We start from the raw sequence: 57671 nt of genomic DNA on the forward strand, positions 1-57671 counted from the left end.
CGCGACCGCATCCGCCGTACCGTCCGCCCCCGCCGGCTCCTCGTCCGCCACCGGCCCTGTGACCGGTGCCGTCACCGGCGTGACGTCACCGCCGCTGTCCGCCGCGGCACCCTCCGTGCTCGTCTCCATGACCACAGACCTTACGGCCCACCACTGACAGTGACCCAGCCCGGCTGTTACGGGCGGTACGTCAGGGGAAACTCAGGGGGTGCCGGGGCGGAAGGCTTCAGGACGGCCGCATACCATCGACCCGAGACCCTTCCGCCCGGCAGGCGCGGAAGACGCTTGGGCGGAAGACGCTGAGAACGAGGGGACATCGTGGACGAGAGCGGCGGGAGCGGGCAGCCGCGGTCCGGCACCGACGAGTCGACCGAGCGCCGACCAGACCGTACGGCCCCGGCCACCGACCCCACACGCCCCGACCCGACCCCGTCCGACACCGCGCACGCGGACCCCGAGCCCGAGAACGGCACGCAGGGCTCAGCGGGCACGGACGGCGCGGGCGACACCGGGAGCAGGTCCGCCGACCGCCCGGAGGTGCGGGACACCACCGCCCCCGAGGCCCCGCGATCGAGCTCCACTCCTTCCGAGCCCGGCACGGGAGAGGGCGCCGCCTCCGGCGCCCACGAGCCCCGGCGCCCGCACCCCGACGCCCCCACCCCGCACGACCACCAGGCCACCCCTCACCTCGACCGCACGCTCGCCCACTCCGGCACCACCAAGGGGCGTCCGCCGCAGCGGCCGAAGGACCCCCGGGGCGGGCTGCTGATGGGGCGGCCGTTCGGCGTGCCCGTGTACGTCGCGCCCAGCTGGTTCCTCGTCGCCGCCCTGATCACCTGGGTGTTCGGCGGGCAGCTCGACCGCGTACTGCCCGAGCTCGGCGCCGCCCGCTATCTCGTCTCGCTCTTCTTCGCGGTCGCCTTCTACGCGTCCGTCCTCGTCCACGAACTCGCCCACACGGTCGCCGCCCTGCGCTTCAAGCTCCCGGTCCGGCGCATCCAGCTCCAGTTCTTCGGCGGCGTCTCCGAGATCGAGAAGGAAGCCGAGACCCCCGGCCGGGAGTTCGTGCTCGCCTTCGTCGGCCCCCTGCTCTCCCTGGTCCTCAGCGGCGTCTTCTACGGCGCCATGCAGTTCGTCGAACCCGGCACCGTCCCCGGCGTCCTGCTCGCCGGCCTGATGATCTCCAACCTCATCGTCGCCGCCTTCAACCTGCTGCCCGGCCTGCCCCTCGACGGCGGCCGCATGCTCCGCGCGGTCGTCTGGAAGATCACCGGCAGGCCGATGAGCGGCACCGTCGCCGCCGCCTGGATCGGCCGGGCCCTCGCCGTCTCCGTCCTGGTCGGCCTCCCGTGGCTCACCCAGTCCGGCGCCCTCGGCTCCGACGCCGTCGACAACGTCGGCATGGACACCGTCATGGACGCCCTGCTCGCCGCCATCCTCGCGGCGATCATCTGGACCGGCGCCGGCAACAGCCTGCGCATGGCCAGGCTGCGCGAGCACCTCCCCGAGCTGCGCGCCCGCAACCTGACCCGCCGCGCCGTCCCCGTCGAGACCGACACCCCCCTGTCGGAGGCCCTGCGCCGTGCCAACGCTGCCGGCGCCCGCGCCCTGGTCGTCGTCGACGCCGACGGCAACCCCCTCTCCCTCGTCCGCGAGGCCGCCATCGTCGGCGTACCGGAACACCGCCGCCCCTGGGTCCCCGTCAGCGGCGTCGCCCACGACCTGACCGACGGCATGCGCGTCTCCGCCGAACTCTCCGGCGAGGAACTCCTCGACGCCCTGCGGGCCGCCCCCGCCACCGAGTACCTGGTCGTCGAGGAGACCGGCGAGATCTACGGCGTGCTGTCGGCGGCCGACGTCGAGCGCGCCTTCGTGAAGGCGATGGCCCGCCCGAACTGACGCAGCCCGCTCCCGGGGCCGCTCACCCGTGGTCGGCGGCCCCCGGAAACGCCGGTAGGCTGTTCACATGTCCGAACCGACCGGTGCCGCCCGCCGTCGCGGGCCCTTCAAGGTCGGGGACCAGGTTCAGCTGACCGACCCCAAGGGCCGCCACTACACGTTCACGCTCGAAGCCGGGAAGAACTTCCACACCCACAAGGGTTCCTTCCCGCACGACGAACTGATCGGTGCTCCCGAGGGCAGCGTTGTCCGCACCACCGGGAACGTCGCCTACCTCGCGCTGCGCCCCCTGCTCCCCGACTACGTCCTGTCCATGCCCCGCGGGGCAGCCGTCGTCTATCCCAAGGACGCGGGACAGATCCTCGCCTTCGCCGACATCTTCCCCGGCGCCCGCGTCGTTGAGGCCGGCGTCGGCTCCGGCTCGCTCAGCAGCTTCCTGCTGCGCGCCATCGGCGACCAGGGCATGCTGCACTCCTACGAGCGCCGCGAGGACTTCGCCGACATCGCCCGGCAGAACGTCGAGCGCTACTTCGGCGGCCCCCACCCCGCCTGGCAGCTCACCGTCGGCGACCTCCAGGACAACCTGTCCGACACCGAGGTCGACCGCGTCATCCTCGACATGCTCGCCCCCTGGGAGTGCCTGGAGGCCGTCTCCAAGGCGCTCGTCCCCGGCGGCATCGTCTGCTGCTACGTCGCGACCACCACCCAGCTCGCCCGGACCGTCGAGTCCATCCGCGAGATCGGCTGCTTCAACGAGCCGACCGCCTGGGAGTCGATGATCCGCAACTGGCACATCGAGGGCCTGGCCGTCCGCCCCGACCACCGGATGATCGGACACACCGGCTTCCTCCTCACCGCCCGCCGACTCGCCGACGGTGTGGAGCCGCCCATGCGCCGCCGACGCCCCGCCAAGGGCGCCTACGGCGAGGACTACGAAGGCCCCAACGCCGACGGTGGCACCGGCCGCTGAGCCGGCCCCGTACCGCATCCAACGCACCGGCGCTGCGGTCGAGTTCCCAGGTCACCCCGGGAACTCGACCACAGCGCCTTTCTGTTGACGTGCCCCCGGAAACCGACCGCCTGCCGAGCGCCGCGCGCCCCGCCCGCACCTCCGGCCACCCGACATCCGGCACCGGAACTCCACACCCCCGCCGTTCCGTGACACTGTGACGTGTGGCACGATGCGTGCCACCCACCCCCACCGGCACAGCCCTCACAGGAGACGCTCCTAGTGCAGCAATCCGCCGTCCCGGAACTGGCACACACCCACACCCGGCCCATCCACTGGCTCGCCACCGCCACAGCGGTCGCCGGTGTCGTGGCGTTCTCCTCGGTCCTCCAGCCCGGTGCGGCGACAGCGGCCCAGGCAGCCGGTCCGGAGACGAAGCACGCCGCCGCGGCGGTCACACCGCCCGACCCCGCGCGCATCGACTTCCCGCTCGAATGCGGCCCCGTCAAGGCGGTCGTGGTGAAGAAGGCCAGCGGAGACCTCGACGGCGACGGCAGCCCCGAGACCGTGGCCGTGGTGCACTGCGACTCCCCGATGGGCACCCCGCCCGACGGCGTCTACGTCCTCACGAACGCCAAGGAGACAGCCGCTCCCCGCGTCGTCGCGACCCTCGTCGACACGAAGGACAGCATCACCGTCAGTGACATCGCCGTCCGTGACGGAGCGGTCGAGGCCGAGCTGCTCGGCTACTCCTCGACCGACGTACCGCGTTGCTGCCCGGACGTGAAGAAGAGCGCGAAATGGCAGTGGCAGAACGGCTCGTTCGTGCGCTCGACACCCGCTGGTGCCCACAGCGTCTGACCCTCGCCACAGAGAGTTGTGAGAAATCAGACAGTCGTAACACCCCGTGCGCGAAAGGTCACTCGGCGTCCGGGCCGAACACCTCGACCTTGTCCGAAACGCGACGCACATGGATGCAGTCGCCCGGGCACTCCTTCGCCGAGTCCACGACATCCGTGAGAAGCGGCAGGGGTACGGGCGTTGTGGCCCCCTTGGCCTGCAAGAGCTCGTCCTCGGAGCTCTTCACATAGGCCAGACCGTCGATGTCCAGCTCGAACACCTCGGGCGCATACTGGGCACAGATGCCGTCGCCGGTACAGAGATCCTGATCGATCCAGACCTCCAGCGCCTCACCCTCGACCCCGGCCGTCCGCTCCACGCTCATCTCTCCTACCGCTTGCTGCGCCGAGCCGAACGGGAATCCGGCCAGCTCTGACGGGTGTTGAACGCTTCGACCCTACCTTCGACTGGGTTCCAATCATGTCCGGTGGGTATTCCCCTGGCGTGAGGGAGAGCGCAAGGGTGAAGATCGGACACACCCCGACCGTCTTTGTGATCTAGGGGTTTCAATCGACACCCACCCAGGTAGGGTCTGGAAGCGTCCAGCTCCCCTTGGAGGAGGTGAGGACCGTGGCAGCCCACGACGACGACATGAACCGCGGCATCCGCCCGGGACGAGGGTCCGACGACCCGGCCGGGCAGATTGCCTACCTTGAGCAGGAGATCGCCGTCCTGCGACGCAAGCTCGCCGACTCTCCGCGACACACGAGGATTCTCGAAGAGCGGATCGTCGAGTTGCAGACGAACCTGGCCGGCGTGTCCGCCCAGAACGAGCGACTGGCGAACACGCTCCGTGAGGCCCGAGACCAGATCGTGGCCCTCAAGGAAGAGGTCGACCGGCTCGCACAGCCGCCGGCCGGCTTCGGTGTCTTCCTGCAAGCCAATGAGGACGGCACCGCGGACATCTTCACCGGAGGACGCAAACTCCGCGTGAATGTCAGCCCGAGCGTCGAACTCGACGACCTCCGGCGCGGCCAGGAACTGATGCTCAACGAAGCCCTCAACGTGGTCGAGGCCATGGAATTCGAGAGCGTCGGGGACATCGTCACCCTCAAGGAGATCCTCGAGGACGGCGAACGCGCCCTGGTGCTCGGGCACACCGACGAGGAACGGGTGGTACGGCTCGCCGAGCCGCTGCGCGGCGTGAACATCCGCCCCGGCGACGCCCTGCTGCTCGAACCCCGCTCCGGCTATGTATACGAGATCGTTCCGAAGAGCGAGGTCGAGGAACTCGTCCTCGAAGAGGTTCCCGACATCGGCTACGAGCAGATCGGTGGCCTGGGCGGCCAGATCGAGGCCATCCGCGACGCCGTCGAGTTGCCGTACCTCTACCCGGACCTGTTCAAGGAGCACGAACTGCGCCCGCCCAAGGGCGTCCTGCTCTACGGGCCGCCCGGATGCGGAAAGACGCTCATCGCCAAGGCCGTCGCCAACTCGCTGGCGAAGAAGGTCGCCGAAGTCACCGGCGTGGCCGCGGGCAAGAGCTTCTTCCTCAACATCAAGGGCCCGGAGCTTCTCAACAAGTACGTCGGCGAGACCGAGCGGCAGATCCGCCTCGTCTTCCAGCGTGCGCGTGAGAAGGCCTCCGAGGGCACGCCCGTCATCGTCTTCTTCGACGAGATGGAGTCCCTGTTCCGCACCCGTGGCTCCGGTGTCAGCTCGGACGTGGAGAACACCATCGTCCCGCAGCTGCTCGCCGAGATCGACGGTGTGGAGGGCCTGCAGAACGTGGTCGTGATCGGTGCCTCCAACCGCGAGGACATGATCGACCCGGCCATCCTGCGCCCCGGCCGCCTGGACGTGAAGATCAAGATCGAGCGTCCCGACGCCGAGGCCGCCAAGGACATCTTCGGCAAGTACCTCACTCAGCGTCTCCCGCTCCACCCCGAGGACGTCGGCGAGCACAGCGGCGACAAGGCCATGACGGTCCAGAGCATGATCCAGACCGCCGTCGAGCAGATGTACGCCGAATCCGAGGAGAACCGCTTCCTGGAAGTCACCTACGCCAATGGCGACAAGGAAGTCCTCTACTTCAAGGACTTCAATTCCGGTGCCATGATCGAGAACATCGTGGGCCGCGCCAAGAAGATGGCGATCAAGGACTTCCTCGAGCACAAGCAGAAGGGCCTCCGCGTCTCCCACCTGCTCCAGGCTTGCGTGGACGAGTTCAAGGAGAACGAGGACCTGCCCAACACCACCAACCCGGACGACTGGGCCCGGATCTCCGGAAAGAAGGGCGAGCGGATCGTCTACATCCGCACCCTGATCACCGGAAAGCAGGGCGCCGACACCGGACGCTCCATCGACACGGTGGCCAACACCGGACAGTACCTGTAAAGACCAGGGCGGCTGCGGGTGCCCTCATCGGGTACCCGCAGCCCACTGTTTTTCCGGCCACAACCGGAACACAAGGCGTGCAAGGCAATGACGCAAATGATCTCCCCACCAGGGCAAAGGCGCTCTAGGCTCTTCCGTACCGCCGAGTCGCGCAGTGCGGGGACGGGCACCGCACACGCAACCGAGCGCCAGCGGTACTTGTGCGGCGCCCACGACCGAGGGTGCCGCCGGGCAAGGAGGGCCGCATGACCGTACGGCGAGTAATGGGCATCGAGACGGAGTACGGGATCTCCGTCCCCGGCCACCCCAACGCCAATGCCATGCTCACCTCATCCCAGATCGTCAATGCCTACGCGGCGGCGATGCACCGGGCCCGCCGGGCCCGCTGGGACTTCGAGGAGGAGAACCCGCTGCGGGACGCGCGGGGCTTCGACCTCGCCCGTGAGGCCGCCGACTCCAGCCAGCTCACCGACGAGGACATCGGCCTCGCGAACGTGATCCTCACCAACGGAGCGCGGCTCTACGTCGACCATGCGCACCCCGAGTACAGCTCGCCCGAGGTCACCAATCCGCGCGACGCCGTCCTGTGGGACAAGGCCGGCGAGCGCATCATGGCCGAGGCCGCCGAGCGGGCCGCCCAGCTCCCCGGCGCCCAGCCCATCCATCTCTACAAGAACAACACCGACAACAAGGGCGCCTCCTACGGCACGCACGAGAACTACCTGATGAAGCGGGAGACCGCCTTCTCGGACATCGTGCGCCACCTCACGCCCTTCTTCGTCTCCCGTCAGGTCTTCGCCGGAGCGGGCCGCGTGGGCATCGGTCAGGACGGCCACGAACACGGCTTCCAGCTCAGTCAGCGCGCGGACTACTTCGAGGTCGAGGTGGGGCTCGAGACCACCCTGAAGCGCCCGATCATCAACACCCGCGACGAGCCCCACGCCGACGCCGAGAAGTACCGCCGGCTCCACGTGATCATCGGCGACGCCAACCTCTCCGAGATCTCGACCTACCTCAAGCTGGGCACGACGGCCCTGGTCCTGTCCATGATCGAGGACGGCTTCATCGCGGTGGACCTGGCGGTCGACCAGCCCGTACGCACGCTGCACCAGGTCTCGCACGACCCGTCCCTCAAGCGCCTGGTCACCCTCCGCAGCGGCCGCACACTCACCGCGGTTCAGCTCCAGATGGAGTACTACGAGCTGTCCCGCAAATACGTCGAGGAGCGCTTCGGCGCGGACGCCGACGAGCAGACCAAGGACGTCCTGGCCCGATGGGAGGACACCCTGAACCGGCTCGAACGCGACCCGATGAGCCTCTCCGGCGAGCTGGACTGGGTCGCCAAGCGGGAGCTCATGGAGGGCTACCGCCGCCGCGACGACCTCGACTGGGACGCGGCCAGGCTGCATCTGGTCGACCTCCAGTACGCCGACGTACGCCCCGAGAAGGGCCTCTACAACCGTCTGGTGGCCCGCGGACGCATCAAGCGCCTCCTGGACGAGCAGACCGTGGAGCGGGCGCAGGTGAAGCCTCCGGAGGACACCCGGGCCTACTTCCGGGGCCGCTGCCTGGAGCAATACGCCGACGACGTCGCCGCGGCCTCCTGGGACTCGGTCATCTTCGATCTCCCGGGCCGCGACTCCCTCCAGCGGGTTCCAACCCTCGAACCGCTTCGCGGAACGCGAAATCACGTCAAGGAGCTCCTGGACCGCTGCCGGACGGCAGAAGACCTGGTCAGGGTCCTGTCAGGCAGCTGATCGGCCTCCGGGTCCGCCCGGCCGGGGTCGGCCGGGCAGGGTGGAAAACCCGGCGTCCGGGAATCATCGAGATGGCCCCCGTACGTTGGAGAAACTGCGGGGCCGATGTCAGACCCGGCTTGTAGGGTCTGATCATCACCGATCGGCAGGAAAGCCGACCTGCCGAACATGTCGGGCGACACGAGCGGGGTGAGGGATATGGCAACCAAGGACACCGGCGGCGGACAGCAGAAGGCCACGCGCTCCACCGAGGAGGTCGAGGAGCAGGCTGCGGAGACGCAGGCCTCCGAGGACCTCAAGGAGCGCCAGGAGAAGCTCAGCGACGACGTGGACTCCGTCCTGGACGAGATCGACGACGTGCTCGAGGAGAACGCAGAGGACTTCGTCCGGTCCTTTGTCCAAAAGGGCGGGGAGTAGCCGCTTTTCCCCTTCGAATCGAAGGTGAACGGGGTGGCGTGGTGGTCGGCGAGCCGGAGATGAGGCGCTGCGTGCGGCGCGGCGGATTCACGCCGTGCGCAGCCTTCGCGCCCGGGCGCCCACCCCTCGCCGGCTCGCGGCACCACGGTCGTGCGCGCCCTGCCGCGTCCGGCCGGAACCGGGATGCCCACCGGCTCCCGGCGGCTCCGCGTCATCTGTCCGAAGGCCGCGGCCGTTCATGTGGATCACAGCCACAAGACGGGTAGGGTCCGTGGCGTACTGTGCTTCAACTGCAATTCGGCCATCGGCCAGTTGGGGGGAGAACCCCGACGCCGTCTGCCGGGCCGCCGCTTATCCGGAAGGAATCGCGTGGAAGCCAACACTCGTAGCACCGGGCGTCTACCAGCTGCCTTCCTGACGCCTGGGTCGTCCTCCTTCATGGACTTTCTCTCCGACCACCAGCCGGAGCTGCTGCCCGGCAAGCGTCAACTCCCGCCCACGCAGGGCGTGATCGAGGCGCCGCACGGCACGACCATCGTCGCCGTCACGTTCCCCGGAGGCGTCGTCCTCGCCGGTGACCGCCGCGCCACCATGGGCAACGTCATCGCGCAGCGCGACATCGAGAAGGTGTTCCCCGCCGACGAGTACTCGGCCGTGGGCATCGCCGGTACGGCCGGTCTGGCCGTCGAGATGGTCAAGCTCTTCCAGCTGGAGCTGGAGCACTTCGAGAAGGTCGAGGGCGCCCAGCTGTCGCTGGAGGGCAAGGCGAACCGGCTGTCGACCATGATCCGCTCCAACCTCGGCATGGCCATGCAGGGGCTGGCCGTGGTGCCGCTCTTCGCCGGGTACGACGTGGACCGGGAGAGGGGACGGATCTTCTCCTACGACGTCACCGGTGGCCGTTCCGAGGAGCACGGTTTCGCCGCCACCGGCTCCGGTTCGATCTTCGCGCGTGGCGCCATGAAGAAGCTCTTCCGTGATGATCTGAGCGAGGCCGACGCCACGACGCTCGTGGTGCAGGCCCTGTACGACGCGGCCGACGACGACTCGGCGACCGGTGGTCCCGATGTCGCCCGCCGGATCTACCCGATCGTCACCGTGATCACCGAGGACGGCTTCCGCCGGCTGGGCGACGACGAGTCCTCCGAGATCGCCCGCTCGATCCTGGAGCGGCGTCTGGAGCAGCCCGACGGCCCGCGGGCCGCGCTGCTGTAGGCGCGGGTTCCGTCTTATCAAGGTGATCCTGTGACTTCGACAGAAAGGGACGGATAACCGGTGTCGACGCCGTTCTATGTCTCACCCCAGCAGGCCATGGCCGACCGGGCGGAGTACGCCCGCAAGGGCATCGCGCGTGGTCGCAGCCTGGTCGTGCTCCAGTACGCCGACGGCATCGTGTTCGTCGGCGAGAACCCGTCCCGTGCGCTGCACAAGTTCAGCGAGATCTACGACCGCATCGGCTTCGCGGCGGCCGGCAAGTACAACGAGTACGAGAACCTGCGGATCGGCGGCGTGCGGTATGCCGACCTCCGTGGTTACACATATGACCGTGACGACGTGACCGCCCGCGGTCTGGCCAACGTCTACGCCCAGACGCTGGGCACGATCTTCTCCTCCGCGGCCGAGAAGCCGTACGAGGTGGAGCTGGTCGTCGCCGAGGTCGGCGCGACGCCGGAGGGCGACCAGATCTACCGGCTGCCGCACGACGGATCGATCGTGGACGAGCACGGCTCGGTCGCGGTCGGCGGCAACGCGGAACTGATCAGCAACTATCTGGACCAGCGCCATCAGGACGGCATGACCCTCGCCGAGGCGCTGAAGCTGGCCGTGCAGGCGCTGTCGCGCGAGTCGAACGGCACTCAGCGGGAGATCCCCGCGGAGCGCCTGGAGGTCGCGGTGCTGGACCGTACGCGTCCGCAGTCGCGCAAGTTCAAGCGCATCGTCGGCCGTCAGCTCGACCGGCTCCTCGAGGCCGGCGGAGCGGCCACCGAGGCCGAGAGCGCCGAGGACGACGAGTCCTCCGAGGAGTCCGGCGCTGCCGAGGAGTAGTCCCACCGGCTTCACCCCGCCCGTACTGTGCCCCGGCCGACCCTCGGCCGGGGCACAGGGCGTGTCCGGGGGCCGTCAGGGGGCGCTGGGCGGGGCTGTGGAGCCTCGTACGACGAGCTGGACCGGAATGTCGCCCTCTTCCGGCTCGCGGCCTTCCAGGACCGCCAGAAGGGCCTGCATGCCGCGCTCGCCGAACAGTTCCGCGTCCAGCCGGACGGTGGTGAGTTCGGGGTCGATGGCGGTGGCGAGGGCGAGGTCGTCGAGGCCGGTGACGGAGATGTCGTCGGGGATGCGCAGGCCCAGGCGCCGTACGGCCTTGTAGGCGCCGGCGGCGAGCTTGTCGTCGTCGCAGATGATCGCGGTGGGGCGGGGGTCCTGGGCGGCGAGCGCGGTTTCGGCCGCGGTGCGGGCCGCGTCGATGGAGATGGGGGCGCGTACGGTCCGCAGTGAGGTGCCGGGCGTCCCGGCGAGCCGCGTGGCCAGCTCGTGTGCGCGCACTTCGAACGTCCAGGACGCGATGTCGGCCGCCAGGTGCAGGAAGCGGCGGTGGCCGAGGCCCAGCAGGTGCTCGGTGACCTGACGGACGCCGTCGGCGATGTCCAGGTTCACGGTCGCGCCGCCGAGGCTGCCCGCGGGGTCGCTGTCGAGCATGACGAGGGGCAGCTGGTCGCCGCGGATGGCGGTGAGGGCGTCGGCGGCCATGGAGGAGGCGATGACGCCGTCCAGGGCGGCCTGGGCGGAGGCGAAGGGGTTGCGGGCGGGGCCGATGCCTTCGGGGGAGGGGTAGAGGACCACGCCGAAGCCGTGCCGGGCGGCCACGCGGGCGGCACCGGTGTAGACGCCGGCGAAGAATTCCGTGGTGAGGGCCGGGACCACCAGGAGTACCGTGCGGGTGTGGCCGAGGCGCAGGTTGCGGGCCGCGAGGTTGGGCCGGTAGCCGAGCTCGCGGGCTGCCTCGCGTACGCGTTCGGCCGTGGCCGCGGAGACGCGGCCGCGCCATTTGTCGCCCAGGACGAGGGAGACCGCGGCCTGGGAGACGCCCGCGGCCTGGGCGACGTCCCGGCTGGTGGGGCGCGTGCTGCCGTGTGCCACCGTCCGCCTACTCCTTCACCTGGACTCGTGAACAGCGCACATGGTACGTATGACGAAGGACGTTATACGTAAAACTTCAGCGGAGGGCGGCGCGGCCGATGACCGGCGCATACGTGGAGATCCTCAGGGCGAGGCATGCCGCCCGGCTGCTCGTCGGCACCCTCATAGGCCGGCTGCCGAACGCCGTCGCCGCGCTCGCGATCCTGCTGTTCGTGCGCGCCGAGGGCGGCTCCTACAGCCTCGCCGGCGCACTGGCGGCCGTGTACGGCGTCGCCAACGCGATCGGCCAGCCGGTGCTGGGACGCATCGTGGACCTGCACGGCCAGCCGCGGGTGCAGCTGCCCGCCGCGATCGCCTCGGCGCTGGCCATGGCCGTGTTCGCCTTCGTGGGCATCTCCCCGCTGCCGCTCGCCTACGCGGCCGTGGCCGCCGCCGGACTCTTCACGCCGCCCCTGGAAGGCGGTCTGCGGGCCCTGTGGGGCTCGGTCCTCCACAAGGAGGGCCAGGTGCACACCGCGTACGCCATGGACGCCGTGGCCCAGGAAGTCATGTTCACCGTGGGACCGTTGCTGCTGACCCTGTGTGCCTCGCTGTGGTCGGCCCAGGCGGCGCTGCTCGTGCTGAACGTCATCGGGGTGCTGGGCGCCCTGTCGGTAGTCGTGTCGCCGCCCTCGCGCGCGTGGCGCTCGGCACCGCGCGAGGCGCACTGGCTGGGTGCGCTGCGCTCGCCGGGCCTGCTGGCGCTGCTCGGGGCCTTCCTGTTCGTCGGCGTGGCGATGGGGTCCATCGCGGTGGCGGCGGTGTCGTACGCGGACGACCACGGCGGTGACGTGGTGTACGGCTGGCTGATGGCGGGGCTGGGGCTGGGCGCCCTGATCGGCGGGACGGCGTACGGGGCGCGGCAGTGGGGCGGTGAGCCCGCGCGGCGACTGCGGGTGCTGGTGGCCCTTCTGGCGGTGTGTTACCTGCCGCTGATGCTGATGCCAGGAGCGGTCGCCATGACCTTCCTCGCGGTGCTCGCCGGAGTCTTCCTGGCGCCGTGCATCGCGTGTGCCTTCGTGCTCGTCGACCGGCACGCGCCGCAGGGCACCGTCACCGAGGCGTTCTCCTGGCTTGTGACGACGTTCACCGTGGGCGCGTCCGTCGGAACGGGCCTCGCGGGGCCGGTGGTCGAGGCCGGCGGGGCCTTCTGGGGTTTCGCCGTGCCGGGTGGCGCGGGGGCCGTGTCATTGCTGGTCCTGCTGGCCACCGGAAGGGTCCTCGCAGCTCCCGGCAGGGGTGCGGTGGTTGCGGCTTCATCGGAAAATGATCCAAACCGTGCCGTCGAACCCCGTTTCAGCTCAGGGGATCGGGCGTAATGTTCAGTCATGGACCGCCGCATTTTCGGGCTGGAGAACGAGTACGGCGTCACATGTACGTTCAGGGGACAGCGCCGCCTGTCTCCCGACGAGGTGGCGCGGTACCTCTTCCGCCGTGTCGTGTCATGGGGCCGCAGCAGCAATGTCTTTCTGCGAAACGGCGCCCGCCTCTATCTCGACGTGGGATCACATCCGGAATACGCCACACCGGAATGTGACAACGTGACCGAACTGGTCACCCACGACAAAGCGGGCGAGCGCATTCTCGAAGGACTCCTGGTGGACGCCGAACGACGCCTGCACGAGGAGGGAATCGCGGGCGACGTCTACCTCTTCAAGAACAACACCGACTCGGCCGGTAACTCCTACGGTTGCCACGAGAACTATCTCGTGGCGCGGCACGGAGAGTTCTCCCGGCTCGCGGACATCCTCATCCCGTTCCTGGTCACCAGGCAGCTTCTCTGCGGCGCCGGCAAGGTGCTGCAGACCCCGCGGGGCGCGGTGTACTGCGTCAGCCAGCGGGCAGAGCACATCTGGGAGGGCGTCTCCTCGGCGACGACCCGCTCCCGGCCGATCATCAACACGCGCGACGAACCGCACGCGGACGCGGAGCGCTACCGCCGCCTCCACGTCATCGTGGGCGACTCGAACATGTCCGAGACGACCATGCTCCTCAAGGTCGGCGCCACCGACCTGGTGCTGCGCATGATCGAGGCGGGCACCGTGATGCGCGACCTGACCCTGGAGAACCCCATCCGGGCGATCCGCGAGGTCAGCCACGACATCACAGGGCGGCGCAAGGTGCGCCTGGCCAGTGGCCGCGAGGCCTCCGCGCTGGAGGTGCAGCGCGAGTACTACGAGAAGGCCGTGGACTTCTGCGAGCGCCGCGGCATCCGCACCGGCACCGTCGAGCAGGTCCTGGAGCTGTGGGGCCGCACCCTGGACTCGATCGAGTCCGAGGACCTCGACCGCATCGGCACCGAGATCGACTGGGTCATGAAGTACAAGCTCATCGAGCGGTACCGGGCCAAGCACAACATGACCATGTCGCATCCGAGGGTCGCTCAGATAGACCTCGCCTACCACGACATCCACCGGCGTCGTGGCCTCTACTACCTGCTGGAGAAGAAGGGTCAAGCGGCGCGCATCTGCAACGACTTGAAGATCTTCGAAGGCAAGTCCGTTCCGCCGCAGACCACTCGGGCCCGGCTGCGCGGCGATTTCATCCGCAGGGCCCAGGAACAGCGCCGCGACTTCACCGTCGACTGGGTCCACCTCAAGCTCAACGACCAGGCGCAGCGCACCGTCCTGTGCAAGGACCCGTTCCGTTCGGTGGACGACCGGGTGGAGAAACTCATCGCCGGAATGTGAGGCATTCGCTGAGACCGGCCTGACATCGCACAGCGGTCACATCCGGCCGGAACGCAACACGGGCGCCGTACGTTTCCCGTACGGCGCCCTTCTCACGCCGTAGAGTTGCGCGCACGCCATCCACAAGATCGACCGATTACGAGGCCCCCACCGTGCGCCGACGCTCACTTCTCATCGCTGTTCCCGCAGGACTGGTCACGCTCGCCGGATGCGGTGACGACGACGGATCGGACTCCGGACAGGGAAGCGACAGCGCGTCGCCGTCGAACCCGGACGGCTCGGCCGCGCCCTCGCCGAAGATCGTGGACGGTCCGCTCCCGGCGATCACCGCGGGCACGAAGTTCGGCGAGAAGCCCACGGTCGCCAAGGGCGAGGGCGAGCCGTCGAAGGACCTCGCGGTGAAGACGGTCATCGCGGGCAACGGCAAGGTGGTCGCCGAGAACGACTACCTCCAGGCGAACTACCTGGGCCAGATCTGGGCCACGGCCAAGGTCTTCGACAACTCCTACGACCGTAAAACCCCGCTGCTCATCCAGCTCTCCCAGGGCCGCATCATCGACGGCTGGCGGTACGGCCTGGTCGGCAAGAAGGTCGGCAGCCGCGTCGAGATGGCCGTCCCGCCGGAGCTGGGCTACGGCAAGGAGGGCAACGCGCAGGCCGGGATCAAGGGCACCGACACGCTGGTGTTCGTGGTCGACATCGAGGCCTCGTTCAACTCCAAGAGCTCCGCCAAGGGCAAGACCGTCGCCCAGAACGACGCGGACCTGCCCAAGGCCGGCACCAACACCGACGGCAAGGCCCCCTCCATCGAGATCCCCAAGACGGATCCGCCGAAGAAGCTGGTGGCGAACTACGTCATCGAGGGCGACGGCGACGCGGTGGCCGCCGAGAACACGGTGCTCGTGCAGTACAAGGGCGTGCAGTGGTCCAACGGCAAGGAATTCGACTCGACGTACGCCAACAAGCAGCTGGTGTCGTTCGCGCTCGCACAGGTCGTCAAGGGCTGGTCGCAGGGCCTGACCGGCAAGAAGGTCGGCAGCCGTGTGCTGATCGTCATCCCGCCGGACCTGGGCTACGGCGACAACCCGCCGCAGGGCAGCGGTATCGAGAAGGGCGCCACGCTGGTCTTCACCGTGGACATCCTGGCCAAGATGTGAGTCCGGCCGTCGTGATGAAAGACTGAGAACGTTGCCTTTCCACAACAAGCATGGAGCGTAAGACGTGAGCATCGACAAGCCCGAGATCGACTTCCCGGGCGGCGAGCCGCCGAAGGACCTGGAGATCAAGGACATCTGGGAGGGCGACGGCGAGGTTGCGCAGGCGGGCCACACCGTCACCGTCCACTATGTGGGCGTGTCCTTCAGCACCGGTGAGGAATTCGACGCCAGCTGGAACCGCGGTACGCCGTTCCGCTTCCCGCTCGGCGGCGGTCGCGTCATCAAGGGCTGGGACCAGGGCGTGCAGGGCATGAAGGTCGGTGGCCGTCGCCAGCTGACCATCCCGGCGCACCTCGCCTACGGCAACCAGAGCCCCACCCCGGCGATCAAGCCCGGCGAGACCCTGATCTTCGTGGTCGACCTGCTCGGCGTCTGATCGTCGCGTCCGATCGCCGACTGTGATCGGCGGGCGATCGGAGCCGACAACCTGGGGCCCATGCCTGTGCGGGCATGGGCCTCGGCTTTTGTCACGCCACTGCGGAGCGGTACGGTCATCGCTCGTAAGCACCATAGGGAAGGCGAAGGGCGTCGATGGCCATTGCCAAGGCCGAGCGGCTCATGAACCTGGCGCTGTGTCTGCTCGGGACGCGGCGGCCACTGAGCAAGCGCGAGCTGCGTGAGTCCATCGAGGCCTATCTCGAAGCGGGCAGCGACGACTCCTTCAACCGGATGTTCGAGCGCGACAAGGACGATCTGCGCGAACTCGGGCTGGTCATCGAGACCGTGGAGAATCTCGACGGCGACGTCGGCTATCTGGCCCGCCGCGACAGCAACCGGCTGCCGCCGATCACCCTGGACGCCGAGGAGGCCGCGGCGCTCGGCCTGGCCGCCAAGGTGTGGCAGCAGGCCAGGCTCGCCGGCGCGGCCAGCGGCGCCCTGCAGAAACTGCGCGCCGCGGGACTGCCGGAGGACGTCGACCCGTACGAGGCGCACGGCGCGCTGGAGCCCCGTATCCCCGTGCACGAGGCGGCGTTCGAGCCGCTGATGCTCGCCTGCCGGGACCGCCGTCCGGTCGTCTTCGACTACCGGAAGGCCACCGCCGCCCGCCCCGAGCAGCGCCATGTCGAGCCGTGGGCGCTGGAGTGCTGGCGCGGCCACTGGTATCTGGCGGGCTGGGACCGCGACCGCGGTGCGGAGCGGGTGTTCCGCCTGTCCCGGATCACCGGCAAGGTGCGCAGCCGCAGCGGCCGCTTCACCGCCGAGATCCCCGACGTCGTCACCGTGCGGGAGACCGTCGCGAGCTGGGCGGGGGAGAACGCCGACCGTTCCGCGCTGATCCGGCTGCGCACGGACGCCGGGTACCCCCTTCGGGCGAAGGCCACGGCGGTTCGGGAACTCGGCGACGGCTGGGACGAGTTGGAGATTCCGTACGGCCACGGGCTGGATGCCTGGCTGGTGGAGTTCGGGCCGGACGTGGTGGTGCTGGAGCCCGCCGAACTGCGGGCCGATGTCGTGGACCGGCTGCGTGCCGTGGCCAAGGGCTGAGGGGGAGCGGAGCGAGACAGTGGCAGGCAAACCGGTCAGGCCCGTCAACGCCATCGACCAGACCCGGCGGATGCTCTCGCTGGTGACGTATCTGAAGGAGCGTCCCGGCGCCCGCGTCGAGGACGTCGCGCGCGCCTTCGGGATCTCCGAGGACGAGCTGGTCTCCGACCTGGACGTGCTGCCCATGTGCGGCACCAGCTTCCGCGGCGGCGATCTCCTCGACATCGACACCGACGGCGAGCGCATCTGGTGGCACAACCCCGACGACGTGGCCGAGCCGCTGCGAATCGCCGCCGACGAGGCGACCGCGCTGCTGGTGGCCGCCCGCGCGGTGGCCACGCTGCCCGGCCTGCGCGAGAGCGACCGGCAGGCGCTGCTGCGGGCGACCGCCAAGGTCGAGGCCGCCTCGGGCGAGGCGGCCGGCGCGAGTGCCCGGCTGTCGGTGACCTTCGAGGCCGAGGGCGGTGTCTTCGCGGACGTCGACCGGGCGATCTCCGAGCGGCGCCGGCTCTGGATCCGCTACTACTCACCGGCCCGCGACGAGGTCACCGAGCGCGAGATCGACCCCATCCGCCTGGTCAGCGTCGGCCACACCTATGTCGAGGCCTGGTGCCGGCGCTCCGAGGCCCGGCGTACCTTCCGCCTCGACCGGGTCGCCGAGATCAAGATCCTCGAAGAGGCGTCCGCGCCGCCCGAGGTGGAGCTGCGGGACCTGTCCGAGGGGCTGGTGCAGCCCGCGGCGGAGGACCCGGAGGTCGTCGTCGAGGTCGGTCCGGGCGGGCGCTGGGTCGCCGAGTACTACCCGCACGACAGCGCGGATGAGCTTGCGGACGGCGGGCTGCGTATCACCTTGCGTACCCCCGACCCGGCGTCGCTGCGGCGCCTGGCGCTCCGGCTGGGCCGCGACGGCCGCATCGTGTCGCCGCCCGAGCTGGCCGACAGCGCCCGGCAGGCGGCCCGCGAGGCACTGACGGCGTACGACGGGGTCGAGGTGCAGGAGTCCCACGGGACGCGTGTGGTTCAGGAGCGGCAGGGCGACAGGCAGGAGCAAGGGCTTTGAGCGAGTCGGCTACGTCCGGGTCCGGTGTGCGGGGAATCACGGTGGCGTCAGCGTTCGCCGGGATGAGAAGCGTGGCTCCGGTGGTGTTCAGAGCCGGCTGCCCGGACTGCCGGGGCCGCTTCGAGCTCGGCGCGAGCGCCCTGCGCCTCGCCATCGGCGCCAGCAGCCGTACGACGTTCTACTCCTTCACCTGCCCCGACTGCGGCGTCGCCGTCCGCAAGCCCGCCGGCGAGCGGATCATCGAGCTGCTGACCGGCGGCGGTGTCAGCACCCTGCGGCTGCACTCCACGGTCTAGGACGGTCTAGGCTCGCCCTCATGTTCTGGCCGATGTTCGCGGTAGCTGTGGGTTTTCTGGGTCTCGCCGTCCTCGGTGTGCTCGCCGTGCGGGTCTTCCTGGAGGCTCAGCGGCTCGGCCGGCAGGTGACGGACTCGGCGCAGCGCATCAGCAGGGCCGCCGAGGACCTGGAGCGGGCGAGCATGAGCGCGGCCCGCGCTGTGGACTCCCAGTAGTCACCCCAAGGATTGGGTGTGAGTGCAGTGCCGCATGCGTTTTGGGCCACTTCGCCCTGTCAACCTGGCGGCGGGGAAAGGTACGCTGCTGGTCGCGGGTCGGAGAACGAGGCCCGGACCGCGGACAGGGAGTAGTACGCACGGGGATTGCCTCTCGTTTACCCCTGAGCGTTACGATCGCTGTCAACACGATCGTTCGGACACATGTCCGACCGATCGGACAGCATCCCACCCCAGCCGCCTCGGTGAGAAGGTAAAGACTTATGTTCGGAAGGCTCGGAGCCCCCGAGATCATTCTCATCCTCGTCGTCATCATCCTGCTGTTCGGCGCGAAGAAGCTTCCGGACATGGCGCGCTCGCTCGGCAAGTCCGCCCGGATCCTGAAGAGCGAGGCCAAGGCGATGAAGGACGACAACAAGTCCGCCGCCCCGGCCGACCCGCCGAACAACGCCGGCGACGACCAGCAGCCCCCGGCTCAGCGCATCATCCAGGCTTCCCCCGGTGACGTGACCAGCTCGCGCCCGGTCAACGAGCCGACGGACACCACCAAGCGCTGACGCAGGGCCGGTGACCTCCGGCCCGCCGCACGAGATGGGAACGTGGGTTGCTGAAGTCTGCCCGCAAAGAGGAGAAGGATCCCGAGGGGCGGATGCCCCTCGCGGAACACCTTCGTGAGCTCCGCAACCGGCTCGCGAAGGCGCTGCTCGCGATCGTCATCATCACGATCGTCGCCGCCTTCTTCTATCAGGAGATCATCAACTTCTTCACCAAGCCGGTCCTGGAGTCGGTCGGCTGCCCGAAGTCGTTCGAGGAGCTGGCCAAGACTGCGCGCGACGAGAATCCGTGTGCGCAGATCACGATCAACGGCCTGCTCGCGCCGTTCACGCTGGCCCTCAAGGTGTCCCTGATGGCCGGTGTCGTGTTCGCCGCGCCGGTCTGGTTGTACCAGCTGTGGGCCTTCGTCGCCCCCGGCCTGCACAAGCACGAGCGGAAGTACGCCTACGCCTTCGTCGCCACGGGCTTCCCGCTCTTCCTCGCCGGCGCCTTCTTCGCCTACAAGGTGCTGCCGAAGACCGCCGACGTGCTCATCGAGTTCACCCCGTTCGGCGTCGACAACCTGCTGCCGCTCGACGATCTGCTCGACCTCGTCACGCGCATGGTGATCGTCTTCGGTCTCTCCTTCGAGCTGCCGCTGCTGCTCGTGATGCTCAACTTCACGGGCGCGATCACCGGCAAGCGCATGCTCGGCTGGTGGCGCGGCATGATCATGGGCATCACCGTCTTCGCGGCGATCGCCACGCCGAGCACCGACCCGCTGACGATGATGGCCCTCGCCGGACCGATCTGGGTCCTGTACTTCGCCGCCGTCACCGTCTCCATGCTCAACGACCGCCGCAGGCGCCGCCGGGATGCCATGGGCCCCGACGACGACGAGGCCTCCGACCTGGATCTGACCCCCGAGGACATCGGTGAGGTCGAGTCCGTCTCCGCGAGCCGGGCGCTGCCCGAGCAGGCGACCACGGAGCGGGTCAACGGCTACGACGACGTCACCTGAGAGACGCCTCTCAGCGGGAAGCGGCCGGGGCGCCTACGGGGCGCACCCGGCCGCTTCCGCTTCGCGGTCGTGAGCTGCGCGGATCCCGGGTTTGCGGAGTGCCGATCCGGATAATGATCGTCCTGTTGTCAGTGGCGCCCGGTACGCTCGAAAGCACGATGACAGAGGACCTCTCACCGGCCGAGCGGTATGCGGCAGCACACAGGCGCGCCGCCGAGCAGGCCACCGCGCTCGCCTCCTTCCGCGAGATGTACGACTTCGGCCTCGACCCCTTCCAGATCGAGGCATGCCAGGCGCTCGAGACGGGGAAGGGCGTGCTGGTGGCCGCGCCCACCGGCTCCGGCAAGACGATCGTCGGCGAGTTCGCCGTCCACCTCGCCCTCATGCAGGGCAAGAAGTGCTTCTACACCACCCCCATCAAGGCGCTCTCGAACCAGAAGTACGCCGACCTGTGCCGCCGTTACGGCAACGGCATGGTCGGCCTGCTGACCGGCGACAACAGCGTCAACCCCGACGCCGCGGTGGTCGTGATGACCACCGAGGTGCTGCGGAACATGCTGTACGCCGGGTCCCAGACCCTCCTCGGCCTCGGCTACGTGGTCATGGACGAGGTGCACTACCTCTCCGACCGCTTCCGTGGCGCCGTATGGGAAGAGGTGATCATTCACCTTCCCGAGTCGGTCACCCTCGTCTCGCTGTCGGCGACCGTGTCCAACGCCGAGGAGTTCGGCGACTGGCTCGACACCGTCCGCGGTGACACCGAGGTCATCGTCTCCGAGCACCGGCCGGTCCCGCTGTTCCAGCACGTGCTCGCCGGACGCCGGATGTACGACCTGTTCGAGGAGGGCGAGGGCAGCAAGAAGGCCGTCAACCCCGACCTCACACGGCTGGCCCGCATGGAGGCGACCCGGCCGTCCTACCAGGACCGCAGACGCGGCCGTGCCATGCGCGAGGCCGACCGGGAGCGCGAGCGCAGACAGCGCTCCAGGGTGTGGACGCCCGGGCGGCCCGAAGTCATCGAACGCCTCGACGCCGAGGGCCTGCTGCCCGCCATCACCTTCATCTTCAGCCGCGCCGCCTGCGAGGCCGCCGTCCAGCAGTGCCTGCACGCGGGGCTGCGGCTGAACGACGACGAGGCCCGGGAGAAGGTGCGTTCCCTCGTGGAGGAGCGCACCGCGTCCATCCCGACGGAGGACCTTCACGTCCTCGGGTACTACGAGTGGCTGGAGGGCCTTGAGCGAGGCATAGCCGCCCATCACGCGGGCATGCTGCCGACCTTCAAGGAGGTCGTCGAGGAGCTGTTCGTCCGCGGCCTGGTCAAGGCCGTGTTCGCCACCGAGACCCTCGCCCTCGGCATCAACATGCCCGCCCGCTCGGTGGTGTTGGAGAAGCTCGTCAAGTGGAACGGCGAGCAGCACGCCGACATCACCCCGGGCGAGTACACCCAGCTGACCGGCCGCGCGGGCCGCCGCGGCATCGATGTCGAGGGACACGCCGTGGTGCTGTGGCAGCGCGGCATGAGCCCGGACCACCTCGCTGGTCTGGCCGGCACGCGCACCTATCCGCTGCGCTCCAGCTTCAAGCCGTCGTACAACATGGCGGTCAACCTCGTCGAGCAGTTCGGGCGGCACCGCTCGCGCGAACTGCTGGAGACGTCCTTCGCGCAGTTCCAGGCGGACAAGTCGGTCGTCGGGATCTCGCGCCAGGTGCAGCGCAACGAGGAGGGGCTGGAGGGCTACAAGGAGTCCATGACCTGCCACCTCGGGAACTTCGAGGAGTACGCGCAGCTGCGCCGCGAACTGAAGGACCGCGAGAACGAGTTGGCCCGCCAAGGCGCGGTGGAGCGCCGCGCGGAGGCCGCCGTCGCGCTGGAGAAGCTCAAGCCGGGCGACGTCATCCATGTGCCGACCGGCAAGTACGCCGGGCTCGCGCTGGTGCTCGACCCGGGGCTGCCGGCCGGCCGTTCCAACGGCCACCGCGGCTTCGAGCACCACGACGGGCCGCGCCCGCTGGTCCTGACAGCCGAGCGGCAGGTCAAGCGGCTGGCGTCGATGGACTTCCCGGTGCCCGTGGAGGCGCTGGAGCGGATGCGCATTCCGAAGTCCTTCAACCCGCGCTCCCCGCAGTCCCGTCGGGACCTGGCGTCCGCGCTGCGCACCAAGGCCGGGCACATCTCACCCGACCGGCACCGCAAGCGGCGCTCCCAGGCCGCGGACGACCGGGAGATCGACCGGCTGCGCAAGGCCCTGCGGGCGCACCCCTGCCACGGCTGCAACGAACGTGAGGACCACGCCCGTTGGGCCGAGCGCTACCACCGGCTGCTGCGGGACACCTCGCAGCTGGAGCGCCGTATCGAAGGCCGCACGAACACGATCGCGCGCACCTTCGACCGCATCGTCGCGCTGCTGACCGAGCTTGACTATCTGCGCAGCGACGAGGTGACCGAGCACGGCAAGCGCCTCGCGCGGCTGTACGGCGAACTCGACCTGCTGGCCAGCGAGTGCCTGCGCGAGCGGGTGTGGGAGGGCCTGGGTCCTGCCGAACTGGCCGCCTGCGTCTCGGCGTTGGTGTACGAGGCACGGGTCGGGGACGACGCGATGGCCCCGAAGCTGCCGTCGGGCAAGGCCAAGGCCGCGCTGGGTGAGATGGTGCGGATCTGGGGCCGGCTGGATGCTCTGGAGGAGGACTTCCGGATCACCCAGACCGAGGGCGTCGGGCAGCGTGAACCGGATCTGGGCTTTGCCTGGGCCGCCTATATGTGGGCCAGCGGCAAGGGGCTGGACGAGGTGCTGCGGGAGGCGGAGATGCCGGCCGGCGACTTCGTGCGGTGGTGCAAGCAGGTGATCGATGTGCTGGGGCAGATCTCTGCGGCGTCTCCTTCGGACTCGACCGTGGGGAAGAGTGCGCGCAAGGCCGTCGAGGGGCTGCTGCGGGGGGTTGTCGCCTACTCGTCGGTGGGGTGAGGGGTTTGCCGGCGGGCGCGGGGTTCGTCGTGGCCGGTCGCGCCCGCGCGGCGGGGCCGCATTTCGATGCGGCCCCGCGCCCCTAGGGCGTGCACTCGGCGCCTGTCAGGATGATCAGTTGCCGGGTTGCCCGGGTCATCGCCACATAGTGGTCCACCGCTCCTTCGATGCCCTCGCCGAACTTCTCCGGGTTCATGAGGACGACCAGGTCGAATTCCAGGCCCTTGGACAGCTCGGGGGTCAGTGACCGTACCCGGTCCGTCGGGCGGAACGTGGGGTCGCCGATGACGCAGGCGATTCCCTCGGTGTGCTCGGCGAGCCAGGTGTCGAGGACCGCGTCCCGCTCCGAAACCGATCCGTGGACGACGGGGAGCCCTCCGCTGCGGATCGACGTCGGCACATTGGCGTCCGGCAGTGCGGCGCGGATGACCGGCTCGGCCTCCGTCATGATCTCCGCCGGGGTGCGGTAGTTGACGTTGAGGGAGGCCAGTTCGATCCGGTCGAGGCCGATGCGGGCCAGGCGGTCCTGCCAGGACTCCGTGAAACCGTGCCTGGCCTGGGCACGATCGCCGACGATGGTGAAGCTGCGCGAAGGACAGCGCTGGAGCAGCATCTGCCATTCCGCGTCGGTCAGTTCCTGCGCCTCGTCCACGACGATGTGCGCGAACGGGCCGGCGAGCCGGTCCTGGGCGATGTCGGTCAGCTCGGACTCGTCGACCAGACTGACCTGGGCGTCCTGGCCGCGCAGCATGATCACCAGGCCCTCGCCTTCGTCGCCGTCGGCGCCGGAGTTCGCCGTGGCCTCGATGAGGTTGTCGACGACCTGCGTCATCCGCTCGCGCTGGGCGGCGAGGATGCCCGCATGCCGGCGCTTGCGGCGGGCGGTCTCCGGATCGCCCAGCCGTTGCCGTGCCGCGTCCAGCAGCGGCAGGTCGGACACCGTCCACGCCTGGGCGTCCGCGCGCTGGAGTCGCCGCACCTCCTCGCGGTCGAGCCAGGGAGCGCACATCCGCAGATACGCCGGCACCGACCACAGGTCCCCGACCAGGTCGGTCGCCTCCAGCAGCGGCCAGGAGCGGTCGAAGGCGCCGCGCAGCTCCCGGTTCTGCGACAGGGACCTGCGGATCAGCTCGGGGGAGACCTCGCCGTCGTCGCCGGAGGCGTCCTCCTCGTGCTGGTCGACCAGGATCGTCAGCAGTTCCTCCCAGACCTGGTCGCGGGCCTCGTTGTGAGGGACGCCGGGCTCGGCCGCGTCGAACGCCACGGCCCAGTCGCGAGCGGTCAGCCGTACGTCGGACCAGTGGGTCGTGACCGTCATGGTCCCGGTGGGCGGCTCCTCGTAGAAGCGGACGGCCTTCGCGATCGCCCGCACCAGGTCCGCGGACGACTTCAGGCGGGCCACCTCCGGGTCGGGCTCGACGGTCGCCGCGGCCCCCTCGGGGACCAGGTCCCGCAGGATGCAGGTCTGCACGCCCTCCTCGCCGAGGCTCGGCAGGACATCGGAGACGTAACTCAGATACGGCCGGTGCGGACCGACGAACAGGACGCCGCCCCGGCGCTGGTCGAGCCGTGGGTCGGAGTACAGCAGGTAGGCGGAGCGGTGCAGGGCGACGACGGTCTTGCCCGTGCCGGGGCCGCCGTCGACGACGAGTGCGCCGCGGGATCCGGCGCGGATGATGGCGTCCTGGTCGGCCTGGATGGTGCCGAGCACGTCGCGCATCCTGGGGGAGCGGTTGCTGCCCAGGCTCGCGATGAATGCGGACTGGTCGTCGAGCGCGGCATGCCCGGCGAAGCCGTCCGGGGTGAACACCTCGTCCCAGTAGTCGCTGATCCGGCCCTGGGTCCAGCGGTACCGGCGGCGGCTTGTCAGGCCCATCGGGTTGCCGTGGGTGGCGCCGAAGAACGGCTCGGCCGCGGGGGAGCGCCAGTCGACGAGCAGTCGGCGGCCGGTGCTGTCGGTCAGGCCGAGGCGGCCCACGTAGACCGGTTCGGGGCTGTCCGCGCCGACCATGTGTCCCAGGCACAGGTCCAGGCCGAAGCGGCGAAGGGTGCGCAGACGGGCGCTGAGCCGGTGGATCTCGTTGTCGCGGTCCATCGCCTCCCGGCCGGTGCCACCCGGTTCCCTGCGCGCGGCGGCGAGTCGGTCGGACAGCTCGGCGATGGACTGTTCGAGGCACTCGGCGATGGCGGCGAAGTGCCGCTCGTCGGCGGCGACGAGTGCCGGGTCCGCCTTGGGGGAGAGGCGTTCGGGCAGGGCGAAGGCACTGGTGGTCAGGGGGTTCAAAGCATTGGCTCCGTAAGTCGCTCGTCGGCGGACCTCGTGTGCGGCGACGCTCCCGGCGCCCGCAGCCACATCACACGCACGCACTGGTATGCCTCCCGTTTCCGCAGGTCGTGGGCCTACGGCCGGAGATTCTGCGGCATGGAGGGGGCCTTGCCGCAAGCCCCCCAGTGCGCTATAAGTTGAGAGTGGCAAGGAGCGGAGAAGCTCCTTGCCTTTGTTGTTTCCGGCGCCGTTTGCCGTTTCCGCCGCGGTCCGGGCGCGCAGCGCCTCTCGTCCGCCTTCGCCGGACCGGCGTCACATCTCCCGCTGATCGCCGGCTGATCGCTCGCTGATCACTTGATCCCGGGTCTGATCCCGGGTCCGGAACCCGATCTTCACCCCTCACGGTGAGTGACCTTCGAACATTCTCACGCTGTTACGGATCGTGTTCGAATGTTATCTGAGCGTATAAATGAGGCTGAGCGTACCGCCGTTGCGCACGCCGTTTCAGGTGCTTGCTGAATATGACACAGCGATGATCCGGTCGGACTAAGCTCGCCCGCAGCGCACCGAGTTGAGGTGTAATCGTGCGCTTGTTCCCAAACGCGCAGAAGATTCCGACATACCCATGACGTACCCCGCTGCAAGCTCCCCCTACACCCACCCGATCAGTTTCAGAGGGCCCACATGGTGAGCGTTCAAACCCCGCCCCGACGCCGTGAACTCCCCTATGCACGTGTGCTGTTGCTGCCGGCCATAGTGATGGCCGCGGTGATCGGAGCCGCCGTCGCCCTGGTGGCGGTCCCGGCCCGGACGGCCGTCGGCGTGTGCGGTGCCGTGGCCATGCTGCTGGTGCTGGCCTCGGCGGCCGAAGCGGTACGCCGCGGTCGCGCACTGCGGGACACGCGGGCCGAGCACGCCCGTCACACCGCGTATCTGGAACACCGCGTCGCCGCCCACAGCGAGGAGATGGCCCGCCTCGCCACGGAGATCACGCCGGCCGCGATCTACTCGCTGCGCTGCGGCAATTCACCCCACGAAGTGATTCGCGACCTCGCCGAGCTCGACCAGTCCTACGGCCAACTCGCCCCGTCCCAGGTCGAGTTGGTGAAGTCGATGCTCGACATCGTCGACCACGAGGAAGCCCTGCGCGACTCGGCCCAGCGCTCCTTCGTCAACATCGCACGTCGCGTCCAGTCGATCGTCCACCAACAGGCCGTGGAACTCCGCGAGATGGAGGAGGACCACGGGCGCAACCCCGAGGTCTTCGACGACCTCCTGCGCATCGACCACGGCACCATGCTGATCGGCCGCCTCGCCGACTCCATCTCCGTGCTCGGCGGCGGCCGCCCCGGACGCCAGTGGCCCGACCCCGTACCGCTGTACAGCGTGCTGCGCGGCGCGATGTCCCGGATCCTGGAGTACCGCCGCATCAGCCTGGACTCCATCGTCCAGGTCAACATCGCCGGCATCTCCGTCGAGCCGATCATCCACGCGGCGGCCGAACTCCTCGACAACGCCACCCGGTACTCGCCGCCGCAGACCAAGGTGCACGTCACCGCGACCGAGGTGCAGACGGGCGTCGCGATCGAGATCGAGGACGCCGGTGTCAGCCTGAGCGAGGAGGCCCGCGCCAGAGTCGAGGGCATGCTCGAACGTGCCAAGCAGGGCACCGACCTCCAGGACCTCGGGGAATCCCCACGCCTGGGCCTGGCAGTCGTCGGTCGCCTCTGCACGGCCTACAAGATGCAGGTCTCCCTGCGGTCGTCCGCGTACGGCGGCGTCCGCGCCGTCCTCGTCGTGCCGCGCGAGATGATGACCAGCGAGCCCGCGCCCGGACTCGCCCACGGCATCGGAGCGGGGGCGGCGCCCAAGGCCGACGACCCCGACGCGCTCGAAGGTCCCAAGCGCGCTCCCAAGAAGCGGCGCCCGACCAGCCCGAAGATCGCCGCCGCGGCTTCCATGGAGGACGACGTCCCGGTCGTCACCGAATGGACTCCGGGCGGGCTGCCCCAGCGCCGCAGCCGGGTCAAGACCCCGCTCAGCAAGCGCATCGCCGAGCAGGCGGCCATTGAGCAGGCCGAGCGAGAGGGGCGGCCGACCATCTGGTCGACGCCCGCGCCCGAGCCCGAGCCGATGAAGGACGAGCCTGCCCCCGGAGCCTGGGTCGAGGCGTTCTGGGACGGACTCAAGGACAAGCCCGACCCGCTCACACTCCAACCGCGAACGCAACCGGCCGGCGCCGAGGCCGAAGACGAGGGGGACCTCAAGTGATCCAGCAGCGCGCCAACTTCGACTGGATGCTCAAGGAGCTCCACGACGGCGTACCGGGCATCCAGATGATCGTGGTGCTGTCCGCGGACGGCCTGCGCATCGCCCGCTACGGCGGCGACCCGGACACCGCCGACCGAGTCGCCGCGGCCTGCGCCGGACTTCAGAGCCTGGCGAGCGCGGTCGCCTCGGAGATCCCCAAGAGCGACGGCAAGATGAAGATGGTCCTCATCGAGATCAACGGCGGCTACTTCTATCTGATGGCCGCCGGCGCCAACGCCTATCTCGCCGTGCTGTCCGACACGTTCGCCGAACCCGGCCGGATGAGCAACCGCATGTCCGACCTCGTCGCCCGCATCGGCGCCCATCTCACCAGTCCGCCCAGGCGCAACGGCCAGACCGTATGACTCCTCCGCAACGCCAGCGGCGATACCCCAAGGAGCAACCGCCCTCCCCGCCTCCCCCTCCCGGGCCCGGGAAGCAGAAGAACCCCGAGCGGCTCTTCGTGGTGGCCGGACCGGACGGTGGCGAGCGCGACGGCGACCTCGACCTCGTCGCATTGATCGTGGCGCGCGCCGACCCCCCGCCTGCCGCGACGCCCGAGCAGTCGGCGTTACTCCGGCTCACCAACACCCCCCTGTCCGTGGCCGAACTCTCGGCCTATCTCAACCTTCCGTTCAGCGTGATCACGGTCCTGCTCACCGACATGCTGGCGGCCGGGCTGGTGACGGCACGCGCCCCGATCGTGCGTCAGACCGTCGCCGACCGTTCAATCCTCGAAGCGGTGATGCATGGACTTCAAAGGCTCTGACACCGTCCCCGGCCCCCGGACCGAGGACCAGCTGCCGCAGACGGCCGAGGCCGCGGTCAAGATCGTGATCGTGGGCGGCTTCGGCGTCGGCAAGACGACGATGGTCGGTTCGGTCAGCGAGATCAGGCCACTGACCACCGAAGAGACCATGACGCAGGCCGGCATCGGCGTCGACGACAACTTCGGCTCGCCGACCAAGACGGCCACGACGGTCGCGATGGACTTCGGCCGCATCAGCATCACCGAACAGTTGGTGCTCTACCTCTTCGGCACCCCCGGCCAGGAACGCTTCTGGTTCCTGTGGAACGGGTTGTTCGAGGGTGCGCTGGGCGCGGTCGTGCTGGTCGACACCCGCCGCCTCGAGGTCAGCTTCGACGTCATCGGGCGACTCGAGGAGTGCGGAGTGCCGTTCGTGGTGGCCGTCAACACCTTCCCGGACGCGCCTCGTTACCCCGTCTCCGAACTCCGTACGGCGCTCGACGTGCCCGAGGAGATCCCCATCGTGGAGTGCGACGTCCGCCGCCGGGCGTCGAGCCGGGACGTACTGATGAAGCTGATGCACTTCCTGCACGCGCTGGCTACGGCGAAGGCGCCTGCGTGAGCCACGTACTGGTCGAGCCGTACGGCTGCCTCCCCCTGTCCCGGAGCCGTACGGCCGGCTCATGTCCCATGAGCCGCATACGCGTTGTCTGAGCCGCACGCTTACGGCTTCCCCGCAGCCTCGGCCTTGTTCAACCGCCCGAACCGGCGGATCTCATTACCTCCTGTACACACTTAAGCTTCGGAGCGACCATCGTGACGCCTGAACCTCTCTCCCCGATCGGTACGGACGAGCCCACTGCCACCCCGCCTCCCGGCTGCCCCGCACATGACATCGGCGCCGGTGGCCTGCGTCGGCTGCACGGTCCTGAGGCAGAGGACCTGGGAGCCGTCTACGAGAAGCTTCGTGCCGAGCACGGTTCCGTGGCTCCGGCGCTGCTGCACCAGGACGTGCCGGTCTGGGTGGTGCTCGGCCACGCCGAGAACCTGCACATGGTGAGCACCCCCTCGCAGTACTGCCGTGACAGCCGGTTGTGGAGCGCCTTGCAGGACGGATCAGTCAAACCCGACCATCCGCTCATGCCGGTCTTCGCCTGGCAGCCCGTCTGCAGCCACGCCGAGGGTGACGAGCACCTGCGGCTGCGCGGCGCCGTCACGGGCGCCATGTCGACCATTGACCATCGGGGCATCCGCCGCCACATCAACCGGGCGACCCAACAGCTCGTCAACAAGTTCTGTGAGGAGGGCAGGGCCGACCTGGTCAGCCAGTTCGCCGAGCACCTTCCCATGGCGGTGATGTGCGAGATTCTCGGCATGCCGGACGAGTACAACGACCGGCTCGTGCAGGCCGCCCGCGATCTGCCCAAGGGCACCGAGACCTCGATCGCCAGCAACGAGTACGTCATGGACGTCCTGATGCGGCTCACCGCCCGCCTCCGAGCCGAACCCCAGGACGACTTCACCAGCCACCTCATCAACCACCCGGCCCGGCTCACCGACGACGAGGTCGGCCAGCACCTGCGCATCGTCCTGATGGCCGCGTACGAGAACACCGCCAACCTGCTCGCCAACGTACTGCGGGTGGTGCTCACCGACCCACGGTTCCGAGCCCAGCTCAAGGGCGGCCAGATGACGGTGCCCCAGGCGGTCGAACAGTCCCTGTGGGACGAGCCGCCGTTCAGTATCGTCCTGCCGTACATCGCGAAGCAGGACACCGAGCTGGGCACCCAGCGCATCCGCAAAGGCGACGGCCTCCTCTTCGGCATCGCGCCGGGCAACGTCGACCCGCGCGTCCGACCCGACCTCAAGGCCAATATGCAGGGCAACCGCTCCCACCTTGCCTTCGGTGGCGGCCCTCATGAGTGCCCGGGCCAGGACATCGGCCGCGCCATCGCCGACGTCGGCGTCGACGCGCTGCTGACCCGCCTTCCGGACGTCCAACTCGCCTGTGACGAGGACGAGCTGCGCTGGCGCTCATCGGTCTCGAGCCGGCACCTCGTGGAACTGCCGGTGAAGTTCGCGTCGAAGCCCCAGCAGGGCGTCACAGAGAGGCCCTCCAGCAATCCGGTGCCACCGTGGAGCCGGCAGGTCGGTGCGGTGCCGCCGCAGCCTGGTTCGGAGCACGCCGTTCCGACACCGGCGCCTGCCAACGGACCGGTCAGCCGGCCAGGTGTGTTCCGGCGTCTCCTGCGCTGGTGGCGCGGCGACTGAGCCGATCGGTCAACGGGGCTACCCGGCCCACTCGTCGTACGACGACCAGGCTTGTAGCAGGCGCGAGCTGACGAACCTGTGCTCGCGCCCCGTCACCGGATCGGTGAACTCCAGCACCCGTGCGAGCAGTTGAAGCGGGCGTCGGAAGTCACCGTCCGCCACGGGCCCGGTCACCACGGGATAGAGGGGATCGCCGAGGATCGGTACCCCCAGCGCGCTCATGTGCACCCGCAGTTGGTGCGTCTGCCCGGTACTCGGCATCAGCCGGTACCGGGCGAGCCCGTTGTGGTGCTCCAGCAACTCGACCCGGCTGACGGCGTTGGGCTCACCCTCGACCTGGCGGGCCGCCATCACCCCGCGCTCCTTGACGATCCGGCTGCGCACAGTGCGCGGCAGGTCCAGTGCGGGTTCGTACCGGGCTACGGCCTCGTACTCCTTCGCCACCCGCTTGTCGCGGAACAGTGACTGATAGGAGCCGCGTTCCTCGGGCCGCACGGTGAACATCACCAGGCCGGCCGTCAGTCGGTCCAACCGATGTGCCGCGCCCAGCGTCGGGATGTCCAGCTGCCGCCGCAGTCGTGCCAGGGCAGTCTCGGCGACATGGCTGCCGCGTGGTGTGGTGGCAAGGAAGTGTGGCTTGTCGGCCACCACGAGGTGGTCGTCCCGGTAGAGAACGTCGATTGCGAACGGCACCCGCTCCTCATCGGCCGGCTGCCGATGGAACCACACATACATCCCCGGCACGTACGCCATGTCCCGCGTCACCGGATGTCCCGCGGCGTCCACGATCAGCCCCGCGTCGAGCATCCCGTCGATCGCTCCGGCCCCGGCCGAGAGCCGCGTCACGAGATGATCGCGAACGGTGGCCCACGCGTCCCCGACAGGCAACCGCACCCGCACCGGATCCACCCCATCGCGCTGCGGCAGGGGAGAGGGCGGGGGCGGAGTGCGGCGTCTCATCACGATCAAGCGTACGAGAGATTGTTCGGTGGCCGACGCCAGGCACTGCCCTCATGGCCGGGCAGTATCCCGGCGTCGCCGGTAGCCAGTTTCGGATCGGTCGCCCGGCGTCGCACCCAGGAGGCGGGCCGCTGACCCCGGCCGTCAGGTTGCTGTTCCGCCCGGTCGTCCGGGCCGCGACCTGCGTGCGAGGCGACACCTGGCTGCCCGGTTCGGGTCTCCAGGTCGGCGATCCAGGCCCGGCCGACTCCAGTTCGGCCCCCAACCCGACCACACTCGGGGCCGACAGCCGATCGAGTCAGGACCCGAGGACGAGCCTTATGCGCCGGCCCTCGGCGGTCCTGTGCTCCACCTGGTACCTGGGCGCGTTTCGGTGCCAGAGGCACAGACCAGTGATCATGAAGTGCACGCAGTCCAGCCACCACGCGATATCGATGTCTGTCCGGCTGCTGCGAAGCCGGCGCTCCACCGACATGAATCGGCTCACGAGCTGATCGTGCCAGTCCAGCAGCCGTGCGCAACTCTGGACTTCGCTCAGGCCCCGGTCCCGTGCGGTGGCCGAGACGAGGTTGGGAAACCCTGCGACCCGGTCCTTGGTGATGCAGTGCAGATCGTTGTCGACGAGGCACAGGGCTGAGATGAGGCGGTAGATCTCGGTGACATCCGGGTCGGCGAAGACTTCTGGTGGCAGTTCTCGCCCCAGGGTGTACTCGATCATGTCGGTGGCGACGTACATCCCCAGTGTGTGCAGGCGAACCGTCAGGTATGTGTCGAGATCGGCTGCCAGGCCCTCGCGGCGGAAGAGAATTGCCTCGTCAGCGACGGAGTACTGCCACGCTTCGAACCGAGCGGTGAAGCGTCGGCACCACTGGGGGCTCATGTTCTCGGCCATCTCGCTGCCAAGTGCCAACCATGGGGTCAGTGTCGGCGTCGCTGACAGTGGCTCAGAGCTGAACCCTGTGGTGAGGGCCTTCGAGATCAAGCTGGGATAGCCGTCCTGGGTGCCGATTCCTTCGATGCTGTCCTCGTAGAGGAACCACAGGCCCAAGAACCTGGCATAGAAGGTCAGTCGGTCATCCGATTGCGCGGTGGGGTTACTTCGCGCGACAGCCTGTCCCAAGTCGCAGGTCTCAGCGTTGCGCCGGTTCTCCGGGTCCGTCAACAGACCGTGCTTGTCCAGCCAGGCCAACGCGGCGTCGTCGAGCTTCTCGGCGAGACCTTCGCGGGCCGGTTTCATCCAGGAGACGGGATAGCGGATCTCTATGTTCACGGGTTGTTCGTCAAGGGGCATGCGACACCTTCAACCTGTGCATGTGGAGCTGACGACAATCGGCTCGGCAGTGGGCCACCCGCTCGTGAAGCGGCGTCAAATCAGCACGATGGTCCCGCTGTCGTCCGCCTTGAGCTCGTGGCTGCTTGGGCGTGCATCCGGACCTGACAAATCGGCTAACGGGACCTCCCACCCGAAAATATGGCCGACTTCAATCCTATGGTAGGAGCGCGCGTAGCCTGCACGGCAGGGCGCACGAATCGGCGCACGCAGCACCACCGCTGGCCGCAGTGTTGAGGTGAAGATCGAGCGGACCTGCACGCCGGCCCGGGAGGGGTGGAATCTGCGCATATTGCCGTGGATCTCCTGAAGTGCCCGCGGGTTGCGGCTGAAACTCATGGGCTGCGGACGAGCCACTGCGCACGTGTACCAGCGCCCCACCCGCAGCAGGAGTAATGCGGCGGTGAGTAACCGGAACCACCGATACCCGCCCGTCGCCGGAAACGTCTCACCTCGAACGCGATACATCGTGTCTATTGACTCACCAAGTCAGCTCGCGATATGTTCGGCCACGAATATCCGGATGCGAGGTGGACATCATGGCCCTGAGGCGTCGCAAGCTCGGTAACCCGCTCGCGCTCGCCGTGCTGACGACCCTCTGGCAGAAGCCGATGCATCCGTACGAGATTGCGCAGACCCTGCGGCAGCAGGGCAAGGACGCCAGTACGAAGATCAACTACGGCTCGCTGTACACCGTCGTGCAGAACCTCGAGAAGCACGGATTCGTCGAGGTCACGGAGGTGCAGAAGCAGGGAAACCGGCCCGAGCGCACGGTGTACGGGCTCACCGAGGCCGGCCGTGAGGAGATGACCGAGTGGTTGTCGGACCTCATGGCCGTGCCCGCGAAGGAGTACCCGATCTTCGAGACCGCTCTCTCGCTGATGGGCGCGCTGCCGCCCGACGAGGTGGTGCGGCTGCTGGAGGAGCGGGTCAAGGCCCTGGAGGTGCAGGCGGCGAGCGGCCGTGGAGCGCTGGAGAAGCTCTACGAGACGCTGCCGCGGCTCTTCCTGGTCGAGACCGAGTACCAGTTGCACATGGTCGAGGCGCAGACCGAGTGGGTCCGCGGCTTCCTCGAGGAGATCAGGAAGGGCACCCTGCCCGGCGTCGAGCCGTGGCGGCGGTATCACGAGACGGGGGAGATGCCGCAGGAGTTCACCTAGCAGCTCCAGGAACGGGAGTTCGCCCAGCGACTCCGAGAAAACAGACCCCGGCGGTGCTGTTGCAGCAGCCCCGCCAGGGTCTCGAACCCCGAACCGAGTCCGCCGTGAGGCGCGACCGGGCGATCGAGGTGCGGCACACCCAGGATAGCCCGGCGCTCCTCACGCGGATCGATCACGCATCCGCTCACCAGGAGAGCAGTCGTCATGAGCAGTACCAGTCCAGGCACCCGTGCGCCCGCGGTCGAGGCGCGCCAACTGATCAAGACCTACGGCGACGTCACCGCACTCGACGGCATGGACATCACCGTCGAGCCGGGCACCGTCTTCGGCCTCCTCGGGCCCAACGGCGCAGGCAAGTCCACCACCGTCAAGATCCTCACCACCCTGGCCCGACCCGACTCGGGCTCGGCCACCGTCGCCGGCCACGACGTGCTGCGCCACCCGGACCGGGTGCGCCGCGCGATCGGCGTGGTCGCCCAGAGCTCCGGCGCCGACCCGGTCGCTACCGGGCGCGAGAACCTGCAACTGCAGGGCAGGCTGTACGGCTTGGGCCGCGCCGACCTCGGCCGCAGGGTCGCCGAGCTGCTCGACCGCTTCCGGCTCACCGACGCCGCCGACCGCCCGGTCAAGGGGTACTCCGGCGGTATGCGCCGCCGCCTCGACGTCGCCCTCGGGCTGGTGCACCGGCCCGAGGTGCTGTTCCTGGACGAGCCCACCACCGGACTCGACCCCGAGACCCGCGCCGCGATGTGGGACGAGATCGGGCGGCTGGCCGTCGAGGACGGCATGACCGTCCTGCTCACCACGCACTATCTGGAGGAGGCCGACCGGCTCGCCGATCGCATCGCGATCGTCGACCGCGGCCGGATCGTCGTCGCCGGCACCCCGGACGCCCTCAAGGGCGAACTCCGCGGTGACGCCGTCCATGTGGAGCTGCGTCAATCGGTCGGGGACGCGGGACGTACGCTCCTCGTCGGCGCCCTCGACGGGCTGCCGGGCGTGCACGAGGTGCTGGTCGACGGGCGCCGCGTCAGTGTCCGGGCCGACGAAGGCGCCGCGGCGATGCCCGCGCTGCTCGCCGCGCTGGAACGCGCCGGGGTCGGAGTCGCCACCGCGACAGTCGCCCGCCCGTCCCTGGACGACGTCTATCTCCGCTACGCGGGCCGCCGTTACGCCGAGGCCGAGGCCGGGGCCGACCGCTCCGAGGACCTCGTCCTCGCCGGAACCGGAGGCGCCCGATGAGCACCGCGATCTCCCAGACCTGGTACATGACGCAGCGTCAACTCATGGTGTTCGTACGGCAGCCTGCCTACGCGATCATCACCCTGATCCAACCGGTCATCTGGCTCTTCCTGTTCGGCAGTCTCTTCAGGAAGGTCGTCGAGCTCGGCGGCTTCGGCACCACCTCCTACCTCGACTACCTGGTGCCCGGCGTCGTCGTGATGAGCGCCCTCAGCTCCAACATGTGGGCGGGGATGACCACACTGGACGAGATCCAGCGCGGCACCCTCGACCGGTTCCTGACCACCCCGGTCAGCCGGGCAGCGCTGATGAACGGCAACGTCGTCAACAACGGCCTCGTCACCGCCCTCCAGTCGGTCGTCATCGTGCTGCTCGGCCTGCTGGGCGGCGCCGACTACCCGGGCGGCATCGTCGGTATCGCCGTCCTGGTCGTCGCCGCGGTCCTGCTCGGCACGGTCTTCGGGGCGCTGTCCAACGCACTCGGCATGCTGGTGCAGGAGCGCGAGTCGATCATCGGCATCAACACCTTCCTGCTGCTGCCGCTGACCTTCCTCTCCTCCGCCTTCATGGCGCCGTCGCAGATGCCTGGCTGGATGCGGCACATCGCCGACTTCAACCCGCTCAACTGGGCCATGGTCGCGGGCCGTTCGGCGATGTCCGACCACCCCGACTGGGGCGACGTCCTCACCCGGGGCGGCGGGCTGCTGGCGCTGGCGGTCGCCGCGGTGTGGCTGTCCATCCGGACGTTCCGCTCCTACCAGCGCTCGGTCTGAGGGCACACAAAAGGGGCGGCACCCCGCGAGGGTGCCGCCCCTTCCGAACGTCCGCTCAGGGCTACGCCGCCGGCGCCGCCCCCTCCTGCTCCGCCTCGATCCGGGCGTTCCAGTCCCGCTTCGACGCCTGCCAGCCGTCCTCGTTGTGGCCGAGGCGCCAGTAGCCGGAGATGGAGAGGTCCTCGCGGGGGATGCCGCGGTCGACGCGCAGCAGTTGGCGCAGCTCCTTCACGAAGTGGGCCTCGCCGTGCACGAACGCGTGCACCCGGCCCTCCGGGAAGGCGAGCGTGCGCACGGCCTCGACCAGCGCCTCGCCGACCGGCCGCGAGCCGCGGTGCAGCCAGCTGACCTCCACGTCGGAGTCGATCTTCTGCTCCTCCTCGGGGCCGGAGATCTCCACGAAGGCATACGCCGTGACACCCTCCGGCAGCGACTCCAGGGAACGCGCGATCGCGGGCAGCGCGCTCTCGTCGCCGACGAGCAGATGCCAGTCGGCGTCCGGGTCGGGGGCGTAGGCGCCGCCGGGGCCCATGAAATGCGCGGTCTCGCCCGGCTCGGCGCGCATCGCCCAGGGGCCGGCCAGGCCCTCGTCGCCGTGCAGCACGAAGTCCAGGGTCAGTTCACGATGCTCGGGATCCCAGGCCCGCACGGTGTACGTGCGCGTCACCGGCCACTGCTCGCGCGGCAGCTCCTCGCGGATGCGCTCCAGGTCGAACGACTCGGGGTAGCTCGCGCCGTCGGGGGAGAACAGCATCTTCACGTAATGGTCCGTGCAGGTGTCGGCCGCGAAATCGGCGAGCCCCTCACCGCCCAGCACCACACGCTGCATGTGCGGGGTCAGCCGTTCGGTACGGATGACCTGCGCGCAGTGGGGCTTCCGCGGCTTGCGGGCAGGGCGTAGCGCCATCACTGGCCTCCCTCGTTCCAAGCTTAGGTTTACCTAAGTTAGCACCTCCGCCTGGCGAATGCCGCTATGAACGTTCATGGATCGGTGCATGTCGCTCATCTACGGAACGAATTCCCCGTGTCACGAGCCCCAAGCGCGCGACCGGGACGCGCTTTCACGCCCCGTCGTCTCACGCCCCCAGGGTCACCAGAAGCCGCTGGAGCGACCCGCCCAGCCCCCAGCGCGCCGCCAGCTCGTCAAGGCCCGCCGGATCCCGGGGCGTGCGCGGCAGCGTGGTGTCGACGTCGGGCAGCGGGACGTCCTGCGCGACCCGTACGACCTTCGGGGCGACGGCGACATACGGCCGCGACTCGTCCAGCCGCTTGCGCTGCGAGGCCGTCAGCCTGGCCTTCGGGTCGTCGACCGCCGCCATGATCCCGGCCACGTCGCCGAACTCGGCCAGCAGCTTCGCGGCCGTCTTCTCGCCGATCCCGGGCACGCCCGGCAGGCCGTCGCTCGGGTCGCCGCGCAGCAGCGCCAGATCGGCGTACCCGCCGCCGTCGACGCCGTACTTCTCGCGCAGCCAGCTCTCGTCGGTGAGCTGGAGGGTGCCGACGCCCTTGAGGGGATACAGCACCCGCACCCCGCGCTCGTCGTCCACCAGCTGGTACAGGTCGCGGTCGCCGGTGACGATGTCGACCGGGCCCTTCGCGCGTGCCGTGAACGTGCCGATCACGTCGTCCGCCTCGTACCCGGCGACGCCCACGCGCGCGATGCCGAGCGCGTCCAGGACGGCCTCGATGACCGGCACCTGCGGCGACAGCGTGTCCGGCACCTCCTCCTCGTCCGGGCCCACCTCGCGCTCCTCGGCGACCCGGTGGGCCTTGTAGGAGGGGATCAGCTCGACCCGCCACTCGGGCCGCCAGTCGGCGTCCATGCAGGCCACGAGCGCGTCCGGCCGGTGGTCCTTGACCAGGCGGTCGATGAAGTCGAGGAGCCCGCGCACGGCGTTCACCGGGGAGCCGTCCGGCGCCCTCACGGAGTCCGGGACGCCGAAGTAGGCGCGGAAGTACAGCGAGGCGGTGTCGAGGAGCATCAGTCGTCCGGTCACGCCTCGCATCATGCCGTACGGCACTGACATCGAGCCGTCATGCCGTACGGCACCGACGCCGAGCCGTTCGGTGAGCGCCGTGTCGCGCTGCGTGCCCGCCCTGTGGCCTGGACCACTTGTGCGTTTGTGTGCCGGGAAGCAGGGCAGGCGCCAGCCCGGAGCGACGCCCCCTGCGCAACTGTTGCGCCAGTCGCTCCTTTCATCTGCCGTCGAGACAAGAGGTACCCGTGTCATCCAGGCTTGAGGCCGACCATCTGTACAAGGTGTTCGGCAGACGACCGGAGAAGGCCGTCGAGCGGCTCCGCCAGGGAGCCGACCGTGAGGAGCTGCGCGCCGACGGCACCACCGCCGCCGTGATCGACGCCTCCTTCACCGTCGAACCCGGCCAGATCTTCGTCGTCATGGGCCTGTCCGGGTCCGGCAAGTCCACCTTGCTGCGCCTGCTCAACGGGCTCCTGGAGCCGACCGCGGGCCACGTCCGCTTCGACGGCCGGGACCTGACCGCGATCAGCGACCGCGAGCTGCGCGAGGTCCGCGCCAAGAAGATCAGCATGGTGTTCCAGCACTTCGCGCTGTTCCCGCACCGCAGCGTGCTGGAGAACGCCGCCTACGGCCTCGCCGTCCAGGGTGTGCCCCGCGCCGAGCGCGAGAAGCGTGCCGCCGAGGCCCTTCAGCTGTGCGGTCTGGGCGGCTGGGAGAAGTCCTGGCCCGACGAGCTGTCCGGCGGCATGCAGCAGCGTGTGGGCCTCGCCCGCGCGCTGGCCACCGACGCCGATCTGCTGCTGATGGACGAGTCCTTCAGCGCGCTCGACCCGCTGATCCGCCGCGACATGCAGGACCAGCTGCTCCAGCTCCAGAAGACCCTGAAGAAGACGATCGTCTTCATCACCCACGACCTCAACGAGGCCATGCGCCTCGGCGACCGCATCGCCGTCATGCGCGACGGCCGCATCGTGCAGACCGGCAGCGCCGAGGACATCCTCCTGCGCCCGGCCAACGACTACGTCGCCTCCTTCATCCAGGACGTCGACCGCTCGCGCGTGCTGACCGCGGGCGCCCTCATGGACACCTCGGTCACTGCCGACGCCCCGCTGTGCACCTGCGAGACCGCGACCAGCGAGACGCCGTTCGTGGAGCTGTGCGCGATCAGCGCGCGCCTGTCGCACCGCGTGACGGTCGTGGACGAGGAGAACCGGGTCATCGGCGTCGTACCGCGCCAGCGGCTGGTCGGGTTCCTCGGCGACGAGAGCGCCGATCCTTCCCCCTGCGACAACCCCGAGGGGAAGGTGATCGCCCATGCCTAGGCTGCATCTCGGCGACTGGGTCGACTCCGGCGTGGACTGGCTGGTCGCCCACATGGGCTGGCTCTTCGACGCGATCAAGGCGGTCGTGGAGGGCATGTACGACGGCGTCAACGCCGTCCTGACGGCCCCCGAGCCGCTGCTCCTCGCCGGCATCTTCGCCGTGCTGGCCTGGTGGCTGCGCGGTGTGGTCGCGGGCGTCCTCGCCTTCGGCGGGTTCGTGCTGGTCGACTCGCTGGAGCTGTGGGACCGCGCCATGTCGACGCTGGCCCTCGTCCTGGTCGCCACCGTCATCGCCTTGGTGCTGTCGATCCCGCTGGGCATCTGGGCGGCCCGCTCCAGGACGGTCAGCGCGACCGTGCGGCCCGTCCTGGACCTGCTCCAGACGATGCCGTCGATGGTGCTGCTGATCCCGGCCATCCTCTTCTTCGGCCTGGGCACCGCCGCCGGCGTCATCGCCACCCTGATCTTCGCGCTCGCCCCCGGCGTCCGCATGACCGAGCTCGGCATCCGCCAGGTCGATGCCGAGCTGGTCGAGGCGGCCGAGGCGTTCGGCACCACACCCCGGGACACCCTGCTGCGCGTCCAGCTGCCGCTCGCCCTGCCGACGATCATGGCGGGCGTCAACCAGGTCATCATGCTGAGCCTTTCGATGGTCGTCATCGCCGGCATGGTCGGCACCGGCGGCCTCGGCGGCGCGGTCAACGAGGCCATCGGTCAGCTCGACATCGGCTTCGGCTTCGAGGCGGGCGTCGGCATCGTCGTCCTCGCCATCTACCTGGACCGCATCACCGGCGCGCTCGGCGCGCAGATCTCCCCGCTCGGCCGCCGTGCCGCCGCCAAGGCGCGTGCCGCGGGCGGCGTCAAGGTCTGGAACCACCGCCCCCGCCCGGTCGTCGCCGTCGCCGGCGTGGCCGCCCTGGCCCTCGTCGCGGGCGGCATGGGCGTCTTCGGCCCCACCTCCGGCACCGCCGAGGCCTCCGCCACGGACGTCGGCAAGGGCAAGGAGCTCAAGATCGGGTACATCCCGTGGGACGAGGGCATCGCCTCCACGTACCTCTGGAAGGAACTGCTGGAGCGGCGCGGCTTCAAGGTCACCACCAGCCAGTACGCCGCAGGGCCCCTCTACACCGGCCTCGCCACCGGCCAGATCGACTTCGAGACGGATTCCTGGCTGCCCACCACGCACGCCGAGTACTGGAAGAAGTACGGGAAGCAGCTGGAGGACCTCGGCTCCTGGTACGGCCCCACGTCCCTGGAGCTCAGCGTCCCCTCGTACGTCAAGGGCGTGAACTCGCTGGAGGACCTCAAGAACAACGCCTCCAAGTTCAAGGGCAAGATCATCGGCATCGAGCCGAGCGCCGGAATGATGGGCATGCTCAAGGACACGGTCCTCAAGAAGTACGGCCTGGAGGGCACGTACGAGGTCGTGGACGGCTCCACGCCCGCGATGCTCGCCGAGCTCAAGCGCGCGTACGCCAAGAAGGAGCCCGTCCTCGTCACGCTCTGGTCGCCGCACTGGGCTTACAGCGACTACGACCTGACCAAGCTCAAGGACCCCAAGGGCGCCTGGGGCAAGGGCGACGGCGTGCACACGCTGGCCCGCAAGGGCTTCGCCGGGGACAACCCCGAGGTCGGCAAGTGGCTGAAGGACTTCTCCATGACCGAGAAGCAGCTCACGAGCCTGGAGTCGCAGATCACCAAGGCCGGCAAGGGCAAGGAGCAGGACGCGGTACGCACCTGGCTGAAGCAGAACCCGGGCCTGCTGGACAAGTGGGCCCCGGTCGCCGGGTCCCAGGAGAAGAGCCAGGCGGCCGGGTGACCTGACGGGCCCGACCGCCACCCGAGGGGTGGGTCACGCCGTACGTTTTCCCCTCCGTACGGCCGGCCCACCCCTCGCGGCGTCTCCGCATAGTCGCCCGGCATGCTACGAAAAGGATCCGGCCAACCACGCAGCGCTATCCCACCACCTGAACCGGGCCGTACGAACTCCCTCCGACCGGCACCGACTTCCCGCCGCCGCGCGCTTTCCCTCACCATCTCTTTCCGCAGGCCCGCCCATCGGCACGGAAGAGGGAAGATAGGAGTGTGCGGACGCATTGAACAGAACAGCGGCGCTCGCGTACTGAGCGGCAGTCAGGGGTGCCACGGGGGCGCCCGGCGGGTCGCGCGAGCGGATCGGCTGGCGCGAACCTGTGGGTCGTACCTCACCCGATGTGTCGTCGATGTGACGGCCGCGTGAAACGGTTTGCCGAACATGCGTAGGGTGCAGAGAACTCAACAGAAGGTGTGCGCCGGAAGTCGGGCGCGAGGACAGTGGACCGACGAGCGAAGGAGGGAGCCGGAGCGATGGGCGACCACAAAGAACAACCCCTTCGGGTGGGCGCGGCCGTACGGCGGCGACGCCGCGCGCTGGACCTCACGCTCGCCGTCGTGGCCGAACGCAGCGGCCTGTCGGTGCCCTTCCTGAGCCAGGTCGAGAACGACCGGGCGCGCCCCAGCCGAAGCTCCCTGGAGAAGGTCGCCGACGCGCTGCGGACGACCGCCGTCGAACTCCTCGCCGCCGCCGACCCCGCGTGCAGCGTCGACGTCGTGCGGGCCGACACCACCGAACTGGCGCCGGAGCCCCGCACGCGGTCCCTGGTGCGCGGTCACCACCAGATGCACGCCTCGGAGTTCACCGGCGACCACGACGCGGGCCGTGAATTCCAGTACCGCAACGACCAGTTGATGTACGTCGCCGACGGCGCCGTCGAGATCGAGGCCGAGGGCCGCGCCTATCGCCTCGGCCGCGGCGACACCCTCTACCTCACCGGCGGGGTGCGCCACCGCTGGCGCGCGACCGTGCCGGACACCCGTGTGGTCGTCGTCGCGGTGGCGGAGCACATCGAGGCGGTCCGGGACCGGCCGCGACGCTGATGCGCGTCGTCTCCCTGGTGCCGTCCCTGACCGAGGCCGTGGCCGTCTCCGCCCCGGGCGCCCTCGTCGGTGCCACGGACTGGTGCAGCCACCCCGTCGGCCTGGACGTCACCCGCGTCGGCGGCACCAAGAACCCGAAGGCGGACCGGATCGTCGCCCTCGCGCCCGACCTGGTGATCGCCAACGAGGAGGAGAACCGCGCCTCCGACCTCGACGACCTGCGCACGGCCGGCATCGAGGTCCTGGTGACCGAGGTGCGGGACGTCCCGCAGGCCTTCCGCGAGCTGGCTCGCGTGCTGGACGCCTGCGGGGTGCGGGCCCGCCCTCGCTGGCTGGACGAGGCGGAGCGGACCTGGTCGTCGCCGTCGGCCCCGGACCGCCGTACGACGGCCGTGGTGCCGATCTGGCGGCGGCCCTGGATGGTGCTGGGCCGCGACACCTTCGCCGGCGACGTTCTGGCCCGCCTCGGCGTGGATCACCTGTATGCGGCCCACGAGGACCGCTACCCGCGCATCCCCCTGGACGACCTGCTCGCGGCGGCCCCGGACGTGGTCGTGCTGCCCGACGAGCCCTACCGCTTCACCGCCGACGACGGCCCGGAGGCGTTCCCCGGCCTGCCCTGCGCGCTCGTCAGCGGGCGGCACCTGACGTGGTACGGCCCGTCACTGACCGAGGCACCACGAGTGTTGTCCGAGGCGCTGCGAGCAGCGCGCCGCTGAACAGTCCGCGGGCGGTGTGGACGGCCGCCGCGGCCCAGGCCACGACGAGCACGGCGTACAGCCCGATGGCCAGCCCTTCGTAGACCACGAGCCCGGTGTGCCGGGCCAGCGCCGCGGCGCCGGTGACACAGGTGCCGACCGGGAAGGTGAACGCCCACCAGGTCATCGCGAAGCCCATGCCGTGCCGGCGGGCGCGCACCACATGGGCGGTGGCCAGCCCGAACCACAACAGCGCGAAGCCCATCACGGGCACGCCGTACAGGACCGCGAGAATCCCGAAACCCTCGCTGTACGGCGCCGGGACCACGCCCGGGGCTACGTCGGCGAACGCGCCGACGGCGGTGGTGGACTGCCCGAGCGGGCCCAGCACCAGGAACAGGGTCGGGGTGAGCGCGAGGGGCAGCGGGCCGCCGGTGATCAGCCGGGCGAAGACCAGCGGCAGCATCAGCAGGGTGGCGAGCAGGCTGAGCCCGAACATCGCGACACAGGCGAGCAGCAGCGTCTCCCGGGCCTGCCCGGGCGGCAGATGCGGCACCAGCAGCGGCCCGAGCGCGGCGGACACCATCGGCGCGACGAGCGGCAGCAGCCACACGGGCGTGGCCTGCGAGGGCTCGATGCGATGACGTACGGCCATGAGGTACGGGACGGCGACGGCGGCCGCGAGACCGATCGCCGTACCGGCGACGAACAGCACGGCGTCGAGCGCTACCGCCGCCGCGGAGCCGATCCAGTCCCGGCCGACGGTGAGGGCGCCGCCGCCGACCGCGAGCAGGGCCATGGACAGGCAGCCGTAGAAGGGCGCCATCGCCGGGTCGAGGAGGTGGGCGCGGGCCTGGTCGCGGTGGCGGGTCCAGTGCCGGGCGCGGGCGCCGAGCAGGGCGAGCAGCAGGAGGAGGGAGAGCGCCCAGACCGCTGTGCACAGGGTGCGCAGGCCGGGTATGCGCAGTGGCAGTCCGGCGCCGGCGGTGGCGACGGCGGCGGTACCCATGACGGCGGAGTACCAGTTGGGTCCGAGGTGACGGACCGTGCCGAGGCTACGAATGGGCCCGGGGTGACGGGCGACGGTGACCATGTGCTCAGGGTGGTTGCGCCGGTCGTCTCCCACCAGGGAGTCTGCCTCTATGGCGACATAAACTGGGCTTATGACTCAGGCGGCGGAGGGGCAGTTTCGCGCGGGAACCCTGGCGCACCGCGTCCCGGATCTCGGCGGGTTGGAGCTGTTGCTGGCGGTCGCGCGGCTCGGCTCCCTCGGTGGGGCGGCGCGTGAGCTGGGGATCACCCAGCCCGCGGCGAGCAGCCGGATCCGGTCGATGGAGCGTCAGCTCGGGGTGGCCCTGGTGGACCGGTCGCCCCGGGGCTCTCGGCTCACGGACGCCGGTGCGCTGGTGACGGACTGGGCGCGGCGGATCGTGGAGGCGGCGGAGGCGTTCGACGCCGGGGCGCAGGCGTTGCGGGATCGGCGGGACTCGCGGTTGCGGGTGGCGGCGAGCATGACGATCGCGGAGTATCTGCTGCCGGGCTGGCTGCTCGCCCTGCGGGCGCAGCGGCCGGACACCGCGGTGTCCCTGCTCGCCGGGAACTCGGCGGCGGTGGCGGAGCGGTTGCTGGCGGACGAGGCGGACCTGGGGTTCGTGGAGGGGCTGACCGTGCCGACGGGGCTGGACTCCGTCGTGATCGCCCACGACAACCTGATCGTGGTGACGGCGCCGGGGCATCTGTGGTCGCGTCGGCGGCGGCCGCTTCAGGGGTCGGAACTGGCGGCGACTCCGCTGATCCTGCGGGAGAAGGGGTCGGGGACGCGGCAGGTGCTGGACGCGGCGCTGGGGGGTCTGGCGCGGCCGCTGATCGAGTTGTCGTCGACGACCGCGGTGAAGGCCGCGGCGGTGAGCGGGGCGGGGCCGGCGGTGCTCAGTGAACTGGCGGTGGGGGAGGAGCTGTCGATGCGGCGACTGGTCAGCATCCCCCTCGCGGACGTCACCCTCGCCCGCGACCTCCGGGCGGTCTGGCCGACGGGCCACCGGCCGGTGGGCCCGGCACGCGACCTGCTGGCGCTGACCCGGGGGTGACCTCCTCGCCCCCGCCGCCCTTACCCGCCCCGTCCTTCTGGGGCTCCGCCCCAGACCCCGCTCCTCAAACGCCGGAGGGGCTGACATACCCCGCACCCGCGGCCCGCACCAATGCCCGCATCACCCGCAGGTCCTCGCCCATCTCCGGATGCCACTGCACCCCCAACGCCCACTCGGCCGACGGCAGTTCCACCGCCTCGATCGTGCCGTCCGGCGCGTAGGCCGTCGCGATCAGGCCCTCGCCCAGGCGGTCGACGGCCTGGTGGTGGTAGGTCGGTACGGACGTCTCCTCCGGTACCGCGGCGGCGTACAGGCTGCCGGGCACCGGCTTCACGGTGTGGCTGCCGAAGACGCCGACGACCTCCGCGTGCCCGTCGATGTGCTGCCGGAGCGTGCCGCCGAGGGCGACGTTCAGCAACTGCATGCCCCGGCAGATGCCCAGCAGCGGCACCCCGGCGGCGAGCGCCGCGTCGATCAGCGCCAGCTCCCACGCGTCCCGCTCACGCGCCGGGGGTCCCGTGCGTGGCTCGCGCTCGGCGCCGTAGCGGACCGGCTCGACGTCCGGTCCGCCGGCGATGACCAGCCCATCCAGCCGGGCCACGGCGGCGGCCGCGTGCTCCGGGTCGTCCGGCGGCAGCATCGCGGCCAGGCCGCCCGCCCGCTGCACCAGCCGGGGATAGCCGGCCGGCAGCAGCGCGGCCTCCAGCTCCCACACACCCCAGCGCGCACCTGACTCCAGATAGGTGCTGACCCCGATCAGCGGCCTGGCCACAGCAACTCCCTCAACTCTCGAAACGTCAGTCCCGTGCCAACTCTGCCTCGGCCGCCGCCAGCGCCGCGAACTCCTCCTCCGGAGCCTTGGCCACCAGATGCCTACGGCTGTAGAGGCCGAAGTACGCGATCGCCACCCCGTACACCACCAGCGCGATCACCGCCGCCGTCACGTCCACCAGGAACGTGGCCACCAGCGCCGCGCACGCAAGCACCAGCGCGACCGACGAGGTCAGCACCCCACCCGGCGTGCGGTACGGCCGCTCCAGCTCCGGCTCCCGGCGGCGCAGCACGATGTGCGACAGGGACATCAGGGCGTAGGAGATGGTCGCGCCGAAGACGGCGATGTTCAGCATCCGCGCGCCGTTGCCGGACAGCGCGGCCAGCAGGAAGCCGATCGTGCCGGGCACCAGCAGGCCCAGGTACGGCGCCTTGCGGCGGCTGGTGAGGGACAGGAACCGGGGCAGGTAGCCCGCGCGAGACAGGGCGAACAGCTGCCGCGAGCCGGCGTAGATCAGGGAGAAGAAGGACGCCACCAGACCGGCCAGGCCCGCGTAGTTCACGATCCGGCTCAGCGTCGTCGCCTCGCCGTCCGGCTGGAGCGCCTCCACCAGCGGGTTGCCCGCCTCCTGGATCGCCGCCGAGCCGCGTGCGCCGGCCGCCGCGAAGAAGGTCACCACGGCCAGCACGACCAGGATGGCCATCGACCAGCGGATCGCCTTCGGCAGCGTACGGGCCGGCTCCTTGGTCTCCTCCGCGGCCAGCGGCACGCCCTCGACGCCCAGGAAGAACCACATGCCGAAGGGGAACGCGGCCCAGATGCCGAGCAGACCGAAGGGCAGCCAGGAGTTCGAACCCGCCGCGGAGGTGTCGACCGGGATGTCGTCCAGCGAGCCGATGGAGAAGTCGGGCAGCGCCGCCAGCGCGAACACGACCAGGGCCACTACGGCGATGCCGGTGACCACGAAGCTGAAGCGCAGTGCCTCGCCCACGCCCCAGAGGTGGATGCCGAGGAAGATCGCGAAGCAGACCAGGTACACCGGCCAGCCCGACTCCAGGCCGAACAGGCCCAGCGACTCGACGTAGTCGCCGATGAAGATGACGATCGCGGCGGGCGCGAGGACGTACTCGATGAGGATCGCCGTACCGGTCAGGAACCCGCCCCAGGGGCCGAGGGCGCGGCGGGCGAAGCCGTAGCCGCCGCCCGCCGTCGGCAGGATCGAGGACAGCTCGGCGAGGGCGAAGACCATGCAGGCGTACATGGTGCCCATGAGGACCATGGCGATCGCCAGGCCGCCGAAGCCGCCCTCGGCCAGACCGAAGTTCCAGCCCGAGTAGTCGCCGGAGACGACGTACGCGACGCCGAGTCCGGTCAGCAGCACCCAGCCGGCGCTGCCGCGGCGCAGGGCTCTGCGCTCGAGATAGTCGTCCGCCTCCGGGGCGGCGGGTGGTGTGTTCGTGGATTCCAGGGACATGGCCAACTCCCCACGTGCGGTGGACACCGGGCGTTTCCGGGCACGGTGGGGTGGTCGACCGGGCTCCGGTTCAATGGAATGGATGCATACCTTTGCCGGGTCGGCCGCTCGAACGCAATACCCTTGCGTTAATCGCCGGTAAATCCACCCGCACCGGGGACCGGGCGCCGCTCAGCCGAGGAAGCCCCGCAGCAGTGCCGCCGTGCCCCCGCAGTGCTCGCGCATGATCTCCCGCGCGCACTCCGCGTTGCCCTCGATCACGGCCTCCACCAGAGCCGTGTGCTGGCGCTGCGAGTGCTCCAGGTTGCGCACCAGCAGCGGGATGCAGTCGAGCAGGTCGTTCACGGTCGCGCGCACGGCCGCGTACTGGGCGGTGAGCGTGGGGGAGCCGGACAGTTCGGCCAGGGTCAGGTGCAGCAGGGTGTCCAGCCGGCGGTACTCGGCGAGCGGGGCGTCGTGCGTGCGGGCCAGCGCCTCGCGCAGCCGGTCCGCCTGCTCCTCGGCCAGCCCGTGCGCCGCGCACAGCCCGGCCGCGCCCACCTCCAGCACCTCGCGGAAGCGCAGCGTGTCCTCGACGTCGACGTCCTTCAGGCGGCGCCGCAGCTCCTCCTCGCCGGGGCTGGCGGGGCGCGGCAGGACGAACGTGCCGCCGTAGCGGCCGCGCCGGGACTCCACCAGGCCCTGGTCCTGGAGCACCTTCAGCACCTCGCGCAGTGTCACCCGGCTGATCCCCAGCCGGTCGGCCAGCTCACGCTCCGCGGGCAGCCGTTCGCCGCCCGGCACCAGGCCGAGCCGGACGACCTGGAGGATCTGCTCCAGGGCCTCCTCGAAGCCGTTGCCGGCCCGCACCGGCCGCAGTACCGACGTCAGCCGGTCGTCGTCGGCCCCGGTCGCCCCGTGCTCTTCGGGCGCCCCGTGCTCCGTGCCCGTCTGCGACATATGGCCGGACCCCCTTCCCAATCAATGGTCCTGCGCAATACCTTATGGCTCCCGGCTGACCGAAGTAGCCGAATGGAGGCTCTCCCGTGGCAGACCGCACACCCCCGCTGAGCGTCGAGGAGCTGCACGCCCTCGTCGCGAGCGGTGAGATCGACACTGTCGTCCTCGCGTTCCCCGATATGCAAGGGCGGCTCCAGGGCAAGCGGTTCGCCGCCCGCTTCTTCCTCGACGAGGTCCTTCACCACGGCACCGAGGGCTGCAACTACCTCCTCGCCGTCGACACCGAGATGAACACCGTCGAGGGCTACGCCATGTCGTCCTGGGACCGCGGCTACGGCGACTTCGCCATGCACCCGGACCTGGCCACCCTGCGCCGCGTCCCGTGGAACGCCGGCACGGCCATGCTGATCGCCGACCTCGCCTGGAACGACGGCTCGCCCGTGGTCGCCGCGCCCCGCCAGATCCTGCGCCGCCAGCTGGAACGCCTGGCCGAGCACGGCTACACGGCGAACGTCGGCACCGAGCTGGAATTCATCGTCTTCAAGGACACCTACGAGCAGGCCTGGGACGCGAACTACCGCGACCTCACCCCGGCCAACCAGTACAACATCGACTACTCGGTGCTCGGCACCGGGCGGATCGAGCCGCTGCTGCGCCGCATCCGCAACGAGATGGCGGGCGCCGGACTCACCGTCGAGTCGGCCAAGGGCGAGTGCAACCCCGGCCAGCACGAGATCGCCTTCAAGTACGACGACGCCCTGGTCACCTGCGACCAGCACGCGATCTACAAGACCGGCACCAAGGAGATCGCCGCCCAGGAGGGCGTCTCGATCACCTTCATGGCCAAGTACAACGAGCGCGAGGGCAACTCCTGCCACATCCACCTCTCCCTCGCGGACGCCGCCGGCAACAACGCCATGGCCGGCGACGGCGAGGGCGGCATGTCGGACGTCATGCGCCACTTCCTCGCAGGCCAGCTCGCCGCCCTGCGCGACTTCTCCCTGCTGTACGCGCCCAACATCAACTCCTACAAGAGGTTCCAGCCGGGCTCCTTCGCGCCGACCGCCGTCGCCTGGGGATACGACAACCGCACCTGCTCCCTGCGCGTCGTCGGCCACGGCCGCTCGATGCGCTTCGAGAACCGCCTCCCCGGCGGCGACGTCAACCCGCACCTCGCGGTGGCGGGGCTGGTGGCCGCCGGCCTGTACGGCATCGAGCAGAAGCTGGAGCTGCCCGAGCCCTGTCCCGGCAACGCCTACGCAGCCGACTTCGAACACGTCCCCACGACCCTGCGCGAGGCCGCCGAGCTCTGGGAGAACAGCCCGATCGCCAAGGCCGCCTTCGGCGACGAGGTCGTCGCCCACTACCGCAACATGGCCCGCGTCGAACTCGAGGCCTTCGACGCCGCGGTGACCGACTGGGAGCTGCGCCGCTCCTTCGAACGCATGTGAGGCACTTCTTGTCCGACCAGCTCCAGGTACTCAATCCGGCCACCGAAGAGGTCGTCGCCACCGTCCCGGCCGCCACCGCGGCCGACGTGGACGCGGCGGTCGTACGCGCCACGAAGGCGCAGGCCGTGTGGTCCGCCCTCGCGCCCGGCGAACGCGCCCGACTGCTGCGCCGGTTCGCCGTCGCCGTCGACGAACACCTCGAAGAACTCGCGCAGTTGGAGGTCAAGGAGGCCGGGCACACCGTCGGCAACGCCCGCTGGGAGGCGGGCAACGTCCGCGATCTGCTCGACTACGCGGCCGGGGGAGTGGAACGGCTGACGGGACAGCAGATCCCGGTCCCCGGCGGCCTGAACGTCACCATCCTCGAACCGCTCGGCGTCGTCGGCGTCATCGCCCCCTGGAACTTCCCGATGCCGATCGCGGCCTGGGGCACCGCCCCCGCGCTCGCGGCCGGCAACGCGGTCCTCCTCAAGCCCGCCGAGACCACCCCGCTGACGGCGCTCCGGCTCGCGGAACTGGCGCTGGAGGCGGGCCTTCCCGAGGGCCTGTTCCAGGTGCTCCCCGGCCACGGTCCCGTCGCAGGCAACGCCCTCGTCGAGCACCCCGGCGTCGCGAAGATCGTCTTCACCGGTTCGACGGGCGTGGGCAAGCAGGTCCTCGCCAAGGGCTCCGCGCTGCTCAAGCGCGTCACCCTCGAACTCGGCGGCAAGAGCCCCAACATCGTCTTCGCCGACGCCGACCTCGAAGCCGCCGCGGCCGCCGCCCCCATGTCCTTCCTGGACAACTCCGGCCAGGACTGCTGCGCCCGCACCCGCATCCTGGTCCAGCGCTCCGCCTACGACCGGTTCCTGGAGCTGCTGGCCCCCGCGATCGAGGCCGTGACGGTCGGCGACCCGGCCGACGAGACGACCGACATGGGCCCGCTGATCTCCAGGTCCCAGCTGGAGCGTGTGCGTTCGTACGTCGACGCGGGTGCCGAGGGCATCCGCGGCAAGGCCCCCGAGGGCCCCGGCTTCTGGTTCCCGCCCACGGTCCTCACCGGCGTCGACGCACGCGCGCGCGTGGCCGTCGAGGAGGTCTTCGGGCCCGTCGCCGTCGTCCTCCCCTTCGAGGACGAGGCGGACGCGGTGGCCCTCGCCAACGCCACCGACTACGGCCTCTCCGGCTCCATCTGGACCCGGGACGTCGGCCGCGCCCTGCGCGTCTCCCAGGCCGTACGGGCCGGCAACCTGTCCGTCAACTCCCACTCCAGCGTCCGCTACTGGACCCCGTTCGGCGGGTTCAAGCAGTCCGGCATCGGACGCGAGCTGGGTCCGGACGCCCTGACCGCCTTCACCGAAACCAAGAACGTCTTCATCAGCACGGAGGGTCCCGCACAGTGACCGCAGACAACATTTGCCGGCGTCTCGTCGGCCGTACCGCCGTCATCACCGGCGCCGGCAGCGGCATCGGTCTCGCCACCGCCCGCCGGCTCGCCTCCGAGGGTGCCCACGTCGTCTGCGGTGATGTCGACGAACAGCGCGGCAAGGCGGCCGCCGAGGAGGTCGGCGGGACCTTCGTGAAGGTCGACGTCACCGACCCCGAGCAGGTCGAGGCGCTGTTCAAGACGGCGTTCGACACCTACGGCAGCGTCGACATCGCCTTCAACAACGCGGGCATCTCGCCGCCCGACGACGACTCCATCCTGGAGACCGGCCTGGACGCCTGGAAGCGCGTCCAGGAGGTCAACCTCACCTCCGTCTACCTGTGCTGCAAGGCCGCCATCCCCTACATGCGGCAGCAGGGCAGGGGCTCCATCATCAACACGGCGTCGTTCGTGGCGAGGATGGGCGCCGCCACGTCCCAGATCTCGTACACGGCCTCCAAGGGCGGCGTCCTCGCCATGTCCCGCGAACTGGGCGTGCAGTTCGCCCGCGACGGCATCCGGGTCAACGCCCTGTGCCCGGGACCGGTCAACACCCCGCTGCTCCAGGAGCTGTTCGCCAAGGACCCCGAGCGCGCCGCCCGCCGGCTCGTGCACATCCCGGTCGGCCGCTTCGCCGAGGCCGAGGAGATCGCCGCCGCGGTCGCGTTCCTGGCCAGCGACGACTCGTCCTTCGTGAACGCCACCGACTTCCTGGTCGACGGCGGAATCTCGGGGGCGTACGTCACGCCGCTGTAGGCCGCCCTACAGTTGCCGGAATGAGCGTGACACCCCCGCCCGGCTGGTACCGCGACCCCTCCGCCCCGCACTTGGAGCGCTGGTGGGACGGCACGGCCTGGACCGAGCACCGGCGTGCCCCCGAGGCACCGGCGGCCCCGACGCCGCCGGTGTCCGGCCCGCCGGCGTACGGGTCGCCGCCGACGGTGCCGCTGACGCCGGGGCGGCCCTCGGACCGGGGTGCCTCCGGGAAGGGGCCCAAGGTCGTCGCCCTGATCGCCGCCGGGGCCGTCCTGCTCACGGCGATCGTCACGGGCGTGATCGTCCTCGGCGAGGACGACGGGGGCGGGAGGGTGGAGACCGCGCCGACGCTCGCGACCTCGCCGCCCGTGGAACGCGATCCGGCCCCGGACACCCCGAGCCCTTCCGAGTCCGCCTCCGAGCCCCCCGCCGACGGCCCGGCGGTGGTCACGGACCAGCTCAACGGCATCACCCTGCCGCTGCTCGACGGCTGGGTCAGACCGCGCAACGTCACCGAGGCCGACATCCTCATGACCACGGACGGCACCTACGACTGCCCCGCCGACTTCGGCTTCTGCCGGCACGGCAAGGTCACCTCGCGCACGGCGAGCGCGGACGACGGGAGTTCCCCCGAGGCGATCGCCAAGGCCGACATCGAGGAAGCGGCCGACGCCGCCTACGACCGCGACCTCATCGGCCGGCGCCCCTTCGGCGGCATCGAGTCCCACAAGGTCATGGGGTCCGGCCCGGTCTCGGTGGCGGGCCGCGCCGGCTGGTTCGTGCGCTGGCGGGTCACCACCGCCGAGGGCCCGGGCGGCTACGTCCAGTCCCTCGCCTTCCCCACCGGCGTCGGCACCGGGTCACCGGTCGTCGTCCGCTACGTCTTCGACGCGGGCGACGACGGGCCGCCGCTGGCCGACATGGACCGCCTCACCAAGGGCATCCGGTCCACCACGGACTGAGCCGCGGGACGCGCTACAGGAACGTGTGGCCCTCGCCCCGGTACGTCGGCACGGTCGCCGTCACCTTGTCCCCCTCGATCAGGTGCAGCGCGTCGAACCGCTCGCACAGCTCGCCGGCCTTCGCGTGCCGGAACCACACCTTGTCGCCGAGCAGCAGATCGTCGGCGGGGGAGCCGAGCAGCGGCGTCTGCACCTCGCCGGGGCCCTCCTGCGGGTCGTAGCGCAGTCCCTCCGGCAGATACGGCACCGGCAGCCGGTCGGGACCCGCCACACCCGAGGCGGGATATCCGCCGCCGAGGACGGTCACCACCCCGACCCCCGGCCGGCGCACGACCGGCTGGGCGAACAGCGCGGCGGGACGGCCGCTGAAGGACGTGTAGTTGTCGAACAGCCGCGGGACATACAGCCCCGACCCGGCACCGATCTCGGTCACGGCGTCCTCGGCGGCCGTGAACTGCACACTGCCGGTGCCACCGCCGTTGACGAACTCCAGGTCCGGCGCCACCGCACGCACGGCCCGCACCACCTCGGCCCGGCGCAGGGCGAGCTCCCGGCGGGCGGTGGCCTGCATCAGCCGTACGGCATGCGACCGCAGCGGGCGGCCCGCCACCGAGTCACCGACCCCGGCGATGTGTCCCTCGTACGCCATGATCCCGACGAGCCGGAACCCCGGCTGCCGGGCGACGGCCCGGGCCATGTCGGCGACCTGGGCGGGGGAGTGCAGGGGCGAGCGCCGGGCGCCGACGCGGACCCGTCCGCCCAGCAGCTTCAGGGACGTGTCCAACTCCAGGCAGACCCGCACCACTTCCCGGCCGCCGTTGCGGGCGGCGTCGATCAGCCGCAGCTGCGCCGGGTCGTCGATCATCACCGTGACGGCGGCGGCGAGCTTCGGGTCGCCGGCCAGCTCCGCGAACCCGGCGTGGTCGGCCGACGGATAGGCGAGCAGGACGTCGTCGAACCCGGAGCGTGCCAGCCACAGCGACTCGGCGAGGGTGAACGACATCAGGCCCGCGAAGCCGTCCTTCGCGAGGACGCGTTCCAGCAGCGCCCGGCAGCGCACGGACTTGCTGGCGACCCGGATCGGCTTGCCGCCGGCCCGGCGGCGCATGTCCTCCGCATTGGCGTCGAAGGCGTCCAGGTCCACGATCGCGAGGGGGGCGTCGAGATGGGCGGTGGCCCGGTCGTAACGGGCCCGGTCGGCGGCGCGCGCAGTCATGAACGAAGCCTGCCAGACGGGATTACCGCAGGGTAGGGGGACGTTCCGGGCAGATCTGTACGGGGTCGCGGACTGGTTCCCGTTCGCGCAGGTTCAACCCGTAGAGTGACGCGCACGCATGTGGGAACGTCCACGGCCGCGTCTCGCGCCGGGATGACGGTCCCTCGGCGCGGGTATGCGTGCCTGGTCGGAGGAGTCCGTACCGGGTGGGGCAGACCGAGAACGACAACGGCGGCCCACGCCCGGGGACGGGCCAGGGGACGAGGAAACGGGGGGTGCATGAGCACGGAAGCGCGTCGCGCCCCCATCCCCCCGCGCCCGTCGACCCCGCCTCCGCCCGCCGTGCCGCCGCTCCCGCCGAGACCCCCGCGTCCGCCGGTCACCGGCGATCAGAGGGACTACGAGAGGGACGGCGGCGAGGACACGCGAACGGAGGGATCGGTGCCGGGCGGTGTCGACGTGAGCCCGGACCCCAAGGGCGACGGACGCGCTCCCGACCCGACCGGCTCCCGGACACCCACCTCCCCGAGCGCCCGCATCCCGTCACCCGGCTCCGGCACCGCCCCACCCCCGCCCCGAGCCTCGGCCCGCTTCCCGGACACCCCACCCGACGCGGGCCGCCCGGGCCCGGGAGCCACCCCGAACACCGAGAACACGGCCCGCGGCCCGGCCGCAGGCGTGTCGCCGAACTCCGAGAGCCTGGGCCGTCGTCCGTCCACGGGCATGTCACCGGGCGCCGAGAACTCCGGCCGGCACCCGGCCACGGGCGCCTCCCGTAACTCCGGGAACGCGGGCCCGGCCGCCTCCGGCGGCACCCCGCCCCGCCCCGCCGACCGCCCCTCGACCCCGCGCCGCACGGGCGCCCCCGCCGAGACAGCCGCGGAAATGACGTTCCGCCTCCGCCCGATCCCGGCGGCGGACCCCACCAACGGCACTTCCGGCGCCCAGAGTTCTGCCGGCACGGCTGCCGGCCGAGGCACGCCCTCCCGCCCCGGCGGTGCCCCGGCCCAAGGCGCGTCCGGGATGCCTCCGCATGCGGGCAACGCCTCCGGGCAGGGCTCCTTCGGCAGCTCTTCGCGTTCCGGCAGTGGTCAGGCCGAGGGTTCCGCCGGCATCGCTCCCGGGCGGGGCACGCCCGCCGGCGCACCGACGCACGGTTCCCCCGGCGTGCCCCCGCGAGCGGCCTCCGCTTCCGCGCCAGGTTCCCTCGGCACCCCTCACCATCCCGGCGCCGCCCCCTCCGAATCCCCCCGGCGTTCCGCCTCCGCGCCGTTGCCGCCCATGCGTCCGCCCGTGCAGGCGCCCCCGGGCGGTGGCGGGTACGGGGCGGCCGGCTCCGGTGGCGGCTCGGTCGGTTCGTCGTACTCGGCAGGGGGGCATGGGTCCTCCGCACAGTTCTCGCCGGACCCGGCCCTGTCCTGGAGCGCCCCCATGGCGCCCGGTTCGGGGCGGCCCGTCGTGTCGTTCGGGGAGCCCGAGGGGTACGACGAGCAGGCGCGGCCCCGTCCGCTCGGGATGCGGCTCAGGCCCCGGCTCGCTGTCGCCGCCGCCTGTGTCGTGCTCGGCGTAGGGCTCATCGGCGGTGCCGTGACCGGGAGTTGGCTCGTCGGGGAGCCCGGTGACGGCGGTGCCCGGGACACCTTCGCCGCCGCCGGAAGCCTCTGGCACGGAGTACCCGTGGACCAGCTCTTCCCCCGCACCGTGATCGGGAAGGGCGCCGGCCCCGGCGGAGCCGACCGGATCTGGACGCGGATCGCCGTCGCCCCCGACAGCGGCTGCACGGGCGCCTTCGACCCCCTCCTGCGCAAGGCCCTCGCCCCCGTCGGCTGCCAGCGCCTGCTGCGCGCCACCTACACCGACGCCACCCAGAGCTACGTCACCACCGTCGGCCTGCTCTTCACCGACGCCGACGCCACCGCGATGCGCTCGCTCGACGGCCGCTTCTCCAAGGAGGGCCTGGACCGCCGTACGGACCTCATGCCCCGTCCGTACGCCGCCAAGGGCACGAAGGCCGCCGGCTTCGGCAACGACCAGCGCGCCTCCTGGACCGTCTCGGTGCTGACCGACGCCCCCGTCGTCGTCTACGCCGTCTCCGGCTGGGCCGACCACCGCACCGTCGACGAGCCCCAGCCCGCCGACGAGGCCATGGAGTCCGGCGCCACCACGGCCGTCGCCCAGGCCGGACTCGGCCACGAGGCAAAGGGCCTCGCCGACCGGATCGAGCGCGCTCTGCGCAAGAACGTCGGCCCGTCCACGGAGCAGTCGTCATGAACCCCGGCACGCACCCCGGCGCGAACCCAGGTACGCGGACCGGCCTGAACGACGCGGCCCCCGCCACCGTGACCAGTGGTGTGAAGCACCTCGTGACCCGACGCACCGGCCCCCTCGCCGCCCTCCTGGGCGCCTGCCTCGCTCTCCTGCCGCCCACCACCGCGCACGCAGACTCCATACGCGCCCAGCAATGGGCCCTGGAGGCCATGCACACGCAGGAGGCCTGGCAGACCACCAAGGGCAAGGGCGTCACCGTCGCCGTCCTCGACACCGGCGTCGAGGGCGACCACCCCGACCTCGCCGGCAACGTCCTCCAGGGCAAGGACATGGTCGGCTTCGGAGCCGACCGCGGCGACCGCGCCTGGGCCAGGCACGGCACCGCGATGGCCGGCATCATCGCCGGCCACGGACACGGCGCCGACAACGGCGACGGCGTCATGGGCATAGCCCCCGAGGCCAAGATCCTCCCCGTCCGCGTGATCCTGGAGGACGGCGACCCCGCCCGCGCCAAGGCCCGCAGCACCCGCGGCAACGCGCTCGCCGAAGGCATCCGCTGGGCCGCCGACCACGGCGCCGACGTCATCAACCTCTCCCTGGGCGACGACTCCAAGTCCGCCCACCCGGAGGCCGGCGAGGACGAGGCCGTGCAGTACGCCCTGAAGAAGGGCGCCGTCGTCGTCGCCTCGGCCGGCAACGGCGGCGAGAAGGGCGACCACATCTCCTACCCGGCCGCCTACCCGGGCGTCATCGCCGCGACCGCCGTCGACCGCTACGGCACCCGCGCCTCGTTCTCCACCCGCCGCTGGTACGCCACGGTCAGCGCCCCCGGCGACAAGGTCGTCATCGCCGACCCCGACCACAAGTACTACGAGGGCTGGGGCACCAGCGCCGCTGCCGCGTTCGTCTCCGGCGCGGTCGCCCTGGTCAAGGCCGCCCACCCCGGCCTGACCCCGGCCCAGATCAAGAAGCTCCTGGAGGACACGGCCCGCAACGCCCCGGCCGACGGCCGCGACGACTCCCGCGGCTACGGCTTCATCGACCCGGCCGCCGCCATCAAGAAGGCCGCCGGCATGAGGCCGGAGGACCTGAAGGCGGCGTCGTACGGCGAGGAGTACTTCGGCGCGGGCCCCGACGCGGCGTCCTCGGACGACGACGCGACGGGCTGGACCGCGTGGCTGGCGGGCACCGCCGGCGGACTCCTGCTGGTGTCGGCGGTCGTCGTGTGGCGGGGCCGCCGAGGCCGCTTCGGCCGCTAGTCGTCGGGTCCGCTGGTCGCCGGGTGCGCTACGAGGCGGCCGGTGTCATGGCGCCCGGGGCGGTGGACGCGCCCCCAGCGGTGAACACCGACACCGCCGCCCGCGTCGCCGCCTCGACCAGCGCGACGCCCTGCTGCTTGGTCGAGTTGCCGTCGGAGAGCACCGCCACCAGATAGCCCGTGCCGTCCAC

The 57671-nt window shown here is 70.4% G+C and carries 53 protein-coding genes and 1 pseudogene (2 of these 54 only partly in view); 39 read left to right on the top strand and 15 right to left on the bottom strand.

The window, feature by feature from the left end:
* Window positions 1-129 carry the beginning of a RecB family exonuclease gene (locus CP983_RS34815; RefSeq protein WP_150504024.1) on the bottom strand. It extends 930 nt beyond the left edge of the window, so 129 of the gene's 1059 nt are visible here — the first part of the coding sequence; it begins with the start codon at window positions 127-129; the stop codon falls past the left edge of the window.
* A 189-nt stretch (window positions 130-318) separates the two neighbouring features.
* On the opposite strand from CP983_RS34815, the gene CP983_RS34820 reads away from it, so the two are divergent.
* The 3 genes from CP983_RS34820 to CP983_RS34830 all read left to right on the top strand — a co-directional run bounded on the left by CP983_RS34820 (window position 319) and on the right by CP983_RS34830 (window position 3709).
* Window positions 319-1899: a site-2 protease family protein gene (locus tag CP983_RS34820; RefSeq protein WP_150504026.1), complete on the top strand. Its 1581-nt coding sequence runs from the start codon at window positions 319-321 to the stop codon at window positions 1897-1899.
* 67 nt (window positions 1900-1966) lie between these two features.
* The gene (locus CP983_RS34825; protein ID WP_030959514.1) at window positions 1967-2869 is read left to right on the top strand and encodes a tRNA (adenine-N1)-methyltransferase; all 903 of its coding nucleotides are present in this window, start codon (window positions 1967-1969) and stop codon (window positions 2867-2869) included.
* A gap of 261 nt (window positions 2870-3130) precedes the next feature.
* A complete protein-coding gene (locus CP983_RS34830) occupies window positions 3131-3709 on the top strand; it encodes a hypothetical protein (RefSeq protein WP_150504028.1) in 579 nt (192 codons plus the stop codon).
* Window positions 3710-3767: 58 nt separating this feature from the next.
* Here CP983_RS34830 and CP983_RS34835 read toward each other — a convergent pair whose 3' ends face one another.
* Window positions 3768-4073 (bottom strand): ferredoxin, encoded by a 306-nt coding sequence (locus CP983_RS34835; RefSeq protein ID WP_030955196.1) that lies wholly within the window; start codon window positions 4071-4073, stop codon window positions 3768-3770.
* Window positions 4074-4318: 245 nt separating this feature from the next.
* On the opposite strand from CP983_RS34835, the gene arc reads away from it, so the two are divergent.
* The 6 genes and pseudogenes from arc (at window position 4319) to prcA (ending at window position 10305) form a co-directional block, all read left to right on the top strand.
* The gene (arc, locus tag CP983_RS34845; protein ID WP_093867001.1) at window positions 4319-6085 is read left to right on the top strand and encodes a proteasome ATPase; all 1767 of its coding nucleotides are present in this window, start codon (window positions 4319-4321) and stop codon (window positions 6083-6085) included.
* Between the two features lie 245 nt (window positions 6086-6330).
* Complete coding sequence (dop, locus tag CP983_RS34850) at window positions 6331-7842, top strand: depupylase/deamidase Dop (protein ID WP_341874897.1); 1512 nt, start codon at window positions 6331-6333, stop codon at window positions 7840-7842.
* A 198-nt stretch (window positions 7843-8040) separates the two neighbouring features.
* Window positions 8041-8259, top strand: coding sequence for a ubiquitin-like protein Pup (locus CP983_RS34855; RefSeq protein ID WP_030955201.1), 219 nt, complete (start codon window positions 8041-8043; stop codon window positions 8257-8259).
* A gap of 210 nt (window positions 8260-8469) precedes the next feature.
* Window positions 8470-8677 (top strand): annotated as a pseudogene (locus tag CP983_RS34860) (endonuclease domain-containing protein); the annotation flags it as partial.
* Window positions 8629-9474 carry a proteasome subunit beta gene (prcB, locus tag CP983_RS34865; RefSeq protein WP_037867770.1) on the top strand — a complete coding sequence of 282 codons (846 nt, stop codon included), beginning with the start codon at window positions 8629-8631 and terminating at the stop codon, window positions 9472-9474. The pseudogene CP983_RS34860 and the gene prcB, both read left to right, overlap by 49 nt.
* Window positions 9475-9534: 60 nt before the next feature.
* Window positions 9535-10305, top strand: a complete 771-nt coding sequence (gene prcA / locus CP983_RS34870) for a proteasome subunit alpha (protein ID WP_150504030.1) — start codon at window positions 9535-9537, stop codon at window positions 10303-10305.
* 75 nt (window positions 10306-10380) lie between these two features.
* Here the strand turns inward: prcA and CP983_RS34875 are convergent, their stop codons facing one another.
* Window positions 10381-11397 carry a LacI family DNA-binding transcriptional regulator gene (locus CP983_RS34875; RefSeq protein WP_150504032.1) on the bottom strand — a complete coding sequence of 339 codons (1017 nt, stop codon included), beginning with the start codon at window positions 11395-11397 and terminating at the stop codon, window positions 10381-10383.
* Between the two features lie 98 nt (window positions 11398-11495).
* Here CP983_RS34875 and CP983_RS34880 point away from each other — a divergent pair, with 98 nt between their 5' ends.
* From CP983_RS34880 to CP983_RS34930, 11 genes are all read left to right on the top strand, one after another.
* Complete coding sequence (locus CP983_RS34880; protein ID WP_125527109.1) at window positions 11496-12755, top strand: MFS transporter; 1260 nt, start codon at window positions 11496-11498, stop codon at window positions 12753-12755.
* A 9-nt stretch (window positions 12756-12764) separates the two neighbouring features.
* Window positions 12765-14126 (top strand): Pup--protein ligase, encoded by a 1362-nt coding sequence (gene pafA, locus CP983_RS34885; protein WP_030955459.1) that lies wholly within the window; start codon window positions 12765-12767, stop codon window positions 14124-14126.
* A 152-nt stretch (window positions 14127-14278) separates the two neighbouring features.
* Complete coding sequence (locus CP983_RS34890; RefSeq protein ID WP_125527110.1) at window positions 14279-15283, top strand: FKBP-type peptidyl-prolyl cis-trans isomerase; 1005 nt, start codon at window positions 14279-14281, stop codon at window positions 15281-15283.
* 64 nt (window positions 15284-15347) lie between these two features.
* Entirely contained in the window at window positions 15348-15719 is a 372-nt protein-coding gene (locus CP983_RS34895) for an FKBP-type peptidyl-prolyl cis-trans isomerase (protein ID WP_030955463.1), read from the top strand.
* Window positions 15720-15874: 155 nt separating this feature from the next.
* The gene (locus CP983_RS34900; RefSeq protein WP_107909266.1) at window positions 15875-16828 is read left to right on the top strand and encodes a helix-turn-helix transcriptional regulator; all 954 of its coding nucleotides are present in this window, start codon (window positions 15875-15877) and stop codon (window positions 16826-16828) included.
* A 19-nt stretch (window positions 16829-16847) separates the two neighbouring features.
* Window positions 16848-17888 (top strand): helix-turn-helix transcriptional regulator, encoded by a 1041-nt coding sequence (locus CP983_RS34905; protein ID WP_125527111.1) that lies wholly within the window; start codon window positions 16848-16850, stop codon window positions 17886-17888.
* Window positions 17885-18184, top strand: coding sequence for a hypothetical protein (locus tag CP983_RS34910; RefSeq protein WP_150504034.1), 300 nt, complete (start codon window positions 17885-17887; stop codon window positions 18182-18184). Before CP983_RS34905 ends, CP983_RS34910 begins: the two co-directional genes overlap by 4 nt.
* Before the next feature lie 20 nt (window positions 18185-18204).
* Entirely contained in the window at window positions 18205-18399 is a 195-nt protein-coding gene (locus tag CP983_RS34915) for a hypothetical protein (protein WP_150504035.1), read from the top strand.
* Between the two features lie 263 nt (window positions 18400-18662).
* The gene (tatA, locus tag CP983_RS34920) at window positions 18663-18956 is read left to right on the top strand and encodes a Sec-independent protein translocase subunit TatA (RefSeq protein ID WP_030956493.1); all 294 of its coding nucleotides are present in this window, start codon (window positions 18663-18665) and stop codon (window positions 18954-18956) included.
* Between the two features lie 47 nt (window positions 18957-19003).
* Window positions 19004-19954, top strand: coding sequence for a twin-arginine translocase subunit TatC (gene tatC, locus CP983_RS34925; RefSeq protein WP_125527113.1), 951 nt, complete (start codon window positions 19004-19006; stop codon window positions 19952-19954).
* A gap of 113 nt (window positions 19955-20067) precedes the next feature.
* A complete protein-coding gene (locus CP983_RS34930) occupies window positions 20068-22917 on the top strand; it encodes a DEAD/DEAH box helicase (protein WP_107909270.1) in 2850 nt (949 codons plus the stop codon).
* An 82-nt stretch (window positions 22918-22999) separates the two neighbouring features.
* Here CP983_RS34930 and helR read toward each other — a convergent pair whose 3' ends face one another.
* On the bottom strand, window positions 23000-25201 hold the full coding sequence (gene helR / locus CP983_RS34935) for an RNA polymerase recycling motor ATPase HelR (protein WP_150504038.1): 2202 nt from the start codon (window positions 25199-25201) through the stop codon (window positions 23000-23002).
* 666 nt (window positions 25202-25867) lie between these two features.
* Between helR and CP983_RS34940 the strand changes: the two genes are divergently transcribed.
* From CP983_RS34940 to CP983_RS34960, 5 genes are all read left to right on the top strand, one after another.
* Entirely contained in the window at window positions 25868-27454 is a 1587-nt protein-coding gene (locus CP983_RS34940; protein ID WP_150504040.1) for a sensor histidine kinase, read from the top strand.
* Window positions 27451-27858 (top strand): roadblock/LC7 domain-containing protein, encoded by a 408-nt coding sequence (locus CP983_RS34945; RefSeq protein WP_030946521.1) that lies wholly within the window; start codon window positions 27451-27453, stop codon window positions 27856-27858. Before CP983_RS34940 ends, CP983_RS34945 begins: the two co-directional genes overlap by 4 nt.
* Entirely contained in the window at window positions 27855-28262 is a 408-nt protein-coding gene (locus CP983_RS34950) for a DUF742 domain-containing protein (protein WP_107909272.1), read from the top strand. The genes CP983_RS34945 and CP983_RS34950 overlap by 4 nt, the downstream gene beginning before the upstream one ends.
* The gene (locus CP983_RS34955) at window positions 28243-28863 is read left to right on the top strand and encodes a GTP-binding protein (protein ID WP_150504042.1); all 621 of its coding nucleotides are present in this window, start codon (window positions 28243-28245) and stop codon (window positions 28861-28863) included. Before CP983_RS34950 ends, CP983_RS34955 begins: the two co-directional genes overlap by 20 nt.
* A 194-nt stretch (window positions 28864-29057) precedes the next feature.
* Window positions 29058-30512, top strand: a complete 1455-nt coding sequence (locus CP983_RS34960; RefSeq protein WP_150504044.1) for a cytochrome P450 — start codon at window positions 29058-29060, stop codon at window positions 30510-30512.
* Between the two features lie 18 nt (window positions 30513-30530).
* Here CP983_RS34960 and CP983_RS34965 read toward each other — a convergent pair whose 3' ends face one another.
* The 3 genes from CP983_RS34965 to CP983_RS34975 form a co-directional block, all read right to left on the bottom strand.
* Window positions 30531-31472: an RluA family pseudouridine synthase gene (locus CP983_RS34965; RefSeq protein WP_150504046.1), complete on the bottom strand. Its 942-nt coding sequence runs from the start codon at window positions 31470-31472 to the stop codon at window positions 30531-30533.
* Window positions 31473-31770: 298 nt separating this feature from the next.
* Window positions 31771-32763: a terpene synthase family protein gene (locus tag CP983_RS34970; RefSeq protein ID WP_150504048.1), complete on the bottom strand. Its 993-nt coding sequence runs from the start codon at window positions 32761-32763 to the stop codon at window positions 31771-31773.
* A 75-nt stretch (window positions 32764-32838) separates the two neighbouring features.
* Window positions 32839-33159 carry a hypothetical protein gene (locus CP983_RS34975; RefSeq protein WP_150504050.1) on the bottom strand — a complete coding sequence of 107 codons (321 nt, stop codon included), beginning with the start codon at window positions 33157-33159 and terminating at the stop codon, window positions 32839-32841.
* A 182-nt stretch (window positions 33160-33341) separates the two neighbouring features.
* Between CP983_RS34975 and CP983_RS34980 the strand changes: the two genes are divergently transcribed.
* The 3 genes from CP983_RS34980 (at window position 33342) to CP983_RS34990 (ending at window position 35977) form a co-directional block, all read left to right on the top strand.
* Window positions 33342-33962, top strand: a complete 621-nt coding sequence (locus CP983_RS34980) for a PadR family transcriptional regulator (protein ID WP_107909464.1) — start codon at window positions 33342-33344, stop codon at window positions 33960-33962.
* 204 nt (window positions 33963-34166) lie between these two features.
* Window positions 34167-35204: an ATP-binding cassette domain-containing protein gene (locus CP983_RS34985; protein ID WP_150504052.1), complete on the top strand. Its 1038-nt coding sequence runs from the start codon at window positions 34167-34169 to the stop codon at window positions 35202-35204.
* Complete coding sequence (locus CP983_RS34990) at window positions 35201-35977, top strand: ABC transporter permease (RefSeq protein WP_150504054.1); 777 nt, start codon at window positions 35201-35203, stop codon at window positions 35975-35977. The genes CP983_RS34985 and CP983_RS34990 overlap by 4 nt, the downstream gene beginning before the upstream one ends.
* 61 nt (window positions 35978-36038) lie before the next feature.
* On the opposite strand, the gene CP983_RS34995 is transcribed toward CP983_RS34990, so the two are convergent.
* Both CP983_RS34995 and CP983_RS35000 read right to left on the bottom strand, forming a co-directional pair.
* Window positions 36039-36884 carry a siderophore-interacting protein gene (locus tag CP983_RS34995; protein ID WP_150504056.1) on the bottom strand — a complete coding sequence of 282 codons (846 nt, stop codon included), beginning with the start codon at window positions 36882-36884 and terminating at the stop codon, window positions 36039-36041.
* Window positions 36885-37053: 169 nt separating this feature from the next.
* On the bottom strand, window positions 37054-38004 hold the full coding sequence (locus CP983_RS35000) for a 5'-3' exonuclease (protein ID WP_189748977.1): 951 nt from the start codon (window positions 38002-38004) through the stop codon (window positions 37054-37056).
* Between the two features lie 197 nt (window positions 38005-38201).
* On the opposite strand from CP983_RS35000, the gene CP983_RS35005 reads away from it, so the two are divergent.
* The 4 genes from CP983_RS35005 to CP983_RS35020 all read left to right on the top strand — a co-directional run bounded on the left by CP983_RS35005 (window position 38202) and on the right by CP983_RS35020 (window position 42913).
* A complete protein-coding gene (locus tag CP983_RS35005; protein ID WP_125528731.1) occupies window positions 38202-39278 on the top strand; it encodes a quaternary amine ABC transporter ATP-binding protein in 1077 nt (358 codons plus the stop codon).
* Window positions 39271-41097, top strand: coding sequence for an ABC transporter permease/substrate binding protein (locus CP983_RS35010; protein WP_150504058.1), 1827 nt, complete (start codon window positions 39271-39273; stop codon window positions 41095-41097). Before CP983_RS35005 ends, CP983_RS35010 begins: the two co-directional genes overlap by 8 nt.
* A 527-nt stretch (window positions 41098-41624) precedes the next feature.
* The gene (locus CP983_RS35015) at window positions 41625-42194 is read left to right on the top strand and encodes a helix-turn-helix domain-containing protein (protein WP_093909031.1); all 570 of its coding nucleotides are present in this window, start codon (window positions 41625-41627) and stop codon (window positions 42192-42194) included.
* Complete coding sequence (locus CP983_RS35020) at window positions 42194-42913, top strand: helical backbone metal receptor (RefSeq protein WP_150504060.1); 720 nt, start codon at window positions 42194-42196, stop codon at window positions 42911-42913. Before CP983_RS35015 ends, CP983_RS35020 begins: the two co-directional genes overlap by 1 nt.
* Here the strand turns inward: CP983_RS35020 and CP983_RS35025 are convergent.
* Window positions 42825-43985 (bottom strand): TDT family transporter, encoded by a 1161-nt coding sequence (locus tag CP983_RS35025; RefSeq protein WP_150504062.1) that lies wholly within the window; start codon window positions 43983-43985, stop codon window positions 42825-42827. The two genes, CP983_RS35020 and CP983_RS35025, sit on opposite strands and share 89 nt — an antisense overlap.
* A 70-nt stretch (window positions 43986-44055) precedes the next feature.
* Between CP983_RS35025 and CP983_RS35030 the strand changes: the two genes are divergently transcribed.
* Window positions 44056-44979, top strand: a complete 924-nt coding sequence (locus tag CP983_RS35030) for a LysR family transcriptional regulator (RefSeq protein ID WP_107909284.1) — start codon at window positions 44056-44058, stop codon at window positions 44977-44979.
* A 64-nt stretch (window positions 44980-45043) separates the two neighbouring features.
* Here the strand turns inward: CP983_RS35030 and CP983_RS35035 are convergent, their stop codons facing one another.
* The 3 genes from CP983_RS35035 to CP983_RS35045 all read right to left on the bottom strand — a co-directional run bounded on the left by CP983_RS35035 (window position 45044) and on the right by CP983_RS35045 (window position 48164).
* A complete protein-coding gene (locus CP983_RS35035; protein ID WP_189749003.1) occupies window positions 45044-45739 on the bottom strand; it encodes a gamma-glutamyl-gamma-aminobutyrate hydrolase family protein in 696 nt (231 codons plus the stop codon).
* 37 nt (window positions 45740-45776) lie between these two features.
* Complete coding sequence (eat, locus tag CP983_RS35040) at window positions 45777-47225, bottom strand: ethanolamine permease (protein ID WP_125529031.1); 1449 nt, start codon at window positions 47223-47225, stop codon at window positions 45777-45779.
* Window positions 47226-47396: 171 nt separating this feature from the next.
* On the bottom strand, window positions 47397-48164 hold the full coding sequence (locus tag CP983_RS35045; RefSeq protein WP_150504066.1) for a FadR/GntR family transcriptional regulator: 768 nt from the start codon (window positions 48162-48164) through the stop codon (window positions 47397-47399).
* Window positions 48165-48250: 86 nt separating this feature from the next.
* Here CP983_RS35045 and CP983_RS35050 point away from each other — a divergent pair, with 86 nt between their 5' ends.
* Genes CP983_RS35050 through CP983_RS35065 form a run of 4 tightly spaced genes read left to right on the top strand, consistent with a single transcriptional unit; the run spans window position 48251 to window position 52738 of the window.
* A complete protein-coding gene (locus CP983_RS35050; protein ID WP_030953866.1) occupies window positions 48251-49615 on the top strand; it encodes a glutamine synthetase family protein in 1365 nt (454 codons plus the stop codon).
* A gap of 8 nt (window positions 49616-49623) precedes the next feature.
* Window positions 49624-50997: an aldehyde dehydrogenase family protein gene (locus CP983_RS35055; protein WP_229914960.1), complete on the top strand. Its 1374-nt coding sequence runs from the start codon at window positions 49624-49626 to the stop codon at window positions 50995-50997.
* The gene (locus tag CP983_RS35060; RefSeq protein ID WP_107909289.1) at window positions 50994-51776 is read left to right on the top strand and encodes a 3-oxoacyl-ACP reductase; all 783 of its coding nucleotides are present in this window, start codon (window positions 50994-50996) and stop codon (window positions 51774-51776) included. Before CP983_RS35055 ends, CP983_RS35060 begins: the two co-directional genes overlap by 4 nt.
* A 20-nt stretch (window positions 51777-51796) precedes the next feature.
* Window positions 51797-52738, top strand: a complete 942-nt coding sequence (locus CP983_RS35065) for a DUF2510 domain-containing protein (protein WP_189748982.1) — start codon at window positions 51797-51799, stop codon at window positions 52736-52738.
* 13 nt (window positions 52739-52751) lie between these two features.
* Here CP983_RS35065 and CP983_RS35070 read toward each other — a convergent pair whose 3' ends face one another.
* The gene (locus CP983_RS35070) at window positions 52752-53954 is read right to left on the bottom strand and encodes an amino acid deaminase/aldolase (protein ID WP_150504068.1); all 1203 of its coding nucleotides are present in this window, start codon (window positions 53952-53954) and stop codon (window positions 52752-52754) included.
* Window positions 53955-54395: 441 nt separating this feature from the next.
* Between CP983_RS35070 and CP983_RS45115 the strand changes: the two genes are divergently transcribed.
* Together CP983_RS45115 and mycP are read left to right on the top strand one after the other, a co-directional pair.
* A complete protein-coding gene (locus CP983_RS45115; RefSeq protein ID WP_308436553.1) occupies window positions 54396-56225 on the top strand; it encodes a hypothetical protein in 1830 nt (609 codons plus the stop codon).
* Window positions 56222-57481, top strand: a complete 1260-nt coding sequence (gene mycP, locus CP983_RS35080) for a type VII secretion-associated serine protease mycosin (protein WP_150504070.1) — start codon at window positions 56222-56224, stop codon at window positions 57479-57481. The genes CP983_RS45115 and mycP overlap by 4 nt, the downstream gene beginning before the upstream one ends.
* 28 nt (window positions 57482-57509) lie before the next feature.
* Here mycP and CP983_RS35085 read toward each other — a convergent pair whose 3' ends face one another.
* Window positions 57510-57671, bottom strand: partial view of a serine hydrolase gene (locus CP983_RS35085; protein ID WP_150504072.1) — the end only. It continues 846 nt past the right edge of the window; only the last 162 of its 1008 coding nucleotides appear in the window; its start codon lies beyond the right edge, outside the window; it ends in the stop codon at window positions 57510-57512.

Origin of the sequence: Streptomyces chartreusis (genome assembly GCF_008704715.1) — a bacterium.
Classification (GTDB): Bacteria; Actinomycetota; Actinomycetes; order Streptomycetales; family Streptomycetaceae; genus Streptomyces; species Streptomyces chartreusis.

Coding starts and splice junctions, on each gene's coding strand:
- CP983_RS34825 (WP_030959514.1), top strand. CDS start 1,967: ATGTCCGAACCGACCGGTGCCGCCCGCCGTCGCGGGCCCTTCAAGGTC.
- CP983_RS34835 (WP_030955196.1), bottom strand. CDS start 4,073: ATGAGCGTGGAGCGGACGGCCGGGGTCGAGGGTGAGGCGCTGGAGGTC.
- dop (WP_341874897.1), top strand. CDS start 6,331: ATGACCGTACGGCGAGTAATGGGCATCGAGACGGAGTACGGGATCTCC.
- CP983_RS34855 (WP_030955201.1), top strand. CDS start 8,041: ATGGCAACCAAGGACACCGGCGGCGGACAGCAGAAGGCCACGCGCTCC.
- CP983_RS34880 (WP_125527109.1), top strand. CDS start 11,496: ATGACCGGCGCATACGTGGAGATCCTCAGGGCGAGGCATGCCGCCCGG.
- pafA (WP_030955459.1), top strand. CDS start 12,765: ATGGACCGCCGCATTTTCGGGCTGGAGAACGAGTACGGCGTCACATGT.
- CP983_RS34900 (WP_107909266.1), top strand. CDS start 15,875: ATGGCCATTGCCAAGGCCGAGCGGCTCATGAACCTGGCGCTGTGTCTG.
- CP983_RS34915 (WP_150504035.1), top strand. CDS start 18,205: ATGTTCTGGCCGATGTTCGCGGTAGCTGTGGGTTTTCTGGGTCTCGCC.
- tatA (WP_030956493.1), top strand. CDS start 18,663: ATGTTCGGAAGGCTCGGAGCCCCCGAGATCATTCTCATCCTCGTCGTC.
- CP983_RS34930 (WP_107909270.1), top strand. CDS start 20,068: ATGATCGTCCTGTTGTCAGTGGCGCCCGGTACGCTCGAAAGCACGATG.
- CP983_RS34940 (WP_150504040.1), top strand. CDS start 25,868: ATGGTGAGCGTTCAAACCCCGCCCCGACGCCGTGAACTCCCCTATGCA.
- CP983_RS34950 (WP_107909272.1), top strand. CDS start 27,855: ATGACTCCTCCGCAACGCCAGCGGCGATACCCCAAGGAGCAACCGCCC.
- CP983_RS34955 (WP_150504042.1), top strand. CDS start 28,243: ATGGACTTCAAAGGCTCTGACACCGTCCCCGGCCCCCGGACCGAGGAC.
- CP983_RS34965 (WP_150504046.1), bottom strand. CDS start 31,472: ATGAGACGCCGCACTCCGCCCCCGCCCTCTCCCCTGCCGCAGCGCGAT.
- CP983_RS34970 (WP_150504048.1), bottom strand. CDS start 32,763: ATGCCCCTTGACGAACAACCCGTGAACATAGAGATCCGCTATCCCGTC.
- CP983_RS34980 (WP_107909464.1), top strand. CDS start 33,342: ATGGCCCTGAGGCGTCGCAAGCTCGGTAACCCGCTCGCGCTCGCCGTG.
- CP983_RS34985 (WP_150504052.1), top strand. CDS start 34,167: ATGAGCAGTACCAGTCCAGGCACCCGTGCGCCCGCGGTCGAGGCGCGC.
- CP983_RS34990 (WP_150504054.1), top strand. CDS start 35,201: ATGAGCACCGCGATCTCCCAGACCTGGTACATGACGCAGCGTCAACTC.
- CP983_RS34995 (WP_150504056.1), bottom strand. CDS start 36,884: ATGGCGCTACGCCCTGCCCGCAAGCCGCGGAAGCCCCACTGCGCGCAG.
- CP983_RS35000 (WP_189748977.1), bottom strand. CDS start 38,004: ATGTCAGTGCCGTACGGCATGATGCGAGGCGTGACCGGACGACTGATG.
- CP983_RS35010 (WP_150504058.1), top strand. CDS start 39,271: ATGCCTAGGCTGCATCTCGGCGACTGGGTCGACTCCGGCGTGGACTGG.
- CP983_RS35015 (WP_093909031.1), top strand. CDS start 41,625: ATGGGCGACCACAAAGAACAACCCCTTCGGGTGGGCGCGGCCGTACGG.
- CP983_RS35020 (WP_150504060.1), top strand. CDS start 42,194: ATGCGCGTCGTCTCCCTGGTGCCGTCCCTGACCGAGGCCGTGGCCGTC.
- CP983_RS35025 (WP_150504062.1), bottom strand. CDS start 43,985: ATGGTCACCGTCGCCCGTCACCCCGGGCCCATTCGTAGCCTCGGCACG.
- CP983_RS35030 (WP_107909284.1), top strand. CDS start 44,056: ATGACTCAGGCGGCGGAGGGGCAGTTTCGCGCGGGAACCCTGGCGCAC.
- eat (WP_125529031.1), bottom strand. CDS start 47,225: ATGTCCCTGGAATCCACGAACACACCACCCGCCGCCCCGGAGGCGGAC.
- CP983_RS35045 (WP_150504066.1), bottom strand. CDS start 48,164: ATGTCGCAGACGGGCACGGAGCACGGGGCGCCCGAAGAGCACGGGGCG.
- CP983_RS35065 (WP_189748982.1), top strand. CDS start 51,797: ATGAGCGTGACACCCCCGCCCGGCTGGTACCGCGACCCCTCCGCCCCG.
- CP983_RS35070 (WP_150504068.1), bottom strand. CDS start 53,954: ATGACTGCGCGCGCCGCCGACCGGGCCCGTTACGACCGGGCCACCGCC.
- mycP (WP_150504070.1), top strand. CDS start 56,222: ATGAACCCCGGCACGCACCCCGGCGCGAACCCAGGTACGCGGACCGGC.